Genomic DNA, 56,388 nt, shown 5'->3' with positions numbered 1-56,388 from the left:
TCGATCTCGGGAGTGGCGCCGGAAAACAGCAGCACCACGCCGGACAGGAACACCAGCACCGCCAGAATCGGCGCCGCCAGACCGGACGCCGCGCGCATGGTCTGGCTCTGGAACAGACGCTGACCTTCGTTGATCAGCAGCAATACGCAGGCCACCAACAGCGGCAACACGACGTAGATCAGGCGATACAGCAGCAGGGCAGCGGCCAGCGGCGCGGCACCGAGCTTGTCAGCGAAGGCGGCCAGCAGGATTGCTTCGAACACACCGACGCCGCCCGGCACATGGCTGAGTACGCCCGCCGCCAGTGCCAGCAGGTACACCAACAGGAATGCACCGAACGGTGGCGCTTCCGGCAGCAACAGATAAAGGACGGTGGCAGCAGCGGCGACGTCGAGCGCAGTGATGACCAGTTGCAGGAAGGTCAGGCGACGACCCGGCAGGCGCAGGGTGCGGCGACCGGCTCTGACCAGCAGATTGTCGGGGTAGGGCTGTTCTGGCAGGCGACGGCGATAGATACCGATCATCAACATCGCGCCCAGCAGCAAGACCGTTACCGCAACGGTGCCGAGCAAGCCTTCAGAGAGTCCTAGCGCCTGGGAGGCAGCCGGCAGGTCACTCAGGGTCGCCAGTGCAGCCAGGGGCGGCAGGGCGCAACCGAGCGACAGGCTGGCGAACAAAGTCATGTGCGCGACTTCCGACGCCCCCAGACCCAGGCGAGCATATAAACGGTAGCGTACCGAGCCGCCGGAAAGCAGCGACAAACCGATGGCATTGCCGATGGCAAACGCGGTGAAGCCGCCCAGCGCCAATGTACGCGGCGGCAATGTCACGCCGGCATAACGGCTGGCCGACCATTCGTAGCCGAGCAGAATAATGAAGCCGACCACTGTGGCAGCGAATGCACCGAGCAGGGCGGGTTTCGGCACGTCGAGAATCGAGTCGTGCAGCGCATCAAGATCGAGTTCGGCGAGCAGATGGCGACAGGCAATCAGCGCAATGGCGAACAGCAGCAACGTGACCGCCAGACCGATCGGTTGTCGGTATTTGCTCAACCGATCCAGCAAGCGCAAACGCTTGGGTTTGATCGGGTGTTCCGCTGTGACGGTGTCTTGTGGATCAGACGAGTTGGCGCGCATCAATCACCTCTTGGATTGTGCGCGACAGGATGGAGGTATCCAGCCAAGTTACCAATCCCTGTAGAAAAAAATAATCACAAAATACTACGCCTCCCACCGGATATCGGCGAGGGCAGTTCCTGGATTGCAGAGGCCTTGCCTGCGACTCAAGCATAGTCGCAAGTCAGCACTTCTGAAGATCCCAAGCGGTTCACTGCACAGTGACAGATCATTGTTGCGAAAGGACTTTTTCCACAGATACAAAAAAGGCCACTCTTTCGAGTAGCCTTTTTTGATGTTTGGTTGCGGGAGCTGGATTTGAACCAACGACCTTCGGGTTATGAGCCCGACGAGCTACCAGACTGCTCCATCCCGCGTCTGTGTGGCGGCATTCTACAGGCGAACGGCGAGGTGTCAACCGCTAATCCCGTAAAGGGTCAAATAAGTGTGCAATCGCGTCAAACGGTCGCAGGTGGCGCGCTAACTTTCGGAAATGCAACGGATTCCTGTTTGGCGGTGGCTGCTCCATAAGAAGCGTAGATCCACAAAACAGGCGCGCACAAAAAAGGCCACTCTCTCGAGTAGCCTTTTTTGATGTTTGGTTGCGGGAGCTGGATTTGAACCAACGACCTTCGGGTTATGAGCCCGACGAGCTACCAGACTGCTCCATCCCGCGTCTGTGTGTCGGCATTCTACAGAGGAACGCCGGGGTGTCAACCCGCAATCCGGATAAAATCTGTTGAGGTTCAATCGGTTAGCGTTTTTTATCGGGTGTTTTTCCGGGCGCAGGGCAGGCGGGGCAAGGCTTTCAGCTCTATTGGCGGCGTTACGTCGATTGAGAAAATAAATTCAAAGGCGTTCTCTTACATTCGTAAAAGAACATTCGTACCACTGGTGCTATATACAGGTGTGAGTGAGATACTGCCGATCCGGCTCGCCACGTTTTCTTTTCTGATATGACTCAGCGAAAAATCATCCACATCGACTGCGATTGTTTCTACGCCGCCATCGAGATGCGCGATGACCCGCGTCTGGCCGGAAAACCGTTGGCGGTGGGTGGCTCGGCTGATCGGCGCGGGGTGATCGCGACCTGCAACTACGAAGCGCGAGCCTACGGCGTGCGTTCGGCGATGGCGTCGGGGCATGCACTGAAACTGTGCCCTGACCTGACTATCGTCAAGCCACGCATGGATGCCTACCGCGAAGCCTCAAAAGAAATACACACGATCTTTGCCGATTACACCGATCTCATTGAACCGCTGTCGCTGGACGAGGCCTACCTGGATGTATCCGATAGCGCGCATTTCGGCGGTAGCGCCACACGAATTGCTCAGGACATTCGTCGCCGGGTCTCCAACCAATTGCACATCACCGTGTCCGCTGGTGTGGCGCCGAACAAGTTTCTGGCCAAGATCGCCAGCGACTGGAAAAAGCCCAACGGTCTGTTTGTCATCACCCCGGATCAGGTCGAGGATTTCGTCAGTGATTTGCCGGTGAGCAAGTTGCATGGCGTAGGCAAGGTCACCGCCGACAAGCTGGGCAGACTCGGCATCGTTGACTGTTTACAGCTGCGCGAGTGGGACAAGCTGGCACTTGTGCGGGAATTCGGCAGCTTTGGCGAGCGATTGTGGAGCCTGGCCCGTGGGATCGATGATCGCTTGGTGCACAACGACAGTCGGCGTCAGTCGATCAGTGTGGAAAATACCTACAACGTGGATCTGCCAGATTTGCGCAGTTGCCTGGATAAATTGCCAGAGCTGCTGGAAACCCTGAAAACCCGCATGGCACGGATCGACAGCAGTTACAGACCGGGCAAGCCGTTCGTCAAAGTGAAGTTTCATGATTTTACCCAGACCACGCTGGAGCAGGCCGGGGCAGGGCGGGATCTGGGCAGCTATCAGTTGATGCTGACGCAGGCATTCAATCGCGGGGGTAAACCGGTGCGGTTGTTGGGGGTCGGGGTGAGGCTGGAGGATTTGCGCGGAGGCTTTGAGCAGATGGAGTTGTTTGAGCGGTAGTTTTGCAGTGCCTGGCAGTCAGCCTTCGCGAGCAAGCCCGCTCCCACATTGGTTCTGTGTCGTGTGCACATTCAATGTGGGAGCGAGTTGGTTCCGGGCGGCGTTCCGACGAAGCTGCTGCTGTTAATTCGGGCCTGGGTCCGCCACCAGACGCCCGGCATCCTTGGTCAACGACTTGAGAAACTCAGTCTGCAACTCAGGATCGTTGCGCGTCAGTTCGATCAGGCTTTGTTCCAGCTCGCTGGCTTCTTCTTCCAGACCCAGTTCCGACAGGCGTTTGACCCGGTGCACCCACTGGCTCACTTCGTCGTCTTCGAGGTCGTCATAAATCAGCCCGTGCGCTTCCAGCAGCTTGCTGCGCAGATGGCTGCTGATCATCAGAGATGAGTCGGAATGCACGTCATCCTTGGCGTCTTCGACGCTGATCTGCAGTTTGCCGACGTGGTTGAGGTCGTTCTCGGCAAACGGACTGTCGAGCAGATTCAGGCGCAAAACACCATTGCGGTCGGTGGTCATGTCGAAGGTCTGTTTTCCAGCCTTGACCTGTACCGGGCGCTCGCTCCACGGCAGGCTCGAATACTCCGTGCGCTTGTCGCGCTGGACTTCATCGATGCCGGCCAGATTCTGTTGCGCACGACCGTTGGACTGCACGTTCATGAACGGATTGAGCCCGGCAAAGCCGTAGCTCAGCCAGTCCTTGGTCACGCTGTCCGGCAGGTTGCCGAGGGCGAACACGTTGACCACGTTCGCGCCGACGCCGCCGACCACCGCCACCACGCCCAGGGGAATCTCGTAGACTTCCCGCCAAGGCTGGTAAGGCGTGTAGCGGTCGTAATGACGGGTGACTTCGAACTCGGTGACTTCGAACGTTTTCTGCTCGTTGATCTTCACGCGTCGCTGCGGCAGCTCAAGCGCCTTAGGCTCACCGACATCGATCTGCAGGCTGTGGTCGAGCAATTTTCGCTCGACCCGCTCTTCGTGCTCGCTGCGTTGTGACATGTGATTGGCACAGCCGCTGACCAGCAGGGCACCGCACAGGGCGGTGCCACCGAGGCCTAAGGTGTTTCGCTTGAACATGACGTCTCTATCTGGTTTCAGCGGCGGATACGGGCCTGGAGGAAGGACAGTACGTCGGCCACCGGCAATGCTTGCGCCTCGCCTTCGGTACGACTCTTGTATTCCAGGTTGCCTTCGGCAAGGCCGCGGTCGCTGACCACGATCCGGTGTGGAATGCCGATCAGCTCCATGTCAGCGAACTTGATGCCCGGGCTGGTTTTCTTGTCGCGATCATCCAGCAGCACTTCGAAACCGGCCGCTGTCAATTCGGCGTACAGCTTGTCGGTGGCTTCGCGCACCTGCTCGGTTTCATAACGCAGCGGTACCAGTGCGATCTGGAACGGCGCGAGGGTGTCGCTCCAGATAATGCCGTTTTCGTCGTTGTTTTGCTCGATGGCCGCAGCCACCACGCGGGACACGCCGATGCCGTAGCAGCCCATTTCCAGGGTGACCGGCTTGCCGTTCTCGCCCAGCACTTCGCACTTCATCGCCTTGCTGTACTTGTTGCCCAGCTGGAAGATGTGCCCGACTTCGATGCCGCGCTTGATTTCCAGTGTCCCTTTGCCGTCAGGGCTTGGGTCACCGGCAACCACATTACGCAGGTCGGCAACGGTCGGAACCGGCAGATCACGCTCCCAGTTCACGCCGAAGTAGTGCTTGTCGTCGATGTTTGCGCCGATACCGAAGTCGCTCATCAGCTCGACCGAACGGTCGATGATGATAGGGAGCGGCAGGTTCAGCGGGCCCAGCGAGCCGGCGCCAGCGCCAATGGCGTCACGCAGTTCGGCATCGGTGGCCATGACCAGCGGGCTGGCAACGCCAGGTTGCTGGGCAGCCTTGATTTCGTTGAGTTCGTGGTCGCCACGGATGACCAGCGCGATCAGCTTGCCTTCTTCTTCGGCGCGCACGATCAGGGTTTTGATGGTCTTTTCGATCGGCAGATTGAATTTTTCCACCAGGGCCGCGATGGTCTTGGTGTCTGGCGTATCGACCAGGCGCAGTGCTTCGGTCGGAGCAGGACGCGAAGTTTCGCGTGGCACCGCTTCAGCCTTTTCGATGTTCGCGGCGTAGTCGGAGCCGTTGCTGAAGACGATGTCGTCTTCGCCGGACTCGGCCAGTACGTGGAACTCGTGCGAGCCAGCGCCACCGATCGAACCGTTGTCGGCTTCAACCGGACGGAATTTCAGACCCAGACGCGTGAAGATGTTGCAGTAGGCTTCATGCATGCGGTCATAAGTAATCTGCAGCGACGCCTGATCGGTGTGGAAGGAGTAGGCGTCCTTCATAATGAATTCGCGACCGCGCATCAAACCGAAGCGTGGGCGGATTTCGTCACGGAATTTGGTCTGGATCTGGTACAGGTTGATTGGCAGCTGTTTGTAGCTGCTCAACTCGTTGCGCATCAGATCAGTGATCACTTCCTCGTGGGTCGGGCCCGCGCAGAAGTCGCGACCATGGCGGTCCTTGATGCGCAGCAGCTCAGGGCCGTACTCTTCCCAGCGCCCCGATTCCTGCCACAGCTCGGCTGGTTGGGTGCTCGGCATCAACACTTCCAGAGAACCGGCAGCGTTCATCTCTTCGCGAACGATGGCTTCAACCTTGCGCATGACTCGCAGGCCCATGGGCAGCCAGGTGTACAGGCCCGAGGCGAGTTTGCGGATCATGCCGGCGCGCAGCATCAGCTGGTGGCTGATCACGACCGCATCGGAAGGCGTTTCTTTCTGTGTGGCGAGCAAAAATTGACTGGTGCGCATGGTTGGCCGTTGTCGGTTGCTATGACTGGAAATGACGGAGCAGTGTACCGGCGAGTTTTGCTGACGTACAGGCGTGTGGCCGGTGGCGAGGTCCAACGGCGGGATTCCTCCCGCCGTTGACGAAACGTCTTACGATTCTTCTGTGATCGGCGTCGGCACGGGCTCGGGCGTCGGCGTCGGGCCTTCGCGGCGGCTCTCCTGGAACCAGTGCAGGGCGATCAGCACCAGCGTCGGTACGCCGAGCAGGGCGGTGATCAGGAAGAAACTGTGATAACCGAACTTCTCGACCAGAACGCCGGAGTAGCCACCCATCAGGCGCGGCAACAGCAGCATGATCGAACTGAGCAGGGCGTATTGCGTGGCGGAGAACTTCAGGTTGGTCAGGCTCGAGAGATAGGCGACGAACGCCGACGTCGCCAGACCCGAGCTGAAGTTGTCGAGGGAGATGGTCACCACCAGCATCTGCAGGTTCGGGCCCATATCGGCGAGCATCACGAACAGCAGGTTGGTCGCCGCCGAAGCCGCGCCGCCGATGAACAGGATGGGCAGGATGCCGAAGCGCACGATCAGCAGACCGCCCATACCGGCGCCGACCAGCGTCATGATCAGGCCGAAGATCTTGCTGACACTGGCGATCTGATCCTTGGTGAAGCCCTGGTCGATGTAGAACACGTTGGCCATGACGCCCATCACCGTGTCGGACATCCGATAGGTGGCGATCAGCCCGAGCAACAGCAGCGCCTGCCAGCGATAGCGCAGAATAAAGTCGTTGACCGGTGTCAGCACTGGCGCGAGGCCGCGACGGCCCATGGTCGACAGGCACAGGCCAGTCAGCAGCGTATAGAGGATGGCGCGCAGGAACGCGCGGTCTTCGAGCAACAGGTCCAGCGGGCTCATGTCGCCAAACAGCACGCTGGCGAAGTCGGTGTTGTACAGCTGGGTGAACATCGCCGGTACCGAGACCAGCAAAACGATCAGCACAAATACCGACATCAGTTGATGCATGAAGGTGTAACGCCCGGCCTGCAGCTGAGTGCGTAGCGGCACCGGTGGCTCGCGCATCAGCAGCGTGGTCAGCAGCGCGGGAATCATCAATGCGCCGAACAGTGCGTAAGTGCCCGCCCAGGCTGAATGTTTGTAGTTGAAGCCGGTGGAGCCGAAGCCTTCGGCAAAGAACAAGGCGCCAGCAGTCGCCAGCAGTGCAGCCACGCGGTACCCCGACATGTAGCTGGCGGCGAGGGCGGCCTGGCGGTTGTCTTCGGCGATTTCCAGGCGATAGGCGTCCACCGCAATATCCTGGGTGGCGGAGGCGAAGGCGACGACCACGGCGATGGCGATCAGCCAGGACAGGTGCTTCTGCGGATCACAGAAACCCATGCCGATCAGGCCAAGGATGACCAGGGTTTGCGAGAGCACCAGCCACGAACGGCGACGGCCAAGCTTGCCCAGTAGCGGCAAGCGCCATTGGTCGAGCAGGGGAGACCAGACCCATTTGAACGCATAGGCCAGCCCGATCAGGCTGGCGTAGCCGATGGTCTCACGGGCAACGCCCGCTTCACGCAGCCAGACGGAGAGCGTCGAAAACACCAACATGTACGGCAGGCCGGCGGCGAAACCGAGCAACAACAGCACGAGCGTCGAAGGACTGGCATAGGCGGCTAGTGCGGCGCGCCAGGTTTTACGGGGCATGGGCTGAAGTCTGCCTCAAGATTGCGAAAACAAAGCGCGCACTCTAACCGCTGTGCTCTACCGGACGCCAGCCATGGCGCTGAATATCCACACGATTGTTCAGGACGGTGATGCCTTCCATACGTAATCGCGCCCTTTGCTCGTCACCCGAAGGGCTGCCCACGGGCAGGCTGATCCGACCGCCAGCGCCCAGTACGCGGTGCCAGGGCAGCCTGGTATCACCGGGCAATTGGCTCAAGGTGCGGCCAACCCAGCGGGCGGCGCGCCCCAAGCCGGCCAGCTCGGCTAACTGACCATAGCTGACGACTTTGCCTTCGGGCACCTGAGCGAGCGTCGAGTAGAGCGCCGTGCGTCGGATTTGCGCTTCGCTTTCACCTGCGTGGGTCGGGTCTGTCACGGGCGGGGTTCCTGCACATCGTCGAATATTGGCTCCAAGGGTAATCCGCTACCGCGTGGTTGAGAAATGAACTCATTGGAATTCATCCGGTCAGTCCTTGTCATGGCCTTATTCCTACGGATAATGCCGATCTTTTTCGCAAACCTGAGCCCTAGATTCGCTTATGTTGTCCAGATCATTGCTGTGCCTTGCTGTATTCAGCGCGTCCACGCCCCTGCTTGCCGACACTGTCTGGATGAAGAACGGTGACAAGTTGAGCGGCACCATCACCGTGTTCGACGGCGGCAAACTGTTGATTCAGACCAAATATGCCGGCGCCGTCACGATTGACTGGAAAGAGGTCAAGACGCTGGACAGCGATCAACACTTGCTGGTCAAGCAGGATGCCTATGCCGGTGAAGTGTCCAAATCGCTGACCGCTGCGGAGGACGGCAAGGTTACCCTGGCTAACGGCGAGGCGCCGAAGACGGTCGAGCTGGCCAGTATTCAGCAAATCCTCAAGCCGAAACCGGTGGTCGAGGATCTGGTCTGGAAGGGCAATGTCGATCTGGCGCTGGACTATCAGCGCGCCGAGAAGGACACCGATGATTACGACGTCGGCTTCAAGACCACGGCGCGGCATGGTCGCTGGCGGCATATCGCGGAAGGTGAGTACAACCGCGAAGTGCAGGACGATGTCACCACCACCGACAACTGGCGCGCGGAATACTCGCTTGACCGCTTCCTCACGGATCAGTGGTTCTGGCAGGGGCGTTTGAATTACAAGCGTGATCACATTGAAGAGCTGGCTCGCCAGCGCGTGGTCGGTACCGGTCCCGGTTACCAGTTCTGGGACGATGAGCTGGGTGCGTTCTCTCTCGGCTCGCTGCTCAACCGCACCGATTACGAGTATCGCGATGGCAGCAAGGACAATTTCTATTCCGTCGCCATGAAGTGGGATTACAACCGCTACCTGATCGGCAAGAAAGTCGAGTTCTTCACCAACGGTGAAGTCGGCAAGCCGCTGTCCGGGGTTGCAGACTACGCACTGGATGCCGAGATGGGGTTGCGCTACAAGGTCACCGATTGGGCGTCGCTCAATCTCAAGGCCGAGCGTGACATCATCAGTGGCACCAACGATGCTGATCTGAACAAGACCCGTTACACCGCCGGGTTTGGCGTGGCCTGGTAACGCCAAAGCAAAAGATCGCAGCCTGCGGCAGGTCCTACAGGGAACAATGTAGGAACGGCCGCAGGCTGCGATTTTTTTGTCTGAAAAACAAGCGGGCACAAAAAAGCCCCGCTTTTAAGGGCGGGGCTCTTTTCTAAAGAAGCTACAAGTTAGATAACTTGTACTTCTTCAGCTTGCATGCCTTTCTGACCGCGGGTAGCGATGAAAGAAACCTGTTGGCCTTCTTTCAGGCTTTTGAAGCCGTCGGATTGGATAGCTTTGAAGTGAACGAACAGGTCGTCACCGGATTGTGGAGTGATGAAGCCGAAGCCTTTTTCATCGTTGAACCACTTAACGGTACCGGTTTGGCGATTAGACATGGTGTAACTCCTTGAACAAAGATAACTGCGACTCAGGAAGAACCCTGGCCGAGACTGAGTGCAAAGAGCAGGAAAAATTCTTGTAGATGGTTGGATCGAAATTCAACATATCGTGTAGAGATTCTCAGTGACACAAGCAGCACAGTGGCGCCACCTTAACCCTTTTTCCGGAACGTGCCAATGCTTCTTGCGAAGGTTTCTCTGATTTAGGGATCGGCGGTGCAACTGTTCGTCGTCAGACTGCGTATTTCATGGGGGATCGGCGAGAATTGCAGCCTGCACTTTGAACCCGGCGGCGCGCCCGGTAAGATGCCGGACAGAATTTTTCCACCTCGCTATTCAGGACACCCGCCATGAGCATCAAATCGGACAAGTGGATTCGCCGCATGGCGCAGGAACACGGCATGATCGAACCGTTCGTCGAGCGCCAGATGCGCGGCAGCGACGACAGCCGGGTGATCTCCTATGGTGTGTCGAGCTACGGCTACGATGTGCGTTGCACCAATCATTTCAAGGTGTTCACCAACATCAATTCGGCCATCGTCGACCCGAAAAACTTCGACGCCGGCAGCTTCGTCGACATCCACAGCGATGTCTGCATCATCCCGCCAAACTCCTTTGCACTGGCCAGCACCGTCGAGTACTTCCGCATTCCGCGCAATGTACTGACCATCTGCCTGGGCAAGAGCACCTACGCGCGCTGCGGCATCATCGTCAACGTCACGCCGCTGGAGCCTGAGTGGGAAGGTCACGTGACGCTGGAGTTCTCCAACACCACCAACCTGCCGGCGAAAATCTACGCCAACGAAGGCGTGGCGCAGATGCTCTTCCTCGAATCCGATGAAGAATGTGAAGTCTCCTACAAGGATCGTGGCGGCAAGTACCAGGGCCAGCGTGGCGTGACATTGCCGCGTACCTGAGTCGACCATCCGGCAGATGTCGGGAATTCTTTGGCGGGCAGGCACTCTATGGGGTGTACTGCCCGTTTTGCTTCTGGCGAAACGGGCCTTCGTCGAGGAGTGCCCCTATGAAGATCGATCCGCATATCACTGCCGAACTGGCAAGGCTGGAGCCCAATCAGATTGGCGTATTGGCCTGGTCCTTGTTGGCTCATCCGCCACTGAGCATGGCAGGCGGGATTCCCGGTCAGCCCGATCCTGACACCCCTAACGAGCAACCGACCGAGCCGGGCGAGCCTACGTTGCCGGACGAGCCGCCACCCGCGCCAGTCGCTTGATTCGCCGTGAAATGCATGGCCGGTCAGTTGAGGTCTGTGAAGACTTCAGCTGACCGGCCATATTTCGTTATCGCCGATGACAAAAATCCTGCAGCTGTCATCCTTTTCGACGGGATAGCCTCCAGTAAAAGCGCCGAACGCGGGCAGCAGGCTGATGCGCTCGCTCAGGCGGAAACACGCCAGTCGCAAACGCTGTCGACCCCTGCCGCGCAACCGGTAAACGGGATGCACATGACCGGCCAGTACATGCCGTTCAGGATGCGGATCAGGTTCGTGCTGCAAGGCAAACGGGCCCAGCAGCAGCGGCTCCGGGACCACGCGTATGTTCAGCGATGCCGGCGGGTCACCCGCGCGCTTGTCGTGATTGCCGCGAATCAGGGTCATGGGCAAGTCAGCGTGGCGTGCTCGCCACTGCGCCAGGGCGTTTAACGTGCCCGCCGCGTGAGAGCCGGGGCCGTGGAGAAAGTCGCCGAGAAATATCAGTTGCCGACAGGGCAGCTTCGCCAGCAGAGCATCAATGACTTCGATATTGCTCGCCGTGGTGCCTTGCGGGACGGGCTGACCAAGGCTGCGATAGGCAGCAGCCTTGCCGAAATGCACATCGGCAATCAGCAACGCCCGTTGTGCCGGCCAGTACAGGGCTTTTTCCGGCAGCAACCACAGTTCTTCGCCGGCCAGACGCACAGGGTAAGGTGCGCTCATCGGCGTTTTTCCTTGTCAGCGTCTTTTTCCAGGTCGCCGACCATGCGTCTGATTCGATCAGCGAGTTTTTCCGAACTCATGCTCTCGCGCATGCGCTCCACCAACAGCGGAAAGCCCAGCGGTGTGGGGCGTTTTATGTGATGCACGTCCATTTTCATCCCGTTGAGTCGCTCCAGCGTCTGTTCCAGTCGGCGAATGTCCAGTTCCTCTCGCAGGACTTCTTCCCCGGCCTGGGCGAGCAACAGGTTGTCGGCGTCATACTGTTTGAACACTTCAAAAAACAGACCGCTGGAGGCCTGCACTTGGCGAGTGCTTTTCGGTGCGCCGGGATAGCCTGCGAAGACCAGTCCGGCAATTCGTGCTATTTCGCGGAAGCGCCGCAGGGCAAGTTCGCCGGCGTTGAGGCTGGCCAATACATCATTCAATAGATGTTCAGGGCTGAGCAGGGCGGCGTCGAGTTGTTGCGCCCATTCCACGGGCGTGGCACTGAGCAACTCCAGACCGTAGTCATTCACCGCAATCGAAAAAGTCACCGCTTGCCGCTGGCTGACCCGCCAGGCCAGCAGGCTGGCGAGGCCCAAATGGACTTGGCGTCCGGCAAAGGGGTAGAGGAAAAGGTGCCAGCCCTCGCGGGATTTCAGCACCTCGGCCAGCAGGTTGCCTGCGGTGGGCAGGCCGGACCGGGCAGCCTGAGTGTGCAGAAGCGGGCGCAGTGCCTGCATTTCCGGGCCCGCCAACTCGCCTCGGGCCGCCGCATCAAAACGCATGACCACGGCCTCGGCCAGCTCGTTGGAAAGTGGCATGCGGCCGCCATTCCAGCGCGGTACGGCGGCCTTTTTTGCCGTGCTGCGTTTGACGTAGGCGGTCATGTTCTCCACCCGCACCAGCTCCAGCAAACGCCCGGCGAACAGGAAGCCATCGCCGGGTTTCAGCCGTGCAATAAAACCTTCTTCAACGCTCCCCAATTGTTTGCCTCCGCCCCCCTTGCTCCAGAATTTCAGGTGAATGCTCGCATCGCTGACGATGGTGCCGATGCTCATGCGATGCCGCCGCGCCAGCCGTGCATCGGGCACGCGCCAGACGCCGTGCTCGTCCGGTTCAACCCGGCGATAATCCGGATAGGCTGTCAGAGACATCCCGCCGTGGCGCACGAAAGCCAGCGCCCAGGCCCAATCCGCCGGTGTCAGGTCACGATAGGCCCAGGCGCCGCGGACTTCTTCGTACAGATCTTCGGGTACAAATCCGCCACCAAGGGCCATGCTGACCAGATGCTGTACCAGCACGTCCAGGGGCTTGTGTGGCGACAGCCGGGGTTCGATCTTGCGTTGCTCGACGGCATCGCGAGCGGCGGCGGCCTCGATCAGTTCGAGGCTGTGAGTGGGTACCAGCGTCACCCGCGAACTTCTCCCCGGAGCGTGTCCCGAACGTCCGGCACGCTGCATCAGGCGTGCGACACCCTTGGCCGAGCCGATTTGCAGGACGCGCTCCACCGGCAAGAAGTCCACGCCCAGGTCCAGGCTTGACGTGCACACCACGGCTTTCAGATGACCTTCCTTCAAGGCGCGTTCGACCCAGTCGCGGGTATCGCGGGACAGCGAGCTGTGATGCAGGGCAATCAACCCGGCCCAATCCGGCCGCGCCTCTAGCAACGCCTGATACCAGATTTCCGATTGCGCGCGGGTGTTGGTAAACACCAGGCTGCTGGCTGAAGCCTCCAGTTCGGTGACGACTTGCGGCAGCATCTTCAGACCGATATGCCCGGCCCAGGGAAAACGCTCGATTGTCGGTGGGAGAAGGGTATCGATCTTCAGGGTTTTTTCGCTTTGGCCCTGCACACTGATGCCGCCTCCCTGTGGGATCAGCACCTGTTCGGCGTGGGATTGGTTACCAAGGGTCGCGGACACGCCCCAGACGATCAGATCGGGCTGCCAGTGGCGCAAGCGCGCGAGGGCCAATTGCAGTTGCACGCCGCGTTTGTTGCCGAGCAGTTCGTGCCACTCGTCGACGACGATCATGCGCAGCGACGACAGCGCCACCTGAGCATCGGCGCGGGCGAGCAGTAAAGTCAGGCTTTCCGGTGTGGTAATCAGCGTGGTCGGCAGGCGCCGGCTCTGTCGGGCGCGTTCGCTGCTGCTGGTGTCGCCGGTGCGCAGGCCGATGCTCCATGGGATCTGCAAATCATCGACCGGGCTTTGCAAGGCCCGCGCGGTGTCGGCGGCGAGGGCGCGCATGGGCGTGATCCACAGCACCGTCAGCGGTTCAGCGGGCGGCTTGCGTTTACGTGGGGTTGCAACAATTGCTGCGGGTTTGGCGAAGCGATTGAGCGCAGCAAACCACACGGCATAGGTTTTACCGGCGCCGGTACTGGCGTGGAGCAGTCCGGACTGACCGGTGTTGACCGCCGCCCAGACCTGTTTCTGAAAGGCGAACGGCTTCCAGTCGCGGGCGTTGAACCAGGTTTTTCCGAAGTCGGAGGATTTCGCCATGCGGGCTGCGAGCGCTCTGGAAGTGTTATTCCAGTGACCATGCAGGAGGTCGACAAGTTTGATTTTTCAAGCTGGCACGGTGTGCTTTTGGTGGGAGCGGGCTTGCTCGCGAAGGCGGTGTGTCAGCCAATGATGGGTTAACTGAAACACCGCATTCGCGAGCAAGCCCGCTCCCACAGTGGGGTTTGTGTACGGCGTTATTTCAGGTTGCCGCTGAGAAACTGTTTGAGGCGTTCGCTTTTGGGGTTGCCGAGCACTTCTTCGGGGGCGCCTTCTTCCTCCACCAAACCTTGATGCAGGAACAACACCTGGCTGGACACCTTACGGGCGAAGCTCATCTCATGGGTCACCATGATCATGGTCCGGCCTTCTTCGGCCAGTCCCTGAATCACCTTCAACACTTCGCCGACCAACTCCGGGTCGAGTGCCGAAGTCGGTTCGTCAAACAGCATCACTTCCGGCTCCATCGCCAACGCCCGGGCAATCGCCACGCGCTGTTGCTGACCACCGGAGAGAAACGCCGGGTACTGATCCGCCACCCGCGTCGGCAAACCGACCTTGTCCAGGTACCGGCGGGCGCGATCCTCGGCTTCCTGTTTGCTGCAACCCAGCACGCGGCGCGGGGCCATGGTGATGTTTTCCAGCACGGTCATGTGGCTCCACAGGTTGAAGTGCTGGAACACCATCGCCAGGCGCGTGCGCAGGCGTTGCAGTTCATTGGCGTCAGCGACGTGCATGCCGTGGCGGTCATTGATCATGCGGATCGCCTGGCCGTCGAGGCTCATGGCGCCGTCGTTGGGCTGCTCGAGGAAGTTGATGCAGCGCAAAAAGGTACTTTTGCCCGAGCCGCTGGCGCCGATCAGGCTGATCACGTCACCGGTTTTGGCCTTGAGCGAAACGCCTTTGAGCACTTGATGATCGCCGTAGCTTTTGTGCAGGCCTTCAACAGTCAGTTTGTACATGGGACAGGCATCCTCAAGGCGAAAGTAGATAGCCGCTGCGATAGGCTTGCGTGCCTGCAACGTGGGCGATGACCATGCCGGCCGTGGCCATGCGCCGCAGCGAGCGGGCGTACATCAACCCGGCAGTCGTGCAATGAATGGGGGTGATGCGGTCGTGGATCGGGTCGATGATTTCGGCGATCTGTTGCCCGGCTTCCAGATACTGGCCGGCCATCGCCGTGTACACCAGCAGGCCGCCGACCGGCGTGGTCACAGGTTCCACACCTGCCAGTGGCGTGGCGGGATAGGGCAATGGCGGCTGCGGTTTGGTCTCGCCGACGATCGCATCGGACTGAATCAGGTAATCGATCAGCGCCTGGCAGTCGCGGCTGGCCGTCGGGTGATTGACGTCACCCTGACCACGCAATTCGACGGTGACTGCAAAACTGCCGAGGGGAATCTCGAAGTGCTCGCCGAAGCGCTCCCTCAACTGCCACCACAGCAAGGTGAAGCATTCGTCGAATGACTGGCCGCCGGAATCGGTGGCCAACAGGCTCGCTTGCGCTTCGATGTAGCGGGCCAATGGCTCTACCTGCGGCCACGCTTGCGGCGTGGTGTAAAGATGCACCACCGACTCGAAGTCGCAGTGCAGGTCCAGCACCATGTCGGCATCGCAGGCCAGCCGCTGCAGGGTCAGGCGCTGGGATTGCAGTTGCGTCGTGGCGGTCTGACGGGCGAGGGCGTTGCGCAGACGGGTACGGATCAGCTCGAGGTTTTGCTGCGGATCATCACTGAGCTTGCCCTCGATCTCGTTGCCGATCTCTTCGCTGAGGTCGACGAACCAGCGGTTGAAATTCTGCCCGCTCTCCAGTTCGTAGCGACCCAGCGGCACGTCCATCAACACTTGTTCGAGGCCGACCGGGTTGGCCACTGGCACCAGGACGATTTCGCTGCGCAGACGCCCGGCGGCTTCCAGCTCCGCCAGACGTTGCTTGAGGTGCCAGGCGACGAGCATGCCCGGCAACTCGTCAGCGTGCAGCGACGATTGGATGTAGACCTTGCCCTTGGCCTGCTCCGGGCCGAAGTGAAAACTGTGGATCTGTCGTGCGGTCCCCGGCAGCGGGGCCAGCAGCTCATGTATCTGGTGGCGCATTTTTTTATCTCTTTATTCCTGAGCTGGGGCTTAGTGAGTCGGCCCGAGGAAGGCCAGCCATCGGCGTTCGGCGAGCCGGAACAGGCCGACCAGGGCAAAGGTAATGGTCAGGTAGATCAGCGCGGCGATGCCGAACGACTGAAAGGTCAGGAAGGTCGCCGAGTTGGCGTCACGGGCGACTTTCAGGATGTCAGGGATGGTCGCGGTAAACGCCACCGTGGTCGAGTGCAGCATCAGGATCACTTCGTTGCTGTAATACGGCAACGAGCGACGCAGGGCCGACGGCATGATCACGTAGGCATACAGCTTCCAGCCCGTCAGACCGTAGGCCTTGGCCGCTTCGACTTCGCCGTGGTTCATGCTGCGGATCGCCCCGGCAAAAATCTCCGTGGTGTAGGCGCAGGTGTTCAGGGCAAAGGCGAGGATCGTGCAGTTCATCGCATCGCGGAAGAAACTGTCGAGCAACGGCTGCGCACGCACGGCGGCAAGGCTGTAGATCCCGGTGTAGCAGATCAGCAACTGGATATACAACGGCGTGCCACGGAACAGGTAGGTGTAGAACTGCACCGGCCAGCGAATGTAGAAGTGCGGCGAAACCCGCGCAATCGACAGCGGAATCGACACCAGAAAGCCGATGAAGATCGAGGCGCTGAGCAGCCACAGCGTCATCGCCAGCCCGGTGATGTTCTGGCCATCGGTATAAAGAAAGGCTTTCCAGTATTCCTGCAGGAGTTCGATCATCGGATGGCCTCCCGGGCACCGGCGGCGTAGCGGCGTTCGAGCCGGCGCAGGATGAAGTTCGAGGCGCTGGTGATCAGCAGGTAGATCAACGCGGCGAGGACCAGAAAGTAGAACAGTTGATAGGTGCTTTTACCGGCGTCTTGCGCGGCTTTGACCAGATCGGCCAGACCGATGATCGACACCAGGGCAGTGGCCTTGAGCATCACCATCCAGTTGTTGCCGATGCCCGGCAAAGCGAAGCGCATCATTTGCGGGAACACCACGATGCGAAAGCGCTGGCCGCGTTTGAGGCCATACGCGGTGGCGGCTTCAACTTGACCACGCGGCACCGCGAGGATGGCACCACGGAAGGTTTCGGTGAAATACGCGCCATAAATGAAGCCGAGGGTCAGCACCCCGGCGCTGAATGGGTTGATCTCGATGTATTCCCATTCCAGGTAATCGGTCAGAGACGTCAGCCAGGTTTGCAGGCTGTAGAAGATCAGCAGCATCAGCACCAGGTCCGGCACGCCGCGAATCAATGTGGTGTAGAGCTGGGCGGGCAGGCGCACCAGTTTGACTTTCGACAGTTTGGCACTGGCGCCGAGCAGGCCGAGCAACACGGCCACCAGCAGCGACATCGCCGATAATTTGATGGTCATCCAGGTCCCTTCCAGCAACAAAGGACCAAAACCTTTGAGGCTGAAGGCGGAGAGCCCCAGATTTTGCAGGAGGGTTTCGAACATAAATCAGCAACCTGAGCGGATGGAAAAGGCGCCCATCGAGGATGGGCGCCGGAGCATTATTTACCGCTGTACAGATTCAGGTCGCCAAAGTGTTTCTTTTGAATCTCGGCGTATTTGCCGTCGTCGTGTAACGCTTTGATACCTTTATCCAAAAGCGCTTTCAGCTCAGTGTTACCTTTCTTAATACCGATAGCGGTTTTGGCCGGCAGCAATTCGCTGTCGACGGGTTTGCTGACTTCGTAGCCTTCACCTTTTGGCGACTTCAGGAAGCCCAGTTCGGCTTGCAACATGTCCTGAATGGCGGCATCGAGACGGCCAGAAGTCAGGTCAGAGTAAACCTGGTCCTGATTCTGATAGGCCTGGGTCTTCACGCCAGCCTTGTCCAGCACGGCTTTGGCGTAGGCTTCCTGAATGGTGCCTTGCTCGTAGCCGACGGTTTTGCCCTTCAGGGACGCGACGTCTTCGCTCAGACCGGAACCTTTCTTGAACACGTAAGCGGTCGGGCCGGAGAACAGCTCGCTGGAGAAGTCGATGACTTTTTCGCGGGCCGGGGTCACGGTCATCGACGAGATCACACCGTCGAATTTGTTGGCCTTGAGACCCGGAATCATGCCGTCAAAGTCACTTTCGACCCACTTGCACTTGACCTTCAGTTCGGCGCAGATCGCGTTGCCCAGGTCGATGTCGAAGCCCACCAGGCTGCCGTCGGCCGCTTTCGACTCAAACGGTGCATACGAAGGGTCAACGCCAAAGCGCAGCTCTTTGTATTCCTTGGCCAGCGCGGAGCCAGCGGCCATGCACAACGCCAGTGCAGAAAGGGTCAGCAATGCTTTTTTCATTATTCAATCCCTAAGAACCAATATGAGCGCTTGTGGCGCAGAATTATTGTTACTGGAACGCATACGACCTATAGAAAGTAGCAATTTCCGAACCAGAGTCCCGAACAAGCGTTTTAAAAGGTAAGGAGCGCTACAAGATCAATGCAGGCGTGCACGAAAACGGGCATCGCAGAAAGCATGCACTGATTTGTGGCTGATCGTTCACAGGCGGAGCGAGGGAACGCTCAATCGCGTGGGGTACCGGCAAACCTGCTCAGGCGAGCAGATCCTGCAACGTGTCGAGGCTATCCGCTTCGTCGACGGTTTTGTCCTGGCGCCAGCGCAGCATCCGTGGGAAACGCACGGCAATCCCGCTTTTGTGGCGCCGTGACAGGGCAATTCCCTCGAAGCCCAATTCGAACACCAGACTTGGCTTCACGCTGCTCACCGGGCCGAATTTCTCTACGGTGGTTTTACGCACGATGCTGTCGACCTGGCGCATTTCCTCGTCGGTCAACCCTGAGTAGGCCTTGGCAAACGGCACGAGTGACCGTTGGCTGGATTCCGGTGGCCCATCCCACACGGCAAAGGTGTAGTCGCTGTAGAGGCTGGCGCGGCGACCATGACCGCGCTGCGCATAAATCAGTACCGCATCGACACTGAACGGTTCGACCTTCCACTTCCACCATACGCCCATGTCCTTGGTGCGACCGACCCCGTACAGCGAATCCCGCGCCTTGAGCATCATGCCTTCAACGCCCAGGCGCCGAGAGGCTTCGCGCTGGCGGGCGAGGTCGAACCAGTCTTCACCGGTCAACACCGGGGAGGGCAGCAACACCGGACTGTTGCAGTGCGCGATGACGTCTTCCAGTTGCGCGCGACGCTTGGCCTGCGGCTGGTTGCGCCAGTCTTCGTCCTGCCACTCGAGCAGGTCGTAGGCGAGCACCACCACCGGCACTTCCCCAAGGATTTTCTTGTCGAGGGTCTTGCGGCCGATGCGTTGTTGCAGCAGGGCGAACGGTTGCACCGCAGGTGGTTCGGTCGATTGCGGATTGAAGGCGTCTTCGGTGGTCGGATGAGTGCTTTTCCACACCACGATTTCGCCGTCGATCACCGTGCCGTCGGGCAAACCGTGCACCAGCACCTCCAGTTCGGGAAAACGCTCGGTGACCAATTCTTCGCCGCGCGACCACACCCACAAGCGGCCCTCGCGCTTGACCACTTGGGCGCGGATGCCATCCCATTTCCATTCAATCTGCCAGTCGCTGGCAGGCCCGAGCAGCGCTTCAAACTCTTCAACCGGTTGCGACAAGGCGTGGGCGAGAAAGAATGGATAGGGTTGCCCGCCGCGCTGGGCGTGTTCGTCAGCGGATTCCGGGGCGATCAGTTTCAGATAGCTCGTCGCATTCGGTCGGTTGGACAGGTCGGTGTAGCCCACCAGCCGCTGCGCCACGCGCTTGCTGTCGAGTCCGGCCAACGACGCCAGGGCCCGGGTCACCAGCAACTTCGACACGCCAACGCGGAAACTGCCAGTGATCAACTTGATGCACAGCATCAGGCTCGGCCGATCCAGTTGCGCCCACAGCGCTGGCAACTGCCGAGCGAGATAGTCTGGCGTTTCGCCGCGCAATGGCAGCAGCTTGTCTTCTATCCATTCAGCCAGGCCGGCGCTGGAGGTGTGCGGATTTTCCGTAAGCACCAGGGAAATGGTCTCGGCGAGATCGCCCACGGATTGATAGCTTTCCTCGAACAACCACGGTTCCAGACCGGAAACATCGACAGCGACTTCACGAAGGACGCGCACCGGGATCAATTGCCGGGGCCGGCCACCCGACAAAAAGTACACCGCCCACGCGGCGTCATGGGGCTGAGCCTGGGCGAAGTAAGCCTGCATCGCCGCCAGTTTGGCGTTGCTTGAGGTGGTGGCGTCGAGTTCGGCGTAGAGATCGGCGAAGGCTTTCATTCAGGCGTCTCGGCGACGGTGGGCTGGCTGGCGACGTTGTCTTCTTCGTCATCGCCGTATTCGGTGTTGAAGCCTTGAGCATCCAGGCCTTTCTCGCGCAGATGACGCACCAGCACGCCAATTGAACCGTGGGTGACCATCACCCGTTCCGCGCCGGTTTGTTCGATGGCCCAGAGCAGGCCGGGCCAGTCGGCGTGATCGGAAAGCACGAAGCCGCGATCAACCCCGCGCCGCCGTCGAGTGCCGCGCAGGCGCATCCAGCCGCTGGCAAAGGCATCGCTGAAATCGCCGAAGCGACGCATCCAGCTGCTGCCGCCCGCCGACGGTGGGGCGATGACCAAGGCCTGCCGCATGCGTGGATCACTTTTCGCGACATCGCCGGCATAGATCGTCGGCGGCAGGTAAACGCCGGCTTCGCGGTAAACCCGGTTCAGTGGCTCGACGGCGCCGTGGCTGAGGATCGGCCCGAGGCTTTCATCAATGCCGTGAAGAATTCGCTGCGCCTTGCCGAACGAATAGCAAAACAACACGCTGGCCTTGCCGGCAGCGATGTTTGCCTGCCACCACTGGTTGATCTCGGCAAACACTTGCGCCTGAGGTTGCCAGCGGTAGATTGGCAGGCCGAAAGTCGATTCGGTGATGAACGTATGGCAGCGCACCGGTTCGAACGGCGCACACGTGCCATCCGGCTCGATCTTGTAGTCGCCGGAGGCGACCCAGACTTCGCCGCCATACTCCAGACGCACCTGCGCCGAACCGAGCACATGCCCGGCGGGGTGAAAACTCAAGGTCACGCCGTGGTGGGTCAGGCGCTGACCATAGGCGAGGGTTTGCAGATTGATGTCCTGACCCAGACGCGCACGCAGAATCCCTTCGCTGGCGCTGCTGGCCAGATAATGCTGGTTGCCGGTGCGGGCGTGATCGCCATGGGCATGGGTGATCACCGAGCGCTCGACCGCACGCCAGGGGTCGATGTAGAAATCCCCGGCAGGGCAATACAAACCTTCGGGGCGCGCGATAACAAGGTCCATGTCGTTACCTGAATGGGGGGGCTTGTCAGTTATGAGGCTGGCGCGCGCTCGGAAGTTCTATCGACTTTTTCAGGGGGGACGCAAACCAATGTGGGAGCGAGCCTGCTCGCGAAAGCGGTTTAACTGACACATCTATTCTGACTGTGCCTGCGTCTTCGCGAGCAGGCTCGCTCCCACAAGGGAACGGCGCTTATTTGCCGGGGGTGAGGGTCAAGCGGGTTTTGCCGTAGACCCGATCAAAATTCTGCGGCTGCATCGGCAAACCGATGTACTGCCCCTTCAGCCACGCATCGATGCCATTGAGGTAATTGGGGCTGACCGGGTTACCCGACTGCCCCGTACCGTTCTGGCCCATCAGCGGTTCGGCCTGACCGAAATCGACGATAAAGCGCATCGACGGCGCGCGGGTCGTGGTGAAGTCCTGGCCCCAAGCGAACGCCGAGGTGTTCAGCGTGGTGTGGTCGCCGCCGGCCGCCAGTGGGCCACGCACGGTCTGGCCATTGCTGTTTTTCCACGTATAGCTGTGCAGTTTGCCCCATTGCCAAGCGCGATGATCGCCGCCCAACAGACTGTCGCCCGCGGTAATCGCTGCGGCGAGGCTGCGCGCAAGCATCACGGCCTTGTCCTCTTTCTGCGGGGTGCGAATGTCATCCCAGAACGGACTGTCCTCGCGGCCCAACAGGTGATCGGCTTGCGCTGCGTAGGACAAATCGCCGTTGGCGATAAACGCTTTCCACGCCGGGCTCGATTCCGGACCGAGTTCGTCGAGGAAAATCTGCTTCATGCTTTCCTGCAGGAACAGTTCGTAGATCGCTGCGTCGGCGGAGGTCGGGCTGAGTTTGCCGTCAAACGCCATCAACCGCGTAAACGCCTCGCGGGCCTTGCTGCGCTCGGCTTCCGGCAGGGCATCAATCGCCTGTTTCAGCGGTTGCTTCATGCCCGGCGCGTCGAACACCTTCTTCAATTTGGCGGCGAAGCTGGTGGTCTGGTCGTACTGCATGGCGATCACGCTGCGGCTGTCGTGCCTGGCACCGCCGGCCAATTCGGCGAGACGCTCACCGCGTTCGGGCGCAGCCCAGGAGTTGGACAACTGCATGCCATAGCCGTGAGGAATCACGCGTTGGTTCGCGGTGCCGAGCCAGCCTTGCGCCGGGTCCTGATCGTAGGGATGCAGCATCGGGTCGGCAAAACCGTCCCAGTCGTAGCGACCTTCCCAGCCCGGCGATGGCAGCAGGCCTTCGCCTTCACGGCGGTTCGGGAAGCGACCGGTGACTTGCCAGCCAATGTTGCTCGCATCGGCGAATACCAGATTCAGGGCGATGGCGCGGATTTCGCGACTGGCGTCCGAAGCGCGTTCAACGGTTTGTGCGCGGGTCAGATCAAAAAATGCATCCAGCGACTTGTCGTCGGTGAAGCCCGGCGTCTGCAAGGCCAGGCCGAAACCGTTGCCTTGGGCCGCCGCCTGGGCGCTGTTGAGCAGCGCGCCGTGGCGGGTTTCGTACACCGCTTCGCGGATCGGTCGCTGACCTTTGACGAAATAGGTTTCGTTGCGCACACCCAATGGCTGCCATTTGCCGTTGACCTCGTAGGTCAGGCTGTTGCCCTGGCGCCGGATTTTTTCCAGAAACAGGTCCTGGTTGTCACCGAGCACGCTGGTCATGCTCCAGGCGACTTTGCCATTGAAACCGCCGAGCACCAGCGGCAGGCCGGCGACGGTGACGCCGGCCGCCTGATATTTCGGTGCACGGATCTGCACGAAGCTCCACAGCGACGGCGCGGCCAGCGGGCCGTGGGCATCGCTGGCAAGCATGCTTTTGCCGCTGCGGCTGCGTTGCGGGGCGATGGCCCAGTTGTTCGAAGAGGTGGAGCCCAGCAGATTCAGGGCCGACAGTTGCTGGCTGGCGTTGCTCAGCTCGGTCAGCCCCGGGATCTGCCCGTTGAGCCTGAGCCCTTGCAGCTTGTCGGCCTCGGCCAGCGGCAGGTTTTCGTCAGGTGCCGTTGGAGTCAGCCAGGCGAGCTTGTCGCTGGTCACGGTTTGCGCGAGCACCAGTGAGGCGATTTCTTCCGGCAGGTTGGCCGACTGACTGAAATTCAGCAGGGCGAAAATCAGCGCCGAATCTTCCGGTTTCCAGTATTCAGGCTTGTAGCCGCTGGAGGCCAGATCGCCTGGCAACCTGTCGGCGTAGCGGAACAGATAGGCGTTGACGCCCCGCGCGTAGACTTCAAAGAAGCGCTTGAGTCGTGGCGACGACGCCTTGTACAACTCGGCGGCGCTTTTCTTCAGGTTGACGGCGCGCATGTAGCGGTCGGCGTCGAGCATCGATGCACCGGACATTTCCGCCAGACGGCCCTGGGCCAACAGGCGCAGGGTGACCATCTGATTGATGCGGTCGCTGGCGTGCACGTAGCCGAGGCTGAACAGCGCGTCATGGAAGGTGTTGCTTTCGATCAGCGGCATGCCCATGGCATTGCGGCGCACCGAAACATTCTGTGCCAGGCCCTTGAGCGGTTGTACGCCGGAGGTCGGCGGCAGGGTGTCCTGGGCGTTCCAGGCCTGGCAACCGGACAGGCCCAAAACACCGGCCACTGCTGCGGCAACGCCGAACCGGGGAAGAAAATGAGTAAGGGCTGGCGAGGCCATGGCAAAGCTCCTGCGGGGGTGTAGAGGCTGGGGGCGCAATAAAGCCGCTACGTTAGTGAGCAGGAGGTGGCCGCGCAAGCGGGGCGAGAGGTTATTTCTTCAGTTCTCGACGATCGCTCCCACGCGCAGCCAACGATTCCCTCATCGGACGCTCTGCGTTCGGCTTCGAAGGGACGCAGAGCATCCTTACTGCATTGCTTTGCTGCGCGTGGGAACGATCAGATATCAGGTCCAGTCAGGACTTCGGCGGGTTGATCTTCTGCACCAAGGCATACGCCTTCACCGTCGCCGGGCGATCCTTGATGTGGTTGAACCAGCGCTGCACATGCGGGAAATCTTCGAGGTTCTGGCTTTGCCACTTGTGCGAGACGATCCACGGATAAATCGCCATGTCGGCAATGCTGTACTCGCTGCCGGCGACGAAGTCGTTATTGGCCAATTGTTTGTTCAACACACCGTACAAACGTGCGGTTTCATCAATGTAGCGCTTGAGCGCGTAAGGAATTTTCTCCGGCGCGAACTGGCTGAAGTGATGATTCTGCCCGGCCATCGGGCCCAGTCCGCCCATCTGCCAGAACAGCCACTGCAACACTGTTTGCCGGCCCCGCAGATCCTTGGGCAGGAACTGACCGGTTTTTTCGGCGAGATACAAAAGGATCGCCCCGGACTCGAACATCGACAACGGTTCACCACCGTCCGCCGGCGCATGATCGACAATGGCCGGGATGCGGTTGTTCGGCGCGATTTTCAGAAAGTGCGGCTGGAACTGCTCACCCTGACTGATGTTGATCGGATGCACGTTGTAGGGCAGGCCGGCTTCTTCAAGGAACAGGGAGACTTTGTGGCCATTGGGGGTGGTCCAGTAATACAGGTCGATCATGGAGAACTCCAAAGCAGAAATGGACTTGCGTGCGGACAGCAAACGCCGGCGTCAGGTGATCCTGTGTGCGTTCGATAGCTTGCTTAACAAGAACAGGTGATGCTGAACTGCGCAGAATTCAATGACATCGCGTGAGAAAAATCGCCATGGAGCTTCAGGCCAACGCTGCACTGATCATCATCGACCAGCAAAAAGGCATTCTGCAGCCGCGTTTGGGGCGGCGCAATAATCCGCAGGCGGAAGAGCGAATCCTTGATTTGCTGGGGCTTTGGCGGCGTAGCGCAAGACCGGTGATTCATGTGCAGCACCTGTCGCGTGAGCCGGATTCGGTTTTCTGGCCGGAGCAGGACGGGGTGGAATTTCAGCAGCGGTTCTTGCCGCGAGGGGGCGAGTGGCTGATTCAGAAGCAGGTGCCGGATGCGTTCTGTGCCACCGGGCTGGAGTCGCGATTGCGTGAGGCGCGGATCGGGCAGTTGATCATTGTCGGCGTGGCAACGAACAACTCGGTGGAGTCAACGGCGCGCACGGCGGGCAATCTGGGGTTCGAGACGTGGGTCGCGGAGGATGCGTGCTTTACCTTCGACAAGGTCGACTATTTCGGCACGCTGCGCACGGCTGAAGAAGTGCACGGGATGTCGCTGGGGAATTTGCAGGGGGAGTATGCGACGGTGGTGAGTGCGGTGCAGGTATTGGCGGCGGGCTGAAATTGTTGGTGAATGTGCGGCCCTCTTCGCGAGCAGGCTCGCTCCCACAGTTAATGGCATTCCTGCTGAAAGAACGCGGTCAACTGTCGGAGCGAGCCTGCTCGCGAAGGCGTCAGGTCAGGCGAAGTGATTTTTCGCCCAGGGCATCACGCCCCGTGGCACTTCTTGAATTTCTTGCCGTTGCCGCATGGGCAAGGATCGTTGCGGCCGACGTCTTTCAGGGCGTTGCGCACCGGTTCCTGGTGGGCGTGGCCGCAGTTCGGGCCGTGTACGTGGCCGTGGTCATGATCGTGATGATGGTCATGATCGTCATGATCGTGGTTGCAGTCAGGACCATGGACATGAGGTTGCTGGGTCATCGGTGTTGCTCCGGAATTAAATCGGCGGGGATTATCACGCCATTGCGCTCAAGGTGCACGTAGTGGGCGATGAATAAACCGGTTTCCATCTCGCCCTGCAAGCGATAGGGAATCTGCTGGTTCGAACTTTTCAGCATTTTCACCACGTCTTTTACCCGAGGCCACAGGTTGGTGCGGATCGGCACTTTGAAATAGGCACTGCGCTTCGGTCCGACGGTGAACCAGTGTTCATGCTCGCCCTCGACCAGCAGCAGGTCGGCCAGATGAATTCGGTATTCGAGGCCGCGCACAGTCAAGTCGCTGTCATTGGGGTTGTCGACGCGAAAGTGCAGGATGAATTTCTGCTCAAGCAGTTTGGCCCGCACCACTTCGACTTTCACCAGATGCACGGCGGGTTCGACGCTGTCATCGCTGAACCATGACGCACAACCGTCGAGGTTCAGGATCAGCATCAGAAGAAACAATCGCAATATCTGGCGTTGACCGAGCATCGTGTAACTCCCTTTGCGCTCCAGTCTAGTCGCCGCGGCCTCTAAGCGCCGAAGTATCCCGCGCAGCACTTCTTGATGTGTTGCAACAATTCACTACCGGCAGCCGGGACAACGTTTCGCCTTTTGGTGACCCGTGTGGAAGCATAGCTGGTTGAACTCCACGTGGAAGCAGCCTGTGCCGCTCGTGCCGACCAAGCCGGGGCGGTGGTTCGTGTGCAGTCAAACGAGTGTTTGAAAGTATTTTAAACTTGGCACAGAAAGTGCTTGCAATTCTTGAGAATTATGTTATAATTGGCTTGAGGTAGGGAGGTTTTTTCATCTCTACCAGCTTCAACCTCAATCCAGAATATCCAACCGGGCCAGCCGCCAAGCTGAGTTCGGTTTTGTCGTTCTGAGATTTGAATTTCCAGAGCGTCGAGACAGAACCAGTCGCAGTCTGTGTTGTGTTTCACGAAGACCGAGCTTATGGCTTCTCAGACCGCTGACAGAGCGGTTGGTCGAAACTCTGTCACCTTGGCTGACTCCATTCAGTGGAGCTTTTTCCACCGTTGCAGCGCGGTGAGCCGGATGCTGTAGAGGGGGTTTGCTTAGATTTCCCCCTCGACCCAAATTCGTACTAAGTGAAAACTCTTGGGAATGCTCCTACATCCCCTTTTAGGCTGAGTCCTTGAAACGCTCAGCCTTTTTTCTGCGTTTAATCCAGTTCCGTTTCACTCACCGTCAAATCGTCAAACAACTTCGCCCATAGGAGATTCCATGGCACGTATCGTTATGCGTGCATGTCGCAACCCGTCATGCACTAAAGGGGACTTCCCCAGTTCCACCGCAAGAGCGGCTTACTGTTCGTCAGCTTGCCGATTGATCCATCACAGACAACAAAAGAAAGAACAACAATCCCAAACCCAAGAGGTAACACCAATGGCTACACCGTCTCAATTGTTCCAACCAGATGCAGCGCATCTAAAGCGTCTACAAGACTTCGAAGTGGGGCAATACAAAACCCGTACCCAATGTAATGTCCAAGGCAAAGAGCAGCTTGGAATCATGGAAGAATTCGAGGTGCAAGGATTGCAACAAGCACTCGACCTGTATGCCGAATTGACTACCGTGCAAGGCTACCGGGCGACAGGAGAAATCGCTCATCTGCCTAAGCTGATTGCAGGGCCAACAGTCGATTGGTTAATCCTTTCCTTGCGTAAACCAGAATCACAGGTTGAACAAGAGATCGCTCAAATTAAGGCTGACGTAGAAGCTACATACCTTACCCAGCTCGCCGATGCTAAAGCTGCTTGTGTGGCTAAAGAAGTTGAATCGCTACTGGCTGGCGAGAAACGCAGAAAGCAACAGGCCGAGTTAGATGCTAAGGCAACACTGGAAGCCGAGGAATATGCTCGCGTTGAGGCCGAAGTGTTGGCAGCTCTTGGAGGTAAACAATGAGAAGCCGCCTTGATACAGCAGTATATGCGCAGTTGAAAATGATGTTCGCCAGTTTGACCGAAGACGAAGAGCTTTCTCTTACAAAGGATCACTACGACGCTATGGTCTTTGAAGCTTTCATAGCTGGTGCACGCGCTGTATGTAGTTTGCCATTGGATGAATTGAGAGGTGCACAATGACCAATAAAATTGATCCGAGCACTCTATCTGGCACTGAACTCCTACTACGCCAAAGGTACGCAAAACATACACTTCTGCACCAGCCTCTACAAGCTCCTGTAAGCGCCTCTAACGCTGAGTCGCTACATACGCATAAGCAAGCCAGCAAAGTGTCTCCTGTAGGCTCTCAGGAGGTCGTATATAAGTCTGCAAGTGGTCGTACTGGTGTGATTACTGTTTTGATGGATTCGGCTAAGTATGACGACGCTGATATCACCAAGGCTTGCGCTGAGTTTAACAAGGCTTATCCCGCAGAGATGAGTAACAGCTACCAACTGCCCTGCACCTATGAAGGCATCCAAGCCGGAAGCTGGGTGTTTATCGAATACCCTGAGGAAACTAATGGATCAAACAAGTAACACCGTTACACGGCTGAATAAAGCCGCTCACCAGTACCACGCAATCTTCACAGTACACCCTTCCGCAGCAATCTCTACTCGTGATTTCATGTCACAGTTTGCCGACTACGCTAATCGTTGGCACGGCCACCCGGTCAAAGTTGTTTATACGTGGACACGCCACGAATCAGGAGCGCTCTTTTACGCACTCACTGGAACTCGTTCTCTCCTGAAAGCATTTGAGTCCTATCTTGGACACAGAGAAGTTGCATTCCACATTGAGCACTACGGCCATAGGCACACGGAGTTTGAACGAGATGTCGCGCTGTTGTTTCATCCGGTGCATGGATATCACGGAGGAGGGAGCAGCCGATGAACACCGAGATCATTGCCAAGCTCGTTGGCCTTCTCCAGTTTCAAGTGGATGTTTCCGGCCTCCAGAGATTTGAGCGTGGCCTAGCCCAAGCACGCCAGAAGATGGCGGCGCTGTCTCGTGAGGCTGATGCACTGAGCAAGAAGCTTGGCACCAAGATGGGCATCAAGGTCGATAGCGCCGGACAAGAAAAGCTAGCCAAGACTGTAAGAGCCAACCTCGACAGAGAGTTGAAGCTTGAAAACGCTGTGCAGCGTACACGCCGCGCCACGTTCACCGCTGAGCTGGCAGGGCAGAAACTCATCAACCTTCGTCAGAAAGAAGGGGCTGCGATCCAGTCCCAGGCTCTCCGCGACAAGATCGCTCAAGCCGTTCTAGATGCCAAGGCAGCCAAGGCCGAAGGGGAGCGCTTGAAGGTGTCAGGTGCAGCTCTTAAGCAGGCTCAATCCATTGAGCAGCACAAGGCCCGCCAAGCTCGCTGGGAAACGCTCTTGGGTCAGCAGCAACAGAAGACCGCCATCTTGCAACAAAAGCAATTCCAAGCAATGACGGCCACCCAGAGAGCCGAGTTTGCATTGCAGCAGGCGAGAATCCGAGGTCATAGGGCAGCAGAGAAATTCGCTGCGTCACAAGAGGCTGCAAAGCTTCGTGCCCAGCGTCTCGATGTTAGCCATGCCCAGAAAGCGCAGCGTTTCGAATGGGCGCAGGCGAGACAAACAGCTTGGGCCGCTAAACAGGCTGAGCCTAAGTCCTCTACAGGCTTCATGGGGCTTGGAACAGGTGCGTTGGCCCTAGGTGGTGTCACCGCTGGCCTAGCTGCAATCGTGGGCGCTGTAAGCGCTCTTGGTGACCGTCTCGCTGCAACACAGACCCGAGTGTCAGAGAGTCAGCAGTTCTCGAACATCTTGGAGCAGGCAGCAGGTAGAAACCCTGCGAACAAGGATTTCGCAAAGTCCGAATTCCTTCGAATCAGCCAGAAGTACGGCACCGCCGTAGACAATGATTCAGCCAAGGACTACCGCACCTATCTGCTGGCTCAGATGGCGCGAGGGAAGTCTATCAGTGCTGCAACTGCTGACTTTGAAACAACGATGTCAGCATACAGAGGGGCGGGTTTGACACGAGACGAGCAACGTCGAACTTCCCTGCAATATCAACAGGTTAGGTCGAAGACAGTCGCCGATCGCGAAGACCTAAATACCTTCTCTGAAAGCGCCCCTTTGCTGGTGGAGCCTATCCGCCGAGCTTGGGCTGAGCGCAACAAGCATGCCCTTGATGCCAATTTAGAAAAGGATTTCAGGGCTAGCACCAAGACAGGCAACTTGAAGGCTATCGACTTTGAAAACGGTATCAAGCTGTTTGTGAAGGAGAGCGCTGCTGCAATTGAAAGGCAGAACGGGAGCATCGATGCAAACTCTACACGCTTGGCCAACCAGCGATTCCTACAGCAACAGGGTCTAGACCAGAACCCCGAGTTAATCGGTGCAATCAATGATCGAATCCAAGCCGAATCCGAACTGACAGAGGCAATGAAGCCTCTTAAGGAAGCAGCGGTACAGGCTGATATCGCTCTTAACAAAATGGCGGCTTCATTCTTTCGGTTCACCTTCGGCAAAGACGAAACGCCAGAACAAGCCGCGAAGAAAGTAGATTTGTTTTCCCCAGAGCAACCAGCTATCGATGTTAGTGCATTGAGTTCACCCCAGCCATCTACCGGGTCGAAAACTAAAGATCCGATCAGTGTTTTGTATCGCTGGCTTACTAACACTCCTGATTACGATGAGGGGCCAGCTAGCAAAGTTAAGACGCTGGAAATGAATACGCTAGGCATGCAATTTTCGAAGCTGGATTTGTCCAAGTTTGGTATTACACCACCAGACGAAACAGGGCAGATGAAACAGTTCCGTCTGCCGCCTACTTATACAGCCGCAGATATCATGGAAGCATCGGCTCAACAACAGCGTAAGCAAACAGCATTGCCTAGTGATTGGATGTCGCCAGATGATCCCAATAACGGGCGTATTGTCCAGCCTGCTGAAAGCAAGATTGATCAAAGTCACACCGAGGTCAATGTCTCTGTCAATGTGGATGCTCGTGGTATGGATGCCGCCGAAGTGAAGCAGCTCTCGGCTGAGACCTTCCATGATGAATTCAATAAGGTATTGCGTACAGTTCGTGCTGACCAGACGGAGATAGAGTAATGAAGCCCATTATTCAAACCATCATCTTCGCCTGTGTCTTACAGATCTTGGCGGGCGGTGTGTTCACCACATACATGTTGGATCGTGCAAGTGTTCTATCCCGTGACTACACCGACAATGCACTACGACTTCAATATAACCAGTTGCAACAACAATTCAGTAACGAACGGGAAGGGATGCATGATTGGGTCGATAAGCGACTCAACCTAAGGCTTTCTCAGCTCCCCAAGGAGAATAAGCAATGAAATACGATGAGATCGCCAACCAAATAGACTATAGGGCCGCTTGCGGCCTTTATGTTGCTGAGACTTACGGTGAGGCTGTAGTGCATCAACTACCGACGGTGCTGGATACGCTGTGGTCGTCCCTACTCGCAGGTGCAACTGAGGAACTTGCTCAACTCAATATTCTGAGTGATCACCGTCTACAGGTTCCAGAAAAAAAGTAACACCCTCCTATGTATCTGAGTGATTCCTCAGTACATCGCTGCAGGTCAAGTAACTCAAGGGCTGTAATCCTTTTTCAGTGGACATCTAACGGTGTGCGTAAGCACACATTTCAATCCATTCCCGGAGTAATCAGTATGCCAAATCCATTCGAATTCACATCATCAGGGGCGGCGTTAACCGCTGCCATGAGCCTAATAGGAACATCCCGTAAAAAATACATCGTCCAACAGGTTGTTAACCATCTTGGTCACCTTCGTTGGGTTGTCACACACCCGGACGGAAGTCCAGCCATTCCATATGAGGCGCTAATCGCATGAAAGTATGTACGTGCCGTAATTGCTCTACCCAGTTTCATACACCGAAGGTGGAAGCCTTCTGTAGTGGTCAATGTCGCCACGCTTACAGCGTAATCAATCCCAAACCAACACATCCTGCTAACCGAGACGGAGCATTTAATGACAACAGCAACACCGAACAAGAATAAGGCAGAGCGCCGCCCTACATGTCCTCATTGCAAAACACGTTTCCGCACCACCAGCATCACAGCCATCTACTGCACACGTGAGTGCAAACAGAACGCCGCCACCGCCAAGAAGCGCGTCAGATACGCTGAGAAAGCGAGAGACAGTGCCTTCTTCCAGACTCTGGCCTTTGAAGCTCAACGTGCCGGAACGCTGGAGGTTTTCACCGGCCTTGATGCTGAATCCCTCGCTGACCTTTACCACCTGTACGCATTCAAGCTACGTGCAAACCGCTTCGGCGAAGCCAAGGATTTCGAGCTGTCACACATTGCTCCGTCACAGGGAGAGGACACGGTAGGTCTCTACCATCCACGCAACCTAACTGTGGCACCCAAGGACATGAACAGATCCCACGGCACCCGCCACTACGGTCACGGCCTGAGCATTGATCGCAACAAGCTCAACCCACGTCACACCGTTGAGCGTGGGGAAACACAAAAGGCAATCGTGCAACGCATCATCAAGTTCATTGGCCCTGACGTAGTTGCCCAAGCGTCGAAGCTTGCGGGTATGCAGCCATCCAAGCGCGTCACAGTGTTGACCTGGCTCCGTGCCCACCTTGACCCGAGTAACAGCCAACACCACACATGGCTAACAAGCCTCGACACCATGACAACTAAGGCTCTGACAGCGCTTAAGGCCAGTATCGAGGGTAAGGAAGGATGTGATTTCAAGATCACCACCCGTGCCTACACACAGTTTGAAGTGTTGTATCGGGAGCTTGAGCGCCATGCTCAACACCGCCCGGAGCTGGCCCAAGTGGTGAAGGTGATCCATGTGGCAGCGGGGCATTTCTTTAGTAGCTGGTCAGCCGATGTCATTTGCTCTCGGTCAATCGATGAGTTGGTGGGTTGGGTGCCCGCTAACTTCATGTCACTACCCGAGCTACAAGCCCTGTTCGATGTGCTGCACGGCAAAGATGTAGATGCAATTCGCCCGATGCTGGAAGCCTTCGCAGAGCGTCACAGCGGAGCTGTAGAGCGTATCCCGCCATACATGCCAATCGTGTTCAAACCTCAGCGCCCGGCAAGGGTAGTGGCAACGGTGCAAAGCCCCCTCAGCTTCGCTGCCGAATTAGACGCTCATTTGATTACGCCTGAGGTGATTCCTGTGCTGCATTTCGCCAGACCCACTGTCTGAGATTCGCAGGACATGGCATTCTGCCTTACAGAGTATTCATGATCAGGAGCAGGCAATGGGTGGGGAAGCTGGCGATGACAACAAGGTCAAGGACACCATTGATGCTGTAACTGGCTTGGTGAAAGCTATTCCAATTTATGAGGACGCGATCCAACCCGTGGCCAAGCAGGTCGGTAAATCCTTGGAGACGGTAGGTAAGGCAATTAACGTTGCCCTTGCCCCTGTTGGTGCGTTGGTTTGGGGCTATGAAAAGTGCCAAGAGTTCATATCGACCAAGGTTGCAGACCGCCTGAAAAATGTTCCACCTGATGACATCATCACGCCAAAGCCGAACGTGGCTGGCCCTGCAATCGAAGCTCTACGTTACACCGGCCACGAAGAGTCGCTGAGTGACATGTACGCCAATCTTCTTGCCGCTGCGATGGACAAGAACACGGCTGATGGTGCTCATCCAGCGTTCGTAGAAATCATTAAGCAACTGACTCCCGATGAGGCCAAGCTGATCGCTTATTTTATGAGGCGTCAGGCATTTCCTATTGTGTCGGTTCGGGCGGACAACAAGGAGGCGGGGCAGGGTGGGTATGATGTTGCGGTGAATGTTTCCTTGTTTGGTGAAAAGGCAGGGCTTGCTCTACCAGATCTTGTCCCCTCCTATTTAGATAATCTCTCTCGTTTGGGATTAATAGATATTAGAGCAGTTTCATATTCGGATATGACTCATTACGATGAGTTGGAGAGTTCTGGAAAGCTGGCCTCTCATAAAGCGGAGGTAGAGTTGTCAGACCACATATTCCATCTGGTGCGTGGAGGTGTTTCAGTCACCAACCTTGGCAAACAGTTTGGAAGGGTCTGTGTAAATAGACATCAGGAAACTCCTGAAAACCCTGCTTAAACCCAATTTAACCCTGCGTGCAAGTTGATCTATCTGAAGTACATAGTTGATAGCTTTTGGCTATGATTTAGCATTTCCGTGGGCTGTAGCTGAGCTGAGCCTAGCTGGAGCTACAGATCGCCGGTTCATTTTCGTCAAACAGTGCCAAATGTGAGTTTTTTGCAAAACCACGCCACTCAGCCCCAGCCTACCCAGAGCTGCGCTACGATTCCTGCACCCCTCTCAAGGACGACCACCAATGACCACCCAGAATCCGGCTGTAGCAATGGCCGACGCGCTGACGTTGATCCTCAATCAGCAACACGGAATCGCAGCGGCGATAGAAGAACTCGCCGGATGGATTGCCAGCCAAGGAGGGAGCGTTGCCGCCGACAATGCCTTAGCAGCGCTCGAAGGATTGGATTTGCACGCCAAGGCCCTGACCGATGCAATCAACCAAGTGCGAAATGCTTGATGTATTCAAATGAGTACACCCTAGTGACCACTTGTCGGTGAATACAAAATCCGTATTCAATAGGGTTGTTTTCGGCATATGAATACACCCATACTCACCACTCCTAGAGTTGAATGAATACAGGAGTGAGGATTTTGGCAAATGTAGGGTACATCCGGGTTAGCTCGGTCGATCAGAACACGGCGCGTCAACTTGACGGTGTAGCCCTTGACCGCATCTTTGAGGATAAGGCCAGCGGCGCAACAACCGACCGCCCCAAGCTTAAAGAGATGCTGGAGTATGTCCGTGAAGGCGACACCATCCACGTCCACAGCATTGACAGGTTAGCCCGTAGCCTTGCCGACCTACTCGACTTGGTCAGCAGCTTGAAAGCGCGTGGTGTGAGCTTGAACTTCCACAAGGAATGTCTCTTGTTCACCAGCGAAGTGAACCACACCCAAGACCTCATGCTAGCCATGATGGGTGCAGTTGCTCAGTTTGAGCGTGCAATCAGTAAAGAGCGTCAGCGTGAGGGCGTCGCCAAGGCGAAAGAGCGTGGGGCTTACAAAGGTAGAGTCAAGTCAATCGACGATGAAACTATCCGCGCTGCAATGGCGGAAGAGGGTGCATCATTCCGCAAGGTGGCAAAGGCCCTTGGCGTAAGCCTGAGCAGCGTGCAACGTGCCATGAAGAACTAGTCTTGCTGAGACAGTCCATCAGCCCGCCTAGAGCGGGCTTTGCTGTCTATGTCAGCTCGCATCGTCTCTAGGATTGCATGCCTCTGACGGCGTCTGAGAGCGCTACAGGGCGTCAGGTTATTTCTACTTTTTCAGCGTTTGGATAAGCCCCTGTCGCATGCCGTTAAGCAATGCGGGCAAGACTGAGATAGTTACGCCAGCCTTATTTTTTCACCATGAATTCGAAGCGCTGCACCAGTTGCACTTGTCTCGGCGGGGCGGGCTGGTTTCGGGAAAACGGTTCGGTCACTTACAGGGGAAGGCTTCTTTAAAGGCAAACATAGTGACCGCTGTTTGGTTTTCGCTGAGTTGGTTCGGATGATCGTCCAAATACTTGATGATGATCTTCGCGCCCTGAATATTGCTCATCCCGCTTTCTTTCCAACACACCTGAGCCTTACCTGCTGGAAGGGCGGTTTGTAAGACAGCGATGGTATTTTTCACGCCCTCAATCAGCCCTAGGCATAGCCCAACTCTCAACATATCGGTGCCGGGAGGGATCGTACTGCTTTCACTTACCTTCAATGCTTCCTTGCAGTTTCGGTACAAGTTTTCAGCAGTGCTTGTTATAGGCGCTGCCTGAGGTGCTGTAGTGTAGAGCGCGATCAAGACGGGTAAAGTTGCCCATGTTTTCATTTCAAAATCCCTGTCATAAATACGACAAGGATACAGAGCTGGTTTGCACGGTGCCATCCCATCACACATTGGGCCAGGTGCTTTTTCCTGAACATCGGGCTCATAGGTGTTGGTAAAAAAAGCCCCGTTTCCGGGGCTTCGTCGTTTAGTGGAGGGTTCCACCGTTGAGATTCATTTCAAGCCATTTGTTCACGTCCGAATCCCCGTGACCGACAGTGCTAGCGATCTTTGAGACATAAAGGCTCTCATCATGCTCGATGTACGGTTTGAGTCGTTTGAAAATTTCCTTCGGTGAACAGTCCGTCCGAATTACGAAGACGGATGGCGTAAGCCGTGTCGCTGAGAATTTGTAGATTTCAGCGATCAGCTGTTGACGTTTGACGCCCAGTTTTCCTGCGTTGCAGGTGATCAGTAGTGTCGGCATGGCCGATATCTCCACGAACATAGCATTGGTTTTGCCAGCCCGTTGGGATACATCGACCGTTATTAACGATTGCCAAATGCTTGTACATTTGGCTCAATGAGTTACCCAACAGGACTGACGATTCATTTCGGTTTTAGGTTCTGTATTGGTGCGGGTGGATACGGCTTTAGTTGTGGCGACCGATACCGTATTCACCTGCAAGCTTTACTTCCTTCCCCAGCCTCAAATTTGAGGCCCAAAATAGCCGCAAGCCCTATATGTAGGGTTTCTCTCGCTGGCAACCTCAAGATAATGCGTTTTAGGGGTAGCTGCAACGTACTGCCTGTGGATAAACCTATGCGTAAATTGTGTAAGAAATCTGGAATTCCCGTGTAGGCCGCGAACCTGCTGAGCTAGACCGTCTGTCACTGTCTTTTCGCCTGTAGAAATGTTCGCGAAGTTTTTTAAGGGCGCGAACGCTATCACAAGAATTCTTGCTTTCAGCGGCGCTGACGTTTCATTTCTGGTACGGCTGGTACTTTGATTTCTTTCATCCAGTGCTTCGCCGCCCGTTGCCATTTTGGCGAATCGCCGTGCAGCTTTTGCAGTTCGTCAAAAGCATCCGATGCGCTGTCGATCCGAATCCGCTTATTGGTATGGGTGATAGCCCCGATGACTGACGGCTCTGATCCATCAGCCGCAGTCACACTGATCAAATACGTTTCATTACAGCGTCCGTTCTTCCGAACAAAGATTTTCGTACCTAACCGTTTAGTCAGGTTGTTCGCTGCTGCACGTCCTTCGAATGACGTTACGTCTAGCTTCTCGAAGAAATCGGATTTGCTCACCACCCGATCAACCGCCATTTGCTCACGAAGTGTGTCTTTCTCTGCGTCTACAGCCACAAGTTGGCTTTCCAGCTCTTGCAGCAGTTTCGCCGTTGTCCTGCTGGGATATTCGTTATGTGCATCCTCAGCGGCTGTAAACTTGGCTCGCAGTTCTTCACCGCGACCCTCCGCAACGTCCAGCTTCTTACGTATGGCCCCTGAACTACCTTGAACAAGGCTCAATGAATCCAGCTTCGCGAGGATTTCCCGAAACACTGCTTCGGTGCGTGTGGCGCTGACAACTCCCGCGCTGCACATTCCCCGGATGCTGTGGCTGCACTTGTAATACTTGTGGCCTCTCTGGCTTTGCAGGTGCATGGCAGCCCCGCAGTCGAAGCAAAAGAAGATGCCCGCCATCACATTGAAGTTGGTTGTCTGTTTCGTGATCTTGTGCAGTCGCCGGGAGCCTCGTGCAGCCTGTGCCCGGTAGAAGGTTTCTTCATCCACTACAGCCGGGAAGAAGCCTTTGATGGTGTCGCCATCTGGCGTCCTGACGCCATCGATGAAGACGTGCGGCTGATACTCGCCCAGCGTGGTGCGGCTATCTAGGATGTGGCGAACGGTGCTGAATCCCCAGAGGCCGGAGAAGTTCTTTCGCCCCGCAGAGAACGCCGGTATGCCTTCCTGATTCAGCGTGGCTGCAATGTTGCGTGATCCGTGGCCTTGCGTTGAGAGATCGAAGATCCGTCGCACCACTTGAGCATGGTCAGGGTTTAGGGTGTAACCATCTGGAGTGACATCTAGCCAAAGTGGCCTGAGCTTTCCTAGAGGCTTGCCGGTAGCGCGAGCATCAGCCTGTTTCTTCCGCCACGCAGATGAAACCCGGCTTCCTTTGGTTGCGCTCTCTTCGTGCGCCCTAGACATGCTGATTATCGATACGAGCAAGTCAGTCACGTCGAAGTCTTTTGTGTAGAGCCGCTGATCTAGGCTCGTGAAGACATTGATGCCCTTCGCAAGCAGGTCGAGGAAACGGGGTAGGGCATCGCGCACTTTTTCCCGGCTCAGCCTGTCTAGCGATTCGATGACAAGGAAGCTACCGGTGGGAATGGTGCCGTCCTCGACATAGCCGAGAAACCGGGCTAGCTCACTCGTGTCATCAACGTGCTTACCTTTGTAGGCAGAGCGCCCGGCATCGAAGAACAGATATTCCTTTGGGTCTGCGAGTTCTAGCCCTTTGCTTGCGGCGAATGCCTTGGCTGCTTTGGTTTGGCGCTCGTAGCTGTCACCTGCTGACTGCTTAGCACTACTAAACCTGACATATGAAAATACCTTCGCCATCGTACTACCTACTGATTCAAGATCCTTGTAGGTAGTTGTAGCAGCATTTCTTGAACTTCTGCCCGCTGGCGCACGGGCAACTGTCATTGCGCCCCAGCCTCAACTGCACCGTCGGATCGATGAAATACCAGCGTCCGGTGTTCTGCACGAACGAGGAGCGCTCGCGGTGACTGTGTTCACCCTGATCGTCGTGCCAGCGCGCAGTGAAGGTGACGAAGGCGTGCTCCGGTTGCCCGCCGAACACTTCCGAACTCTCGACCTCAAGGCCGAGCCAGGTACTTTGCGCGCTCCAGTTGCTGATCGACTGACGATCCAGTCCGGCCTGCTGGGCGGGCAGGGTGGTCGCCACCAGGTAGTCGATCAGGCCGAGCACGTAGGCGCTGTAGCGCGAGCGCATCAGGGCCTCGGCGCACGGGGCCGGGTGGCCTGCGTGATAATGACCGCAGCAGGCATCCAGCAGATTGCCGCTGCCGCATGGGCAAATGGCTGTACTCATTGCATCACCACCAATACTTTCCGAAGTTTTCCGGATTGGCCCAAAAGCGCGAATTGAGCCAGTCAGGGACTTGTTTGTAGTCAAGCAGATCGTAGGTGAACAGGGTCAGCACCTGGTCGTCGCGCTGGAAACGCTCGCTGGCCTGCAACGCCAGCGAATAGAAGTCGGTTTCCTGCCAGCCGCTGGCCGTCAGATCCGCCAGCACGGCAATGCGACTGGCGTTGAGATTGCGAATCCCGCCTAAAAGGTTCAGGCCATCGCGCTTGGGCAAATGTTCCAGGCAATCGACGACCAGCGCCAGATCGAAGCGTTGCGACGCCAGCTCGGCGGGCAATGCACCCGGTGCGCCGTGCGCAACCACGGTGTCGGGGTGCGCGTCTTTGAAAGCGCTCAGGGCCGGAAACTCGCTGGCACCGATCAACAGCAGACGCGCCGGGGCATAGCGGTCCAGCAGAGCAGCCAACGCCTGTTGTGGCGTGCGGGAAGAAATGGCGACGTTCATCGAAGCTCCTCAATCAGACCGCCAAGACTAGCCTGCCTGACTGCGGCGGCAAAGGGCCCTGTTTCGCCGGTTTGCGGCAAAAGTGCGAAAGTCCTGTGAACGCGGTCGCAAACAGCGGTGGCCTATTGCTGGCGGAGATTAAAACTCCGGTCTTTACTCCCTGAATCGGTTCTAAGCCGATCCCTCAGGAGAAAACCAGATGAGCATAGTTCGGACAGCATTACCCTTGATTCTGCTAACCAGTGTGTTGACTGGTTGCGCAGGTTTGCAGAAAACCGACTGGCCGACCTGCGCGGCGGTCGGTGGTGTTGTCGGTGCCGGTCTCGGCGCGACCGAAAGTTCGGCGTGGGCCGGCTACGGTGCGTTGCTGGTCGGCGGTACCGCAGCGGCATATTGCTGGGTACACGGTGATGGCGACGAAGACGGCGATGGTGTGCCGGACAGTCGCGACAAGTGCCCGGGCACGCCTAAAGGCGTACAGGTCGACGCTGATGGTTGCCCTCCACCAGCACCTGCACCTGTGGTCGAAGAAGCTGTAGTGGTCAAGGAAGAAACCATTGTTATCCGTGATGTTCACTTCCAGTTCGACAAAGCCACGCTGACCGGTCCAGACAAACAAGTGCTCGACAAAGTCGCCACTCGCTTGAAACAGGAATCCTCGACTGCGCAACTGACCGTCACCGGTCACACCGACAGCGTGGGCAGCGATGCCTACAACCAAAAACTGTCGGACCGTCGCGCGCACTCGGTGGTCAAGTACCTGGTTGAGAGCGGCGTACCGCAAAGCAGCTTCGTTTCGGTGACCGGCGCCGGTGAAAGCCAACCAGTGGCTGACAACAAAACCGCTGACGGCCGTGCACAGAACCGTCGTACCGAAATCAAAATCAACCGCTAGGCCTCTCGCATCCGCGGCTTGTGCAGTCGCGGATGCGGGTCTTTACTCCTGTGTAACCGGTATGGGCCGGTGACACAGGAGCTTTCACAATGACTGTATTCTCAAGGTCCGTCTTGCCGGTGCTGCTGCTGGGCAGCTTGCTCACCGGTTGCGCCACTCACAGCGATGGCACTGCCCCCCTCAATCAACGGACGTGGCCGATCTGCAGCCTTATCGGCGGGCTGGTCGGTGGCGGACTTGGCTCTATCGAAAGTGCCGGCTGGGCCGGTGGCGGCGCAGCGCTGGGGATACTCACTGGCGGACTGATCTGTTACGCCCAGGACGGCGATGAAGACGACGATGGCGTGTTCGACCGCCGCGACCGTTGCCCCGACACACCGGAAAATACCCCCGTCGATCACCGTGGTTGCCCGCTGCCGCAGTATCCGGTCACGGAAAAAGTGCCTGAGCCTGCGCCGCAAACGGAAGTCATCACCCTCAGCGATGCTGGCGACGTGCTGTTCGATTTCGACAAGTCCGACCTGACCCCGGCCGCGAAGGCCCAGCTCGATACGCTGATGGACAAATTGCGCAATGCCGACGTGGTCAGCATCAAGGTGGTGGGGCATACCGACAGCAAAGGTTCGGACGCCTACAACCAGGCTTTGTCCGAACGGCGTGCCAGCAGTGTCGCTGGCTATCTGCTGAGCCAGGGCCTGGCGCCGGACAAACTGACCAGTGAAGGGCGCGGCGAGAGTGAGCCGGTCGCCGATAACGCTACCGAAGAGGGGCGGGCGAAAAACCGTCGGGTAGAGTTGCACATCAATCGCTAGGACGGGTCTGTAGTCCGCGAGCTAGAGCTGCCGGGGGCGATCATCGCCATTCCGGCAGCCATTTGGCGGCTTGGCGAAGTTTTTTCATTTATCCCTCTGGCTTATCCCCCGCAGAAGCCGTTACTGTGCGCCCAAAGAATAATTCGCAACACGGGGGAGCGTATGAAAGTGTTCTGGGGGCTGGGGCGTTTATTGACCCTGCTGTTCTGCTGCGTGGTGCTGGCCAATCAGCTGGTGCCGTTCGTTCATCCGCTGCATCTGCTGGTCAATCTGGCCGGCGGCCTGCTGTTGCTGATCCATGTCCTCGAAGTGCTGCTGTGCAATCGCAGCCTCAAGGGGCGGCCGCACCCTTGGCGTGATCGCGGTCGTATTCTGTTGTTTGGCGTTTTCCACCTGCAAACCATCCCGGCCCCGGCCGCTCCGGAGGCTTCTTCCCATGCGTAAACTCTGCTTGCTCGCTGCATTCATCAGCCCTTTGGCCTGTGCCCAGGTGGTCAGTGTCGAAGCCAACTCCCTGATGCGTCTGCCCAACACCGCCAGCACCTTGCAGCTGGAAAAGCTGGAAGTGGCGGATTACGGCACGCTGCTGATTCCTTCCAACGTGACGGAACTGAACGTCGGTGAATTGCGCCTTGGCCATGAAGCCCGTATCGCCATCGTCCCGGGCGAGAATGCTTTGGAGATGAAGGTCGCTCGCGCAGAGCTGAGCGACGGCAGCCAGATCACCGCACGCGGGGCGCCGGGGACTTACGAAAAAGCCGCGCGTGCGGGGCGCAATCTGAATCTGCAATTCAAGGCCTTGAGTGCGCCGCAACTGTTGGTCGATGCCCGTGGCGGCACCGGCGCTCCGGGTTTTGTCGGTCTGGATGGCGGCAACGGTGCAGACCCGGGCTGCACCTATGGTTCGGCCGGGCACGGTTTTGATGGCAGCAACGGCAGCGACGGCCAGCCGGGCGCACCGGGTGGATTGGTGCGCCTTGAAGTGCCGCGCGAGTTTCCGGCCGAGCAGATCAAGGTCAATGTGGCTGGTGGCGCCGGTGGCCCGGCGGGTGTTGGCGGCAAGGCCGGGAAGGGCGGCAAGTCCAAGGGCTGCCTGGTGTATCGCGCCGATGGCGGCAAGAACGGCAAGGCCGGGGCGGATGGTCAGCCTGGTCCTGTGGGCGCGGCGGGTGTTGTGACTGTGCAACGCTTGTAAAAGCTTCCCTCTCCCGGAAGGAGAGCGGGCCGACCGAGGTGACTCAGGCTATCCATCGACCTGAAAAACCGAGTCGATCATGGGCACAAAGCCAATCCTCCAGGCCGGTGTAGCTCTCCAGTATCCCCATCCAGTCCCTTCTCCCTCGGGGAGAGGGCCAGGGTTTTTGATCTTCAGAACATCGGCCGAGCCGCCGCAATCGCCACCAGCACCAGCCCGACTATCAGATTAATTCCCACCACCCGGCGAATCCGCCCCAGCACTGCCGCGCCCGTTGGCCAGTTCTTCGCGTCTACGGCCCTGCGCAATTCAGGCAGCATCAACCCCTGAATGCGGATGAACAGCGCGGTCATCACCACGTACAAGCCCATCATCACCTGCACATATTTCGGGGCGGTCTCGAAGCCGACCTGCTGCAAATGCAACATGCCCACGCCGCTGACCGGCAGCAGAATCACCGCGACCCAGACCCAGCGAAAAAAACCTTGAAACACTTCCACCCATAAAGTCAGCCGGGCAGGGCCGTCCAGCGCCTTCATCGCCGCCGGGCGCAGGACCATCCAGGCGAAAAACATGCCGCCGACCCAGACCAGGGCGGACAGTACATGCAGCGGGTAAACGAGGCTAAAAGGTGTCATTGGGGTACTCCGTTCTGCGCAGGATCGATTCGCGGGGTATGATAGCCGCCCAACCGAACCACTGAAAATTTATCCAGCGTTTTTGCGCCCGACACTCAATGATCAGCACTGAACTCAAAACCACGATCCAGGGCGCCTATTCGCGTTTTCTAGAGGCCAAGAGCCTCAAGCCGCGTTACGGCCAGCGCCTGATGATCGCTGAAGTCGCCAAGGTCCTCGGGGATATCGACACCGATGACGAAGGCCGGCGCAGTGGCGACCCCGCGATTGTCGCGGTGGAAGCCGGCACCGGTACTGGCAAGACCGTGGCCTACAGCCTGGCCGCGATCCCGACCGCCAAACTGGCCGGCAAACGCTTGGTGATCGCCACCGCGACCGTGGCCCTGCAAGAGCAGATCGTCTACAAGGATTTGCCCGACCTGATGCGCAACAGCGGGCTGAATTTCAGCTTCGCGCTGGCCAAGGGCCGCGGCCGCTATATGTGCCTGTCCAAGCTCGACATGCTGTTGCAGGAAGGCCACGCGCAAACCGCTACCGCCCAGCTGTTCGAAGAAGAAGGCTTCAAGATCGAGGTCGATGAGGCCAGCCAGAAGCTGTTCACCAGCATGATCGAGAAGCTCGCCGGCAATAAATGGGACGGCGACCGCGACAGCTGGCCGAATGCGCTGGAAGACGCCGATTGGGCGCGCCTGACCACCGATCACAGCCAGTGCACCAACCGTCATTGCCCGAACTTCGGCCAGTGCGCCTTCTACAAGGCCCGCGAAGGCATGGGCAAGGTTGACGTGATCGTCACCAACCACGATATGGTCCTGGCTGACCTCGCCCTTGGCGGCGGTGCGGTACTGCCCGATCCGCGCGACACCATTTACGTGTTCGACGAAGGCCATCACCTGCCGGACAAGGCCATCGGCCATTTCGCCCATTACACGCGCCTGCGCTCCACGTCCGACTGGCTGGAAACCACCGCGAAGAACCTGACCAAACTGCTCGCCCAGCATCCGCTGCCGGGAGATCTCGGCAAGTTGATCGAGCAGGTGCCGGAGCTGGCGCGGGAGATCAAGGCTCAGCAACAGTTCATGTTCAGCGCCTGTGAGCAGGTCGCCGACTTCAAGCCCGGCGAAGATGTTGAAGGCCGTGAGCGACCGCGTCATCGTTTTGTCGCCGGGGTGATTCCCGAACACATGCGTGAAATGGGCATCGAGCTGAAAAAGGGCTTCTCGCGTCTCAACGATCTGTTTACGCGCCTGACCGACCTGCTCAAGGAAGGCATGGATGGCGAGGTCAACATCGGCATCGCCAGCAATCAGGCCGAAGAGTGGTATCCGTTGTTCGGCAGCCTGTTGTCCCGTGCCTCCGGCAACTGGGAACTGTGGACCGCGTTCACCGCCGAAGACCCGGAAGACAGCCCGCCGATGGCGCGTTGGCTGACCCTGGCCGAAAGTGGCTCGCTGTTCGACATCGAGGTCAACGCCAGTCCGATCCTCGCTGCTGAAACCTTGCGTCGCAGCCTGTGGAACGTCGCTTATGGTTGCCTGGTAACGTCGGCAACGCTGACCGCGCTGGGCACGTTCGACCGTTTCCGCATGCGTGCCGGTCTGCCGAAAAAAGCCGTCACCGCCGTGGTGCCGAGCCCGTTCCATCACGCCGATGCCGGTGTGTTGCGCGTGCCGGATTTGAAGGCCGATCCACGGGATGCCGCCGCGCACACCGCCGCGATCATTCGCGAGCTGCCCGATCTGGTCGAAGGCTCGCGCGGCACCCTGGTGCTGTTCTCTTCACGCAAACAGATGCAGGATGTGTTCGACGGCCTCGACCGCGACTGGCGCAAGCAAGTGTTCATTCAAGGCAACCTGTCGAAACAGGAAACCCTGAACAAGCACAAGGCGCGGGTCGATGGCGGTGATTCGAGCGTACTGTTCGGCCTTGCCAGTTTCGCCGAAGGGGTGGACTTGCCGGGCGCGTACTGCGAGCACGTGGTGATCGCCAAGATCCCGTTCTCGGTGCCGGACGATCCGGTCGAAGCGGCGCTCTCGGAGTGGATCGAAGCCCGGGGCGGCAACCCGTTCATGGAAATCTCTGTGCCCGACGCCTCGCTGAAACTGGTGCAGGCCTGCGGGCGTCTGCTGCGCACCGAAGAAGACCGCGGCACCATCACTTTGCTGGATCGGCGTCTGGTCACCCAGCGCTACGGCAAGGCGATCCTCAATGCGTTGCCACCCTTCCGTCGTGAAATATCCTGAGACAACGGTGGGCAGTTTTGCCCGCCGCGCTGTCTATCTCTCTGCCATGCTTTTTTCCATTGGCCTTGACTGGTCGTTAGGGAGAACTCCGTTCTTATGATCCGCCGTTCGTTGCCTGCCGTATTCGCCCTGATGTTTGCCGCGCCGCTGCTCGCCGCGCCCGCCGGGCAGCAGACCTTGTTCAACTTTGTTCGCCCTGCCGATGTGGTGAAAGTCGCCACCGAGAACGCTGATCTGCCGCAAGCCAACGCCGAGCAAACTCCGGAAGGTGAAGTGCTGCGCCGGGTGACGTTCAATCCCGTCGCACGCCCGACCTTGCGTCTGACCCCGCAGAGCGGTGCCTGGGACTGGTCGCAGTCGGGGATGATGACCCTGCGCCTGCAAAGTGCAATGAACTGGGCCGTCACCGTTTACGTGCAAATCCAGAGCAACGATGGCCGCACGCTGGTCAGCCGCGTTGACCTGCCGGCCGGCCCGGCGCAAACCTTGCTGGTGCCACTGGTGGCCTCAACGCCGTTGAGCCAAGGCATGAAGGCCGGGCCGCCGATGCCGATGACCGTCGACGGTCAACGCATCCTGCTGGCGAGCAGTAGCGGGGAGATTGATCGTAGCCAGGTGGTCTCGGTCAGCCTGTCGATGGATCAGCCGAAAGTCGCGCAAAGCCTGCTGCTGGAACGGTTCGGCGTGCAGGACGGCGGTGGGGTCACGCAAGCGGTCTACGGCAATCTGGTCGATGCCTACGGGCAATCGACCCGCGGCAAGTGGCCGGAAAAAATCAGCAACGACGAACAGCTCAAGTCCGCTGCCGCCAAGGAACAGCAACAGTTGAAAGCCTGGCTCGCGGAGCGCGAAAAGGCCTCGCTGGACAAGTTTGGTGGCTGGAACAAAGGCCCCGTGTTCAAGGCCAGTGGCTTTTTCCGCACGGAAAAACGCGATGGCCGCTGGTATCTGGTCACGCCGCAAGGGCACCCGTTCTACTCCCTGGGCGTCAACACCGTCAGCCCCGAGGTCAACCAGACCTACGTGGCCGGTCGCGAGTACATGTTCGAATCCCTGCCCAAGCCTGACGAACCCTTGGCCAGGCACTTTGGCGAAGGGGATAACCGAGGCGGCAACGGCGTCGATCAGGGGCGTGGCTACGGCAACGGTCGCTGGTATGACTTTTACGCGGCCAACCTGCAGCGCTTGAACGGCGACCCGTGCAAGGTGGACGCAGAAGTCAAATCCGGGGTGGCAGAGGCGGCGAAGGCAGAAGCGATTGAAGCTACGGCAGTGAAAGCTGCAGAGCCGGCCACCGAGCCTGCCGAGCCGAAGGCGGGCGTTGCCGAGGCCGCGCAAGCTGATGCGACTCAGGTGACAAACGCAAAAGCCGCCGCGCCCTGCAAGGCCGCCCTTGATCCGTCGCAATGGGCCAGTCACACCCTCGACCGCCTGCAAGCCTGGGGCTTCAACACGGTCGGCAACTGGAGTGCCGAGTCATTGGCCGACGCTGAACGCGTGCCATACACCTTGCCGCTGTCGATTGTCGGCGACTACACCAGCATCAGCACCGGCAACGATTGGTGGGGCGGCATGCCTGATCCTTTCGACCCGCGTTTCGCCATGGCCACCGAGCGTGCCGTGGCCATTGCCGCCCGTGATCATCGTGACGATCCATGGCTGATCGGCTATTACGCTGACAATGAACTGGCTTGGGCCGGTCCCGGTGACGATCCGCAGTCCCGCTACGCGCTGGCCTACGGCACATTGAAAATGACCACCGACGTACCGGCCAAGCGTGCGTTTCTCAAGCAATTGCGCGACAAGTACCGCAATCAGGCTGGTCTTTCGAAAGCCTGGGGCATTGATCTGCCGGCGTGGGAGCTGATGGAAGACCCGGGCTTCGTACCGCCGGTGCCAAACCCGGAACATCCGGAAATCGAGGCTGACTTCAAATACTTCCAGAAAGTCTTCGCCGATACCTACTTCAAGACCATTTCCGACTCGCTGAAATGGCATGCGCCCAACCAACTGCTGCTCGGCGGTCGATTCGCCATCAGCACTCCGGAAGCGGTGGCCTCTTGCGCGCAGTATTGCGATGTATTGAGCTTCAACATGTACACACTGAAACCACAGGACGGCTATGACTTCGCCGCACTGGCGGGCCTGGACAAACCGGTGCTGATCACCGAGTTCAACTTCGGCTCCAGCGACCGCGGCCCGTTCTGGGGTGGCGTCACGCAGGTGGCCAAGGAAGAAGATCGTGGCCCCGCCTATGCCAATTTCCTCAAGCAGGCATTGAGCGAGCCATCGATTGTCGGCGTGCACTGGTTCCAGTATCTGGATCAACCGGTGACCGGACGTTTGCTTGATGGCGAGAATGGGCATTTTGGTCTGGTCGGGGTGACGGATCTGCCGTATCAGGGCTTTGTCGAAACAGTGCGCAAGAGCAACTTGCAAGCGATTGATCAGCTCGGCAAAGAGGCCGAGAAAGCGGCCGCCGCGGCGGGTCATGAGACTGAGGGTGGCCGCAAGGGCGAGGCCGGCAAAGGGCCGGGGGCAGGGAATGCGGGTGGGCATTCGGGGAATGGTCACTGAGTGCTGAGGCACCGCGTCGTCGTTCTCGCGAGCAAGCCCGCTCCCACAGGGAATCCTGGGGGCTATCGAGATTCAGTGTGGGAGCGGGCCTGCTCGCGAAGGCATCAGCCGCTTCACCCAAAAATCTGAAATAACCGTCTGGCCCGCAGCTGTTCCCAAATCCCTCAAGGGCTGGAACAATGCGGGCCACTTTGTAGAGCGTTTTCGCGGGGGAGTTGCGGGTGCAGATTCAGGGACATTACGAGCTTCAATTTGAAGCGGTGCGCGAAGCCTTTGCCGCACTGTTCGACGATCCCCAGGAACGCGGCGCAGCCTTGTGCATTCAGGTCGGCGGAGAAACCGTCCTCGATCTCTGGTCCGGTACCGCTGACAAGGATGGCACCGAAGCCTGGCACAGCGACACCATCGCCAACCTGTTCTCCTGCACCAAAACCTTCACAGCGGTCACGGCCCTGCAACTGGTCGCCGAAGGCAAGTTGCAACTGGATGCTCCAGTCGCGCGCTACTGGCCCGAGTTCGCTGCTGCCGGCAAGGAGTCCGTCACCCTGCGCCAAATGCTCTGCCATCAGGCCGGTCTGCCGGCCTTGCGCGAATTGCTGGCGCCCGAAGCGCTTTACGATTGGCAAACCATGGTCGACGCCCTCGCGGCCGAATCCCCCTGGTGGACGCCGGGCACCGGTCACGGTTATGCCGCAATCACCTATGGCTGGCTGGTTGGTGAATTGCTGCGACGTGCCGATGGTCGCGGGCCGGGTGAATCCATCGTCGCCCGCGTTGCCAAGCCGCTGGGCCTGGACTTTCACGTCGGCCTGGCTGAGGAAGAATTTCATCGCGTGGCTCACATCGCCCGTGGCAAAGGCAATGCCGGCGACGCGGCCGCACAACGCCTGCTGCAAGTGACCCTGCGCGAACCGACCGCGATGACGACTCGCGCATTCACCAATCCGCCATCGGTGCTCACCAGCACCAACAAACCGGAATGGCGACGCATGCAACAGCCAGCGGCCAACGGCCACGGCAACGCCCGCAGCCTGGCCGGTTTCTACGCCGGTTTGCTCGACGGCAGCCTGCTGGAAAGCGACATGCTCGAAGAATTGACCCGCGAACACAGCGTCGGTGAAGACAAGACCCTGCTGACCCGCACGCGTTTCGGCCTGGGCTGCATGCTTGATCAACCGGACGTGCCTAACGCGACCTACGGACTCGGCGCCCAGGCATTCGGGCATCCGGGGGCGGGCGGTTCCATCGGTTTTGCTGACCCTGAGCATGATGTCGCGTTCGGTTTCGTGACAAATACCCTGGGGCCTTACGTATTGATGGACCCGCGCGCGCAGAAGCTCGCGCGGGTACTTGCCACTTGTCTATAAAGTTTTACCCGAGGTTCCAGGGTCGGAACCTCGTCAGTTTTTTCGATTCAAAGCGACTGTTTATCCGGGCGAAAGTGCTCTGATTTTTCATTACTTCATTTTGTGGATTTTCAATGTCATCTAAAAAGACCCTCGCCCTGGCCCTGTGTGTAGCGATCACCGGTTGCGTACAGACCCCGAAAAACGATGCAGACGGCGGCAGTTGGTGGCCGTTCGGCTCTTCCGACAAAACCGCGGCCAAGGAGCCGGCTCCGGCACCGCTGAAACCTGCGGCCACTGCGCCTGTAGCCAAGACTGAAAGCAGCAGCCCGTGGTACTGGCCATTCGGTTCCGATGATGAAGCCGTCAAGGCGGACATGAAGGCCGAAGTCGCCCCCGAAGCGAAGAAACCGGTCACCGTCGCCAAAGCTGACGCCGATACCGGCGGCAAATGGTGGTGGCCGTTCGGTGGCAAGGATCAGCCAGCGGCGAAAGCCGTGCCGATGCCAGACCCGAAAGTTACCCAGGCCTGGCTCGACGATTACGAGCCGCGCCTGCGTGAAGCCGTCAAGGACAGCAACTTGCAACTCGAGCGCCGTGAAAACGTGCTGGTCGTCACTGCGCCGGTAGAAGGCTCGTTCAACCCGGATCGTCCGGCCATGTTGCTGCCTGTCACCCTTGGCCCGTTTACTCGCGTGGCCAAAATTCTCGAGGCCGACCCGAAAACCGCCGTACTGGTGCTCGGTCACAGCGATTCCAGTGGTGCCGCGCCTGCCAACATCAAACTCAGCCAGGAACGTGCCCAGGCCATTGCGGCGATCTTCCGCCTCAGCGGTTTGCAGCGTGATCGCCTGATGCTGCGAGGCATGGGCTCGGAAGCGCCGCGTGCGGCCAACGACAGCGTTGAAGGTCGCGCATTGAACCGTCGTGTGGAACTGTTGGTGACCCCGCAGAACACCATGGTTGCCCTGCTGAGCAAATACAACATGCCGGCACCGAAGCCTGCGACCATGGTCGCCGTGCAGGACGTCAAGCCAGTGGCCAAACCGGTCACGCCGGCCCCGGCCGCGAAAAAAGCCGCTGTGCCCGCTACCAAAAAGGCCCCGGTGAAAAAAGCCGCCGCCAAGGCTCCCGCGAAAAAGGCTCCGGCCAAAGCGCCTGCCAAGAAGACGACCCCGGCCAAAGCCGCCGCGACCGACAAGAAAGTCGCCGCAACCGACGCCACCAAGAAGTGATCCGCTAACCAAAAGGAATGCGCCATGACCCAGGCTCTGGCAGATATGCGTCGTGATTACACCCGGGATGGATTGACCGAGGCGCAAGCCCCGGCCGAGCCGTTTGCGCTGTTCCACCAATGGTTCGCTGACGCGGTCAAAACCGAACAGGCGCCGGTGGAGGCCAACGCCATGACCCTGGCTACCGTGGATGCGGACGGGCGTCCGCATTGCCGCATTCTGCTACTCAAGGGCCTGGACGAGCAGGGCTTCACGTTCTTCACCAATTACGACAGCGCCAAGGGCCAGCATCTGGCGGCGAATCCGTTTGCCGCGATGACGTTCTTCTGGCCCACCCTGGAGCGTCAGGTGCGTATCGAGGGGCGCGTGGTGAAGGTCAGCCCTGAAGAGTCCGACGCGTATTATCAGGTGCGTCCGCTGGGAAGCCGTCTGGGTGCCTGGGCATCACCGCAGAGCCGGGTGATCAACGGTCGCGGTGAGCTGGAAGATTTGCTCAAGGCGACCGAGCAGCGCTTCAGCGATACCCAGCCGGACTGCCCGCAACACTGGGGCGGTTACCGCTTGCTGCCCGAGCGCATCGAGTTCTGGCAGGGCCGTCCGAGCCGTCTGCATGATCGTCTCAACTACCGCCTGCAAGACGCCGGCTGGATTCTTGAACGTCTGGCACCCTGAGCAGTCTACCGAGCGGGATAGCCTGCCGCAGCGGCCTCAAGCCACTTCGCCAGGTCCCTGCGGCGGATTTTCCTGGCCTGCGCGTGCGCCAGCTGTTCGATCATGAAGGCGCGTTTGCCTTCATCCTCGCCGGCCAGCGACAGCGCGAGGTCGCGATCCATCCAGCGCTTGATCCGAACGTACAGCCACCAATGGAAGTACAGGCCGGCGGCTGTGGTGACGACGATAACGAAGTAATCCATGAAAATCCTTGGTGTCGTTGGCGCAGAATCCGGGATTTGGCGCTAATGTTGGGTCTACGTCAGGCAGCGGGCACGCGTCTGTACCTCACCTGAATGAAAACGAATTTGTCCGGGCGGCGTCGTGACAGGCGTCAAGCCACGGGGTTTAATGAATATATGTACTTTTGGAGTTGATGCTATGCGTAAGTCTGTTCTGCTGGTTGCTTCCTTTTCCACGATGGCGATGTTGCTGACGGGCTGCCAGTCGAGCCTGACCGGTGACTCCTACTCCCGTGACGAAGCGCGTCGAGTGCAGACGATTCGCATGGGTACCATCGAATCCCTGCGCCCGGTCAAGATCGAAGGCACGAAGACCCCGATCGGCGGCGCAGCAGGTGCAGTGGTCGGCGGCGTCGGCGGCAGCGCCATCGGCGGCGGCAAGGGCAGCATCGTTGCTGCGGTCATCGGTGCGGTGGCGGGCGGTCTGATCGGTTCGGCGACTGAAGAAGGTCTGACCCGTACCCAGGGCGTGGAAATCACCGTGCGTGAAGACGACGGCAGCATGCGTGCCTATGTGCAGCAGGTTCAGGAGAATGAAGTGTTCCGCGTTGGCGAGCGCGTGCGCATCTCCACCGTTGGCGGGACCAGCCGCGTTTCGCACTAAGCGGAGTGCAGGGTAAAGAAAACCCCGATCAGGTGACTGGTCGGGTTTTTTTTTAGGATATTTACTCGCTTTCATAACAACCCATTTGAAAATTGTATTTAGAGTCGTAGAAAGATCGGCCGATTAAAGCTTCCAATTGCTTTATCTGCTCTTGGTCGAGGTCATAATCAAAGATTTCGTCTTCGGGATTGACCCAATGCATGATTACTCTGAGCCGCTCAATGTTTCCATCGGGAACAGGGATCTCGAAAACTAACCGAGCTGTGCGTTTATTAAATGCCTCGACGGCGTGCTTCAGCTTGAAGTTGCCATAAGTCATTCGATGCACACCAACTGAACTATATGAGTTGCGTCCAAGAGCTTTTCTCCAGTCCAGTCCTCCAAAACTTTGATCTGCTCTTCGTCTAAATCAGAGCCATCGAACTCATCTTCAGGTTGTTGCCAGTTCATCAGCGCCTTCAATGCTTCCTCGTTATGCGCCGCGATCTCTACGGTCAGGAGCAAATCCTCAGTCTTTCGATCAAATACCTCTATTACATGCTTCATTTTTCTACTCTCCTTGTGGAATCGGCAGGCTTTGTTTGTTCCCCTGTTTTCGGGTCGTATTCTCCAAGATGTTTTCCTTGCTTGGTGTACATCTCAACCTTGCCATGCTGAGAGTCCCATTCGTAAATTTTCCCCGATGCATCTTTCCAACGTCTTCGCTTTTTTCCTCCACCGCGAACGGAGGTTTTCAGTGGTGCAGGTTTCACGTCTGGAAAGGCCGGCAGCGAAACAGGGGCGGGGTGGTATTTGAAATCTCTAGGAACGTTTAAGACTATATATACCGGCTGAACCAACGAGCCAGGTGGAAAAACCAGAATAAAATCCCGGTAGTCCGGCGGATAAACCGGATTGACCAGAATCCCATCCGCCGCTTTCGTCGGCGGATACACCCAAATGTGCGGTGCCTGCGGTGCAGCCTCCAGCGCGGGAATACCAAGGATGTCCGAACCATCCACAGCAGGCGTCCAGATCAGTTCTACGCCTTCACCCAAGTCAGCAATGAACTGGCTGTCACGCAAATTGAACTGCACGACAGCAACCATTTCCCAATCGCGATTCTTGCCGGTGTAGAAGCCGTAGCCCTTCAGACTGCCATCGGCCTGTTGCTCGACTCTCAACCGAACTCGCGTTCGCGCCTGTTCAAGTCCACGCAATTGTTCGTCGGTATAGAGCGCAGTGTCACCAAGGCTCGATGGCATCAACAGCGCAACCAACCCAGCCAAAGGCGCAACAGCCGCGCTTGATACAGCAGCAGGCAGTGCTTCAAACATCGACCCCGCCAGTGCCAGACTGCCAAATCCGGCCGGAATAGCGGTTGCGCCGATTTTCTTGAGAGGAACTGCGCCGCTTTCATCCGCCTCACGCGCACCCAGCAGTATGAGATCGCCGTAGTCCTTCAGGCTGTCAGTCGGCACCATCCCCGAAGGACTGGAGTAATCGATAATCGCATCCGGCAATTTGCAGGACTTGGCGAATACGCAGCCGGCGCGAAGGGGCTCAGTCTTTTGAACCGCCACCTCACGGCTGCGCTCGAAAGCCTCTTGCCTCGCCAGCATGGCGTCGTAAGCGTTTTGTCTGGTGTCGCGCTCGGCCAGTTCAGTGGCCGTCATGTATCGGTAGGTGACGTGATGCCCGTCGCCTTGCGGTGGGTTTTGAACCCGGGGAATGTCCTTGTTGCCAGCCACTGATCGTCCTTTCGTTCATCCGTCGACAGCCCTTCGCAAAGGGCTGCGCAACGTTAACGAAGCAGGAAAATAGTGGCTGTAGGACGCGTCGCTAAAGACGTGGGGATAGTTCGCTGTGTATCAGCAAGGCGAGGGGGAAGCCCTCGCCGCAGGTTTTCTATGCAGCAGGCAATGGCGTATTCCGGCGACTCGCCGCCGCCGTCACCGCATAACCAATCAACGCTGCCAGAATCGACCCGGTCAAAATCCCCATCCGGTCCATCCCGGCGTAATCACTCACGCCCGGTTCAAACGCCAGCGAACCAACGAACAGGCTCATGGTGAAGCCGATCCCGCAGAGAATCGCCACGCCCAGCACCTGACCCCAATTGGCGCCTTGGGGCAGGCCGGCGATGCCGGTTTTGACGGCCAGCCAGGTCAGGCCGAACACGCCAATGGTTTTACCCAGCAACAGGCCCACTGCAATGCCCATCGGCACATGATGGATGAAGCTGTCGACGGTCACGCCGCTCAGCGAAAGGCCGGCGTTGGCGAAGGCGAACAGCGGCAGAATGCCGTAAGCCACCCACGGGTGCAGCGCATGTTCGAGGGTCAGCAACGGCGACGGCTCGGCGTTTTTCGTGCGCAGAGGAATGCAGAAGGCCAGCGTCACACCGGCCAATGTCGCGTGGACGCCGCTCTTGAGGACGCAGACCCAAAGGATCAATCCGATGATCATGTACGGCCCGAGTTTGACCACTCCGAGCCGGTTCATCGCCACCAGCGATGCGATGCACGCAGCCGCGAGGCCCAGCGACAGGGTCGAAAGCTCGCCGGAGTAGAAAATCGCGATGATCACGATGGCACCCAGGTCATCAATGATCGCCAGGGTCATCAGGAACAGTTTCAGCGACACCGGCACGCGCTTGCCGAGCAGGGCCAGTACGCCGAGGGCGAAGGCGATGTCGGTGGCGGTCGGGATCGCCCAGCCGTCGAGGGCGGCCGGGTTGTCGCGGTTGAGGAACCAGTAGATCAGCGCCGGCACCAGCATGCCGCCGATGGCGGCCGCGCCGGGCAGGACGATTTGCGAAGGCTTGGACAGCTGACCGTCGAGGACTTCGCGCTTCACTTCCAGGCCAATGAGCAGGAAGAACATCGCCATCAGACCATCATTGATCCACAGCAGCAGGGGTTTGGCGATTTTCAACGCACCGATCTGCGCCACCACGGGGGTGTCGAGCAGGCCGGTGTAGAGCCACGACAGTGGCGAGTTGTTGATAATCAGGGCCAGGACGGCCGCAGCGATCAATAACAGACCGCTGGCAGCTTCCAACTGAAAGAAACGCGTGAAAGTGCTACGCAGAGGCAAGGTCGCTCTCCATCGAATAGTCAAAAAGGTGGGACACCCTAACCCGTACCGTTGGTTGTTAAAACAAAAGTTATATTCTTTTTTGTTATATGTCGTTACAAGGTGTCTGGCTCAAGCCACGCTGAGCCTAGCAGTTGCCGGACATATTGAGACTCAGCTGTATCTGTGCGCGCCATGGGATTTTTCCTAAGCTGGTGAGTGAATGTCCTGGCCCGTTTCACCTCCTGCCCGATTCAACGAGAACCATCACCATGAGCGACGACCGACAGTGGGCCCGCGAAGCCATCCGCCTCATCGAAGCGGACTTCCAGCGCAGCGCCGACACCCACCTGATCCCCTTGCCACTGCCAGGTTTTGCGGGCATCGAGTTGTACTTCAAGGATGAGTCCAGTCATCCGACGGGCAGCCTCAAGCATCGTCTGGCCCGCTCGCTGTTCCTCTACGCATTGTGTAACGGCTGGCTCAAACCCGGGGCGCCGGTGATCGAGGCGTCCAGCGGTTCGACGGCGATTTCCGAAGCGTATTTCGCGCGCATGCTCGGTCTGCCGTTCATTGCGGTCATGCCGGCGACGACTTCGAAGGAGAAGATCGCGCAGATCGCTTTTTATGGCGGCCAAAGCCATCTGGTGAAAGATCCGACACAGATTTACGCCGAGTCCGAGCGCCTGGCCCGCGAACATGGCGGCCACTTCATCGATCAGTTCACCTACGCCGAGCGCGCCACCGACTGGCGAGCGAACAACAACATCGCCGAGTCGATCTTCCAGCAAATGCGTTACGAGAAACATCCAGAGCCGAGCTGGCTGATTTCCAGTCCCGGCACCGGCGGCACCACCGCGACCCTCGGCCGCTACGTGCGCTATCGCCAGCACTGTACCCGCGTGTTGTGCGCCGATGCCGAGCGTTCGGTGTTCTTCGATTACTACCGGACGGGCGATGACAGTTTGCGCCTGGAGTGCGGTTCGCGAATCGAAGGCATTGGCCGGCCTCGGGTGGAAGCGTCGTTTCTGCCCAAGGTGATCGATGCGATGGTCAAAGTGCCGGACGCCTTGTCGCTGGCGGCCATGCACTATCTGGCGCAGCGTTTGGGACGCCATGTCGGTGGATCGAGCGGGACCAATCTGATTGGCGCACTGATGGCAGCGCAGCAGATGAAAGCGGCGGGGGAGTCGGGGTCTATCGTGGCGATTCTGTGTGATGGCGGCGAGCGGTATGCCGACACTTACTACGATCAGGATTGGCTCAAGGCCCAGGGGTACGCGTTGAACGGGTTGATCGAGGCCGTGGCAGCGAGTGCTGAACGGGGTGAGGCGCTGCCGACTTCAGTCTTGCGCGCCAATATCTGATACACCAAAAATCAAATGTGGGAGCGGGCTTGCTCGCGAAAGCGGTGTGTCAGACGATGAATGTATCGACTGAAACGACGCTTTCGCGAGCAAG

56 protein-coding genes and 2 tRNA genes (1 of these 58 only partly in view) are annotated in these 56,388 nt (G+C 58.4%); 26 read left to right on the top strand and 32 right to left on the bottom strand.

All coding sequences use genetic code 11. The features are described from left to right. The 3 genes from mprF to AACY19_RS23610 form a co-directional block, all read right to left on the bottom strand. On the bottom strand, positions 1-1,136 hold the 5' portion of the coding sequence (gene mprF / locus AACY19_RS23620) for a bifunctional lysylphosphatidylglycerol flippase/synthetase MprF (RefSeq protein WP_339454011.1). Its footprint begins 1,504 nt before the window's first position; only the first 1,136 of its 2,640 coding nucleotides appear in the window; the start codon lies at positions 1,134-1,136; the stop codon falls past the left edge of the window. A 279-nt stretch (positions 1,137-1,415) separates the two neighbouring features. Continuing rightward, positions 1,416-1,492, bottom strand: a tRNA-Met gene (locus tag AACY19_RS23615). Positions 1,493-1,714: 222 nt separating this feature from the next. After that, positions 1,715-1,791: transfer RNA gene (locus tag AACY19_RS23610), tRNA-Met, on the bottom strand. A 280-nt stretch (positions 1,792-2,071) separates the two neighbouring features. Between AACY19_RS23610 and dinB the strand changes: the two genes are divergently transcribed. Further along, positions 2,072-3,133 carry a DNA polymerase IV gene (dinB, locus tag AACY19_RS23605; RefSeq protein WP_339454010.1) on the top strand — a complete coding sequence of 354 codons (1,062 nt, stop codon included), beginning with the start codon at positions 2,072-2,074 and terminating at the stop codon, positions 3,131-3,133. A gap of 123 nt (positions 3,134-3,256) precedes the next feature. Here dinB and AACY19_RS23600 read toward each other — a convergent pair whose 3' ends face one another. The 4 genes from AACY19_RS23600 to AACY19_RS23585 all read right to left on the bottom strand — a co-directional run bounded on the left by AACY19_RS23600 (position 3,257) and on the right by AACY19_RS23585 (position 8,029). Continuing rightward, positions 3,257-4,210: a hypothetical protein gene (locus tag AACY19_RS23600; RefSeq protein WP_339454009.1), complete on the bottom strand. Its 954-nt coding sequence runs from the start codon at positions 4,208-4,210 to the stop codon at positions 3,257-3,259. A gap of 17 nt (positions 4,211-4,227) precedes the next feature. Further along, positions 4,228-5,943 (bottom strand): proline--tRNA ligase, encoded by a 1,716-nt coding sequence (locus AACY19_RS23595; RefSeq protein WP_339454008.1) that lies wholly within the window; start codon positions 5,941-5,943, stop codon positions 4,228-4,230. 129 nt (positions 5,944-6,072) lie between these two features. Beyond that, positions 6,073-7,632 (bottom strand): AmpG family muropeptide MFS transporter, encoded by a 1,560-nt coding sequence (locus AACY19_RS23590; RefSeq protein ID WP_339454007.1) that lies wholly within the window; start codon positions 7,630-7,632, stop codon positions 6,073-6,075. A gap of 43 nt (positions 7,633-7,675) precedes the next feature. Further along, positions 7,676-8,029: an MGMT family protein gene (locus tag AACY19_RS23585; protein ID WP_339454006.1), complete on the bottom strand. Its 354-nt coding sequence runs from the start codon at positions 8,027-8,029 to the stop codon at positions 7,676-7,678. A gap of 163 nt (positions 8,030-8,192) precedes the next feature. Here AACY19_RS23585 and AACY19_RS23580 point away from each other — a divergent pair, with 163 nt between their 5' ends. Then, the gene (locus AACY19_RS23580) at positions 8,193-9,200 is read left to right on the top strand and encodes a DUF481 domain-containing protein (protein WP_339454005.1); all 1,008 of its coding nucleotides are present in this window, start codon (positions 8,193-8,195) and stop codon (positions 9,198-9,200) included. A 149-nt stretch (positions 9,201-9,349) separates the two neighbouring features. On the opposite strand, the gene AACY19_RS23575 is transcribed toward AACY19_RS23580, so the two are convergent. After that, on the bottom strand, positions 9,350-9,559 hold the full coding sequence (locus AACY19_RS23575; protein ID WP_002554837.1) for a cold-shock protein: 210 nt from the start codon (positions 9,557-9,559) through the stop codon (positions 9,350-9,352). 353 nt (positions 9,560-9,912) lie between these two features. Between AACY19_RS23575 and dcd the strand changes: the two genes are divergently transcribed. Then, positions 9,913-10,479 (top strand): dCTP deaminase, encoded by a 567-nt coding sequence (gene dcd, locus AACY19_RS23570; RefSeq protein WP_007940589.1) that lies wholly within the window; start codon positions 9,913-9,915, stop codon positions 10,477-10,479. 107 nt (positions 10,480-10,586) lie between these two features. Further along, positions 10,587-10,796: a hypothetical protein gene (locus AACY19_RS23565; protein WP_339454004.1), complete on the top strand. Its 210-nt coding sequence runs from the start codon at positions 10,587-10,589 to the stop codon at positions 10,794-10,796. A 45-nt stretch (positions 10,797-10,841) separates the two neighbouring features. Here the strand turns inward: AACY19_RS23565 and pdeM are convergent, their stop codons facing one another. From pdeM to AACY19_RS23510, 11 genes are all read right to left on the bottom strand, one after another. Further along, on the bottom strand, positions 10,842-11,498 hold the full coding sequence (pdeM, locus tag AACY19_RS23560) for a ligase-associated DNA damage response endonuclease PdeM (RefSeq protein ID WP_339454003.1): 657 nt from the start codon (positions 11,496-11,498) through the stop codon (positions 10,842-10,844). Next, positions 11,495-13,984, bottom strand: a complete 2,490-nt coding sequence (locus tag AACY19_RS23555) for a ligase-associated DNA damage response DEXH box helicase (protein WP_339454002.1) — start codon at positions 13,982-13,984, stop codon at positions 11,495-11,497. The genes pdeM and AACY19_RS23555 overlap by 4 nt, the downstream gene beginning before the upstream one ends. Before the next feature lie 197 nt (positions 13,985-14,181). Further along, positions 14,182-14,946: an ABC transporter ATP-binding protein gene (locus tag AACY19_RS23550; protein ID WP_339454001.1), complete on the bottom strand. Its 765-nt coding sequence runs from the start codon at positions 14,944-14,946 to the stop codon at positions 14,182-14,184. A gap of 13 nt (positions 14,947-14,959) precedes the next feature. Further along, positions 14,960-16,078 carry a succinylglutamate desuccinylase/aspartoacylase family protein gene (locus AACY19_RS23545; RefSeq protein WP_339454000.1) on the bottom strand — a complete coding sequence of 373 codons (1,119 nt, stop codon included), beginning with the start codon at positions 16,076-16,078 and terminating at the stop codon, positions 14,960-14,962. Between the two features lie 30 nt (positions 16,079-16,108). Continuing rightward, positions 16,109-16,819 carry an ABC transporter permease gene (locus AACY19_RS23540; RefSeq protein WP_339453999.1) on the bottom strand — a complete coding sequence of 237 codons (711 nt, stop codon included), beginning with the start codon at positions 16,817-16,819 and terminating at the stop codon, positions 16,109-16,111. Then, complete coding sequence (locus AACY19_RS23535; protein ID WP_339453998.1) at positions 16,816-17,544, bottom strand: ABC transporter permease; 729 nt, start codon at positions 17,542-17,544, stop codon at positions 16,816-16,818. Before AACY19_RS23535 ends, AACY19_RS23540 begins: the two co-directional genes overlap by 4 nt. 56 nt (positions 17,545-17,600) lie before the next feature. After that, on the bottom strand, positions 17,601-18,383 hold the full coding sequence (locus AACY19_RS23530; protein WP_339453997.1) for a transporter substrate-binding domain-containing protein: 783 nt from the start codon (positions 18,381-18,383) through the stop codon (positions 17,601-17,603). Positions 18,384-18,636: 253 nt separating this feature from the next. Beyond that, positions 18,637-20,325 carry an ATP-dependent DNA ligase gene (locus AACY19_RS23525; RefSeq protein WP_339453996.1) on the bottom strand — a complete coding sequence of 563 codons (1,689 nt, stop codon included), beginning with the start codon at positions 20,323-20,325 and terminating at the stop codon, positions 18,637-18,639. Beyond that, a complete protein-coding gene (locus tag AACY19_RS23520; protein WP_339453995.1) occupies positions 20,322-21,356 on the bottom strand; it encodes a ligase-associated DNA damage response exonuclease in 1,035 nt (344 codons plus the stop codon). Before AACY19_RS23520 ends, AACY19_RS23525 begins: the two co-directional genes overlap by 4 nt. A gap of 190 nt (positions 21,357-21,546) precedes the next feature. Continuing rightward, entirely contained in the window at positions 21,547-23,997 is a 2,451-nt protein-coding gene (locus AACY19_RS23515) for a penicillin acylase family protein (RefSeq protein WP_339453994.1), read from the bottom strand. 235 nt (positions 23,998-24,232) lie between these two features. After that, positions 24,233-24,877 (bottom strand): glutathione binding-like protein, encoded by a 645-nt coding sequence (locus AACY19_RS23510; protein ID WP_339453993.1) that lies wholly within the window; start codon positions 24,875-24,877, stop codon positions 24,233-24,235. Positions 24,878-25,023: 146 nt separating this feature from the next. Here AACY19_RS23510 and AACY19_RS23505 point away from each other — a divergent pair, with 146 nt between their 5' ends. Beyond that, positions 25,024-25,581 (top strand): cysteine hydrolase family protein, encoded by a 558-nt coding sequence (locus AACY19_RS23505; RefSeq protein ID WP_339454061.1) that lies wholly within the window; start codon positions 25,024-25,026, stop codon positions 25,579-25,581. A gap of 146 nt (positions 25,582-25,727) precedes the next feature. Here the strand turns inward: AACY19_RS23505 and AACY19_RS23500 are convergent, their stop codons facing one another. Then, a complete protein-coding gene (locus AACY19_RS23500; protein ID WP_339453992.1) occupies positions 25,728-25,940 on the bottom strand; it encodes an SEC-C metal-binding domain-containing protein in 213 nt (70 codons plus the stop codon). Further along, positions 25,937-26,431, bottom strand: a complete 495-nt coding sequence (locus tag AACY19_RS23495; protein ID WP_339453991.1) for an LEA type 2 family protein — start codon at positions 26,429-26,431, stop codon at positions 25,937-25,939. Before AACY19_RS23495 ends, AACY19_RS23500 begins: the two co-directional genes overlap by 4 nt. A 756-nt stretch (positions 26,432-27,187) precedes the next feature. Here AACY19_RS23495 and AACY19_RS23490 point away from each other — a divergent pair. From AACY19_RS23490 to AACY19_RS23445, 10 genes are all read left to right on the top strand, one after another. Next, complete coding sequence (locus tag AACY19_RS23490) at positions 27,188-27,868, top strand: hypothetical protein (RefSeq protein WP_339453990.1); 681 nt, start codon at positions 27,188-27,190, stop codon at positions 27,866-27,868. Continuing rightward, complete coding sequence (locus tag AACY19_RS23485; protein ID WP_339453989.1) at positions 27,865-28,047, top strand: hypothetical protein; 183 nt, start codon at positions 27,865-27,867, stop codon at positions 28,045-28,047. Before AACY19_RS23490 ends, AACY19_RS23485 begins: the two co-directional genes overlap by 4 nt. Further along, positions 28,044-28,445: a hypothetical protein gene (locus AACY19_RS23480; protein ID WP_339453988.1), complete on the top strand. Its 402-nt coding sequence runs from the start codon at positions 28,044-28,046 to the stop codon at positions 28,443-28,445. Before AACY19_RS23485 ends, AACY19_RS23480 begins: the two co-directional genes overlap by 4 nt. 351 nt (positions 28,446-28,796) lie before the next feature. After that, complete coding sequence (locus AACY19_RS23475) at positions 28,797-30,998, top strand: hypothetical protein (RefSeq protein ID WP_339453987.1); 2,202 nt, start codon at positions 28,797-28,799, stop codon at positions 30,996-30,998. Continuing rightward, the gene (locus AACY19_RS23470) at positions 30,998-31,243 is read left to right on the top strand and encodes a hypothetical protein (RefSeq protein ID WP_339453986.1); all 246 of its coding nucleotides are present in this window, start codon (positions 30,998-31,000) and stop codon (positions 31,241-31,243) included. Before AACY19_RS23475 ends, AACY19_RS23470 begins: the two co-directional genes overlap by 1 nt. Then, positions 31,240-31,446, top strand: coding sequence for a hypothetical protein (locus tag AACY19_RS23465; RefSeq protein ID WP_339453985.1), 207 nt, complete (start codon positions 31,240-31,242; stop codon positions 31,444-31,446). The genes AACY19_RS23470 and AACY19_RS23465 overlap by 4 nt, the downstream gene beginning before the upstream one ends. A gap of 456 nt (positions 31,447-31,902) precedes the next feature. Next, complete coding sequence (locus AACY19_RS23460; protein ID WP_339453984.1) at positions 31,903-33,108, top strand: hypothetical protein; 1,206 nt, start codon at positions 31,903-31,905, stop codon at positions 33,106-33,108. Between the two features lie 55 nt (positions 33,109-33,163). Then, entirely contained in the window at positions 33,164-34,000 is an 837-nt protein-coding gene (locus AACY19_RS23455) for a DUF4393 domain-containing protein (RefSeq protein ID WP_339453983.1), read from the top strand. A gap of 238 nt (positions 34,001-34,238) precedes the next feature. Continuing rightward, the gene (locus tag AACY19_RS23450; RefSeq protein ID WP_339453982.1) at positions 34,239-34,454 is read left to right on the top strand and encodes a hypothetical protein; all 216 of its coding nucleotides are present in this window, start codon (positions 34,239-34,241) and stop codon (positions 34,452-34,454) included. Between the two features lie 113 nt (positions 34,455-34,567). Further along, positions 34,568-35,131: a recombinase family protein gene (locus AACY19_RS23445; RefSeq protein ID WP_339453981.1), complete on the top strand. Its 564-nt coding sequence runs from the start codon at positions 34,568-34,570 to the stop codon at positions 35,129-35,131. A gap of 285 nt (positions 35,132-35,416) precedes the next feature. Here AACY19_RS23445 and AACY19_RS23440 read toward each other — a convergent pair whose 3' ends face one another. The 5 genes from AACY19_RS23440 to AACY19_RS23420 all read right to left on the bottom strand — a co-directional run bounded on the left by AACY19_RS23440 (position 35,417) and on the right by AACY19_RS23420 (position 39,372). Next, positions 35,417-35,968, bottom strand: a complete 552-nt coding sequence (locus tag AACY19_RS23440; RefSeq protein WP_339453980.1) for a Rap1a/Tai family immunity protein — start codon at positions 35,966-35,968, stop codon at positions 35,417-35,419. Further along, a complete protein-coding gene (locus AACY19_RS23435; RefSeq protein ID WP_339453979.1) occupies positions 35,952-36,230 on the bottom strand; it encodes a hypothetical protein in 279 nt (92 codons plus the stop codon). Before AACY19_RS23435 ends, AACY19_RS23440 begins: the two co-directional genes overlap by 17 nt. Positions 36,231-36,709: 479 nt before the next feature. Next, positions 36,710-38,374, bottom strand: a complete 1,665-nt coding sequence (locus tag AACY19_RS23430) for a recombinase family protein (RefSeq protein WP_339453978.1) — start codon at positions 38,372-38,374, stop codon at positions 36,710-36,712. A 16-nt stretch (positions 38,375-38,390) separates the two neighbouring features. After that, positions 38,391-38,870, bottom strand: a complete 480-nt coding sequence (locus AACY19_RS23425) for a YchJ family protein (protein ID WP_339453977.1) — start codon at positions 38,868-38,870, stop codon at positions 38,391-38,393. 4 nt (positions 38,871-38,874) lie between these two features. Then, positions 38,875-39,372: a DUF6231 family protein gene (locus tag AACY19_RS23420; protein ID WP_339453976.1), complete on the bottom strand. Its 498-nt coding sequence runs from the start codon at positions 39,370-39,372 to the stop codon at positions 38,875-38,877. 199 nt (positions 39,373-39,571) lie between these two features. Here AACY19_RS23420 and AACY19_RS23415 point away from each other — a divergent pair, with 199 nt between their 5' ends. From AACY19_RS23415 to AACY19_RS23400, 4 genes are all read left to right on the top strand, one after another. Beyond that, entirely contained in the window at positions 39,572-40,267 is a 696-nt protein-coding gene (locus tag AACY19_RS23415; RefSeq protein WP_339453975.1) for an OmpA family protein, read from the top strand. An 89-nt stretch (positions 40,268-40,356) separates the two neighbouring features. Then, positions 40,357-41,079, top strand: a complete 723-nt coding sequence (locus tag AACY19_RS23410) for an OmpA family protein (RefSeq protein WP_339453974.1) — start codon at positions 40,357-40,359, stop codon at positions 41,077-41,079. A 162-nt stretch (positions 41,080-41,241) separates the two neighbouring features. Next, positions 41,242-41,523, top strand: a complete 282-nt coding sequence (locus AACY19_RS23405; protein ID WP_053117797.1) for a DUF1145 domain-containing protein — start codon at positions 41,242-41,244, stop codon at positions 41,521-41,523. Then, positions 41,516-42,274 (top strand): collagen-like protein, encoded by a 759-nt coding sequence (locus AACY19_RS23400; RefSeq protein WP_339453973.1) that lies wholly within the window; start codon positions 41,516-41,518, stop codon positions 42,272-42,274. Before AACY19_RS23405 ends, AACY19_RS23400 begins: the two co-directional genes overlap by 8 nt. Before the next feature lie 173 nt (positions 42,275-42,447). Here the strand turns inward: AACY19_RS23400 and AACY19_RS23395 are convergent, their stop codons facing one another. Next, positions 42,448-42,912 (bottom strand): CopD family protein, encoded by a 465-nt coding sequence (locus AACY19_RS23395; protein WP_339453972.1) that lies wholly within the window; start codon positions 42,910-42,912, stop codon positions 42,448-42,450. Positions 42,913-43,010: 98 nt separating this feature from the next. On the opposite strand from AACY19_RS23395, the gene dinG reads away from it, so the two are divergent. The 5 genes from dinG to pdxH all read left to right on the top strand — a co-directional run bounded on the left by dinG (position 43,011) and on the right by pdxH (position 50,985). Further along, complete coding sequence (dinG, locus tag AACY19_RS23390) at positions 43,011-45,155, top strand: ATP-dependent DNA helicase DinG (protein ID WP_339453971.1); 2,145 nt, start codon at positions 43,011-43,013, stop codon at positions 45,153-45,155. A gap of 96 nt (positions 45,156-45,251) precedes the next feature. Beyond that, positions 45,252-47,732 carry a beta-galactosidase gene (locus tag AACY19_RS23385; RefSeq protein ID WP_339453970.1) on the top strand — a complete coding sequence of 827 codons (2,481 nt, stop codon included), beginning with the start codon at positions 45,252-45,254 and terminating at the stop codon, positions 47,730-47,732. Positions 47,733-47,953: 221 nt separating this feature from the next. After that, entirely contained in the window at positions 47,954-49,099 is a 1,146-nt protein-coding gene (locus tag AACY19_RS23380; protein ID WP_339453969.1) for a serine hydrolase domain-containing protein, read from the top strand. 113 nt (positions 49,100-49,212) lie between these two features. After that, positions 49,213-50,313 carry an OmpA family protein gene (locus AACY19_RS23375; RefSeq protein WP_339453968.1) on the top strand — a complete coding sequence of 367 codons (1,101 nt, stop codon included), beginning with the start codon at positions 49,213-49,215 and terminating at the stop codon, positions 50,311-50,313. Between the two features lie 24 nt (positions 50,314-50,337). Next, positions 50,338-50,985, top strand: a complete 648-nt coding sequence (gene pdxH, locus AACY19_RS23370) for a pyridoxamine 5'-phosphate oxidase (protein ID WP_339453967.1) — start codon at positions 50,338-50,340, stop codon at positions 50,983-50,985. A 5-nt stretch (positions 50,986-50,990) separates the two neighbouring features. On the opposite strand, the gene AACY19_RS23365 is transcribed toward pdxH, so the two are convergent. Beyond that, positions 50,991-51,227: a hypothetical protein gene (locus AACY19_RS23365; RefSeq protein WP_339453966.1), complete on the bottom strand. Its 237-nt coding sequence runs from the start codon at positions 51,225-51,227 to the stop codon at positions 50,991-50,993. A gap of 178 nt (positions 51,228-51,405) precedes the next feature. Between AACY19_RS23365 and AACY19_RS23360 the strand changes: the two genes are divergently transcribed. Further along, complete coding sequence (locus tag AACY19_RS23360; RefSeq protein WP_007969461.1) at positions 51,406-51,870, top strand: outer membrane lipoprotein; 465 nt, start codon at positions 51,406-51,408, stop codon at positions 51,868-51,870. Between the two features lie 61 nt (positions 51,871-51,931). Here the strand turns inward: AACY19_RS23360 and AACY19_RS23355 are convergent, their stop codons facing one another. The 4 genes from AACY19_RS23355 to nhaA form a co-directional block, all read right to left on the bottom strand. Next, positions 51,932-52,189 carry a DUF7683 domain-containing protein gene (locus AACY19_RS23355; protein WP_339453965.1) on the bottom strand — a complete coding sequence of 86 codons (258 nt, stop codon included), beginning with the start codon at positions 52,187-52,189 and terminating at the stop codon, positions 51,932-51,934. Then, complete coding sequence (locus AACY19_RS23350) at positions 52,186-52,416, bottom strand: DUF7683 domain-containing protein (RefSeq protein ID WP_339453964.1); 231 nt, start codon at positions 52,414-52,416, stop codon at positions 52,186-52,188. The genes AACY19_RS23355 and AACY19_RS23350 overlap by 4 nt, the downstream gene beginning before the upstream one ends. Next, the gene (locus tag AACY19_RS23345; RefSeq protein WP_339453963.1) at positions 52,413-53,600 is read right to left on the bottom strand and encodes a colicin E3/pyocin S6 family cytotoxin; all 1,188 of its coding nucleotides are present in this window, start codon (positions 53,598-53,600) and stop codon (positions 52,413-52,415) included. Before AACY19_RS23345 ends, AACY19_RS23350 begins: the two co-directional genes overlap by 4 nt. A gap of 157 nt (positions 53,601-53,757) precedes the next feature. Continuing rightward, positions 53,758-54,948, bottom strand: coding sequence for a Na+/H+ antiporter NhaA (nhaA, locus tag AACY19_RS23340; protein ID WP_339453962.1), 1,191 nt, complete (start codon positions 54,946-54,948; stop codon positions 53,758-53,760). 251 nt (positions 54,949-55,199) lie between these two features. On the opposite strand from nhaA, the gene AACY19_RS23335 reads away from it, so the two are divergent. Next, a complete protein-coding gene (locus AACY19_RS23335; protein WP_339453961.1) occupies positions 55,200-56,294 on the top strand; it encodes a PLP-dependent cysteine synthase family protein in 1,095 nt (364 codons plus the stop codon). Positions 56,295-56,388: the final 94 nt, after the last annotated feature.

This window comes from Pseudomonas sp. EA_5y_Pfl2_R50, assembly GCF_963970475.1.
Lineage (GTDB): Bacteria > Pseudomonadota > Gammaproteobacteria > Pseudomonadales > Pseudomonadaceae > Aquipseudomonas.
This window is presented reverse-complemented; position numbering and strand designations above follow the sequence as displayed.

Coding starts and splice junctions, on each gene's coding strand:
- AACY19_RS23525 (WP_339453996.1), bottom strand. CDS start 20,325: ATGAAAGCCTTCGCCGATCTCTACGCCGAACTCGACGCCACCACCTCA.
- AACY19_RS23435 (WP_339453979.1), bottom strand. CDS start 36,230: ATGCCGACACTACTGATCACCTGCAACGCAGGAAAACTGGGCGTCAAA.
- AACY19_RS23600 (WP_339454009.1), bottom strand. CDS start 4,210: ATGTTCAAGCGAAACACCTTAGGCCTCGGTGGCACCGCCCTGTGCGGT.
- AACY19_RS23535 (WP_339453998.1), bottom strand. CDS start 17,544: ATGTTCGAAACCCTCCTGCAAAATCTGGGGCTCTCCGCCTTCAGCCTC.
- AACY19_RS23445 (WP_339453981.1), top strand. CDS start 34,568: ATGAATACAGGAGTGAGGATTTTGGCAAATGTAGGGTACATCCGGGTT.
- AACY19_RS23415 (WP_339453975.1), top strand. CDS start 39,572: ATGAGCATAGTTCGGACAGCATTACCCTTGATTCTGCTAACCAGTGTG.
- AACY19_RS23405 (WP_053117797.1), top strand. CDS start 41,242: ATGAAAGTGTTCTGGGGGCTGGGGCGTTTATTGACCCTGCTGTTCTGC.
- AACY19_RS23420 (WP_339453976.1), bottom strand. CDS start 39,372: ATGAACGTCGCCATTTCTTCCCGCACGCCACAACAGGCGTTGGCTGCT.
- AACY19_RS23490 (WP_339453990.1), top strand. CDS start 27,188: ATGGCACGTATCGTTATGCGTGCATGTCGCAACCCGTCATGCACTAAA.
- AACY19_RS23375 (WP_339453968.1), top strand. CDS start 49,213: ATGTCATCTAAAAAGACCCTCGCCCTGGCCCTGTGTGTAGCGATCACC.
- AACY19_RS23385 (WP_339453970.1), top strand. CDS start 45,252: ATGATCCGCCGTTCGTTGCCTGCCGTATTCGCCCTGATGTTTGCCGCG.
- AACY19_RS23520 (WP_339453995.1), bottom strand. CDS start 21,356: ATGGACCTTGTTATCGCGCGCCCCGAAGGTTTGTATTGCCCTGCCGGG.
- AACY19_RS23565 (WP_339454004.1), top strand. CDS start 10,587: ATGAAGATCGATCCGCATATCACTGCCGAACTGGCAAGGCTGGAGCCC.
- AACY19_RS23450 (WP_339453982.1), top strand. CDS start 34,239: ATGACCACCCAGAATCCGGCTGTAGCAATGGCCGACGCGCTGACGTTG.
- AACY19_RS23460 (WP_339453984.1), top strand. CDS start 31,903: ATGACAACAGCAACACCGAACAAGAATAAGGCAGAGCGCCGCCCTACA.
- AACY19_RS23590 (WP_339454007.1), bottom strand. CDS start 7,632: ATGCCCCGTAAAACCTGGCGCGCCGCACTAGCCGCCTATGCCAGTCCT.
- AACY19_RS23575 (WP_002554837.1), bottom strand. CDS start 9,559: ATGTCTAATCGCCAAACCGGTACCGTTAAGTGGTTCAACGATGAAAAA.
- AACY19_RS23430 (WP_339453978.1), bottom strand. CDS start 38,374: ATGGCGAAGGTATTTTCATATGTCAGGTTTAGTAGTGCTAAGCAGTCA.
- AACY19_RS23350 (WP_339453964.1), bottom strand. CDS start 52,416: ATGAAGCATGTAATAGAGGTATTTGATCGAAAGACTGAGGATTTGCTC.
- AACY19_RS23595 (WP_339454008.1), bottom strand. CDS start 5,943: ATGCGCACCAGTCAATTTTTGCTCGCCACACAGAAAGAAACGCCTTCC.
- dcd (WP_007940589.1), top strand. CDS start 9,913: ATGAGCATCAAATCGGACAAGTGGATTCGCCGCATGGCGCAGGAACAC.
- AACY19_RS23500 (WP_339453992.1), bottom strand. CDS start 25,940: ATGACCCAGCAACCTCATGTCCATGGTCCTGACTGCAACCACGATCAT.
- AACY19_RS23545 (WP_339454000.1), bottom strand. CDS start 16,078: ATGCGCCACCAGATACATGAGCTGCTGGCCCCGCTGCCGGGGACCGCA.
- dinG (WP_339453971.1), top strand. CDS start 43,011: ATGATCAGCACTGAACTCAAAACCACGATCCAGGGCGCCTATTCGCGT.
- AACY19_RS23475 (WP_339453987.1), top strand. CDS start 28,797: ATGAACACCGAGATCATTGCCAAGCTCGTTGGCCTTCTCCAGTTTCAA.
- AACY19_RS23495 (WP_339453991.1), bottom strand. CDS start 26,431: ATGCTCGGTCAACGCCAGATATTGCGATTGTTTCTTCTGATGCTGATC.
- AACY19_RS23505 (WP_339454061.1), top strand. CDS start 25,024: ATGGAGCTTCAGGCCAACGCTGCACTGATCATCATCGACCAGCAAAAA.
- AACY19_RS23355 (WP_339453965.1), bottom strand. CDS start 52,189: ATGACTTATGGCAACTTCAAGCTGAAGCACGCCGTCGAGGCATTTAAT.
- AACY19_RS23400 (WP_339453973.1), top strand. CDS start 41,516: ATGCGTAAACTCTGCTTGCTCGCTGCATTCATCAGCCCTTTGGCCTGT.
- pdeM (WP_339454003.1), bottom strand. CDS start 11,498: ATGAGCGCACCTTACCCTGTGCGTCTGGCCGGCGAAGAACTGTGGTTG.
- AACY19_RS23580 (WP_339454005.1), top strand. CDS start 8,193: ATGTTGTCCAGATCATTGCTGTGCCTTGCTGTATTCAGCGCGTCCACG.
- AACY19_RS23470 (WP_339453986.1), top strand. CDS start 30,998: ATGAAGCCCATTATTCAAACCATCATCTTCGCCTGTGTCTTACAGATC.
- AACY19_RS23485 (WP_339453989.1), top strand. CDS start 27,865: ATGAGAAGCCGCCTTGATACAGCAGTATATGCGCAGTTGAAAATGATG.
- AACY19_RS23395 (WP_339453972.1), bottom strand. CDS start 42,912: ATGACACCTTTTAGCCTCGTTTACCCGCTGCATGTACTGTCCGCCCTG.
- AACY19_RS23425 (WP_339453977.1), bottom strand. CDS start 38,870: ATGAGTACAGCCATTTGCCCATGCGGCAGCGGCAATCTGCTGGATGCC.
- AACY19_RS23530 (WP_339453997.1), bottom strand. CDS start 18,383: ATGAAAAAAGCATTGCTGACCCTTTCTGCACTGGCGTTGTGCATGGCC.
- AACY19_RS23360 (WP_007969461.1), top strand. CDS start 51,406: ATGCGTAAGTCTGTTCTGCTGGTTGCTTCCTTTTCCACGATGGCGATG.
- AACY19_RS23540 (WP_339453999.1), bottom strand. CDS start 16,819: ATGATCGAACTCCTGCAGGAATACTGGAAAGCCTTTCTTTATACCGAT.
- AACY19_RS23335 (WP_339453961.1), top strand. CDS start 55,200: ATGAGCGACGACCGACAGTGGGCCCGCGAAGCCATCCGCCTCATCGAA.
- AACY19_RS23515 (WP_339453994.1), bottom strand. CDS start 23,997: ATGGCCTCGCCAGCCCTTACTCATTTTCTTCCCCGGTTCGGCGTTGCC.
- AACY19_RS23465 (WP_339453985.1), top strand. CDS start 31,240: ATGAAATACGATGAGATCGCCAACCAAATAGACTATAGGGCCGCTTGC.
- AACY19_RS23455 (WP_339453983.1), top strand. CDS start 33,164: ATGGGTGGGGAAGCTGGCGATGACAACAAGGTCAAGGACACCATTGAT.
- AACY19_RS23510 (WP_339453993.1), bottom strand. CDS start 24,877: ATGATCGACCTGTATTACTGGACCACCCCCAATGGCCACAAAGTCTCC.
- AACY19_RS23550 (WP_339454001.1), bottom strand. CDS start 14,946: ATGTACAAACTGACTGTTGAAGGCCTGCACAAAAGCTACGGCGATCAT.
- AACY19_RS23410 (WP_339453974.1), top strand. CDS start 40,357: ATGACTGTATTCTCAAGGTCCGTCTTGCCGGTGCTGCTGCTGGGCAGC.
- AACY19_RS23365 (WP_339453966.1), bottom strand. CDS start 51,227: ATGGATTACTTCGTTATCGTCGTCACCACAGCCGCCGGCCTGTACTTC.
- AACY19_RS23555 (WP_339454002.1), bottom strand. CDS start 13,984: ATGGCGAAATCCTCCGACTTCGGAAAAACCTGGTTCAACGCCCGCGAC.
- AACY19_RS23480 (WP_339453988.1), top strand. CDS start 28,044: ATGACCAATAAAATTGATCCGAGCACTCTATCTGGCACTGAACTCCTA.
- dinB (WP_339454010.1), top strand. CDS start 2,072: ATGACTCAGCGAAAAATCATCCACATCGACTGCGATTGTTTCTACGCC.
- pdxH (WP_339453967.1), top strand. CDS start 50,338: ATGACCCAGGCTCTGGCAGATATGCGTCGTGATTACACCCGGGATGGA.